This window comes from Mesorhizobium sp. M0816 (genome assembly GCF_040320005.1).
Lineage (GTDB): Bacteria > Pseudomonadota > Alphaproteobacteria > Rhizobiales > Rhizobiaceae > Mesorhizobium.
This window is the reverse complement of sequence record NZ_JAMYOT010000010.1, coordinates 57,356-112,964: the sequence shown is the minus strand read 5'-3', so window position 1 is coordinate 112,964 and position 55,609 is coordinate 57,356. Positions and strand designations below refer to the sequence as shown.

The following is a 55,609-nucleotide window of genomic DNA, read 5'->3' as shown; positions in this document are numbered from 1 at the left end:
CGACCCTAAGGCCTATCTGTTCGACGTGTCCGACCCGGACGGCATGCTGCAGCAGGTCGCCGAAAGCGCGATGCGCGAAGCGGTCGGCCGGCGCCCGGCGCAAGACATTTTCCGCGACGACCGGCAAGGCATCGCGGCGTCGGTGCGTGAGATCATCCAGACCACGCTGGACGGTTACAAGGCCGGCCTCAACGTCAACGCCATTTCGATCGAGGACGCCGCGCCACCGCGCGAGGTGGCAGACGCGTTCGACGAGGTGCAGCGCGCCGAGCAGGACGAGGACAAGTTCGTCGAGCAGGCCAATCAGTATTCCAATCAGAAACTCGGCCAGGCACGCGGTGCGGCCGCACAGATCCGCGAAGACGCGGCCGCCTACAAAAACCGGGTCGTGCAGGAGGCCGAAGGCGAGGCGCAGCGCTTCATCTCGGTTTATGACGAATATGCCAAGGCGCCGGAGGTGACGCGCAAGCGACTCTACCTGGAAACGATGGAGAGGGTGCTGAAGGATTCGAGCAAGGTCATCGTCGAGCAAGGCAACGGGCAAGGGGTCGTTCCCTACCTGCCGCTGCCGGCATTGCAGCAGAAGGCGCCGGCACCGGCCACCGGAGGAAACCAGTGATGGCCAACCGTCTTCCCGTCATTGCGGTCATCGCCGCGGTCATCCTGTTCCTGCTCTATTCGTCGGTCTTCGTCGTCAATGCGCGCCAGCAGGCGCTGGTGCTCAGGTTCGGCGAAATCGTCGACGTCAAGAACCAGCCGGGCATCTATTTCAAGGCGCCATTCTCCTTCTTCGATGCCGACACCGTCCAGCTGATCGAAAACAGGGTCCTGCGCTTCGACCTCGACAACATCCGCGTCCAGGTTTCGGGCGGCAAGTTCTATGAAGTCGATGCCTTTATCGCCTATCGTATCTCGGATCCGCGCGTGTTCCGCGCCGCGGTGTCCGGCCAGATCGAACTGGCCGAGGCCCGGCTTAGGACGCGTCTCGACGCCGCCTTGCGCCGCGTCTATGGCCTGCGAGACTTCGAGGCGGCGCTCTCGGAAGAGCGCGCGGTGATGATGCGCGAGGTGCGCGATCAGCTGAGGCCCGATGCCACCTCGCTTGGCCTGCAGATCGAGGATGTCCGCATCCGCCGCACCGATCTCACGGCCGAAGTCTCGCAGCAGACCTTCGACCGCATGAAGGCCGAACGTCTCGCCGAAGCCGAGCGGCTGAGAGCGCGCGGCAACGAGGCAGCGCAGCGGATCAGGGCTCGCGCCGACCGCGAAGTGGTCGAAATCGTCGCCGAAGCGCAAAAAGAGTCTGAAATCCTGCGGGGTGAAGGTGAAGCCCAGCGCAGTGCCACGTTTGCCGGGGCCTATCTGCGCGATCCGGCCTTCTTCGATTTCTATCGGTCGATGAATGCCTATGGCACGGCGCTGAACAGCGCCGGAACGACGATGGTGCTGTCGCCGAATTCCGAGTTCTTCCGCTTCTTCCGCGACCCGAACAGCAAGGAAACGCCTGTGGCACCGGCGGCACCAGCGCCAGCACCTGCCGCTCCCGCCGCACCGGCGGCACAGCCAGGCACCGGCCAGTAGGGCCGGTGCAGGGGCGCCGGCGTAACGGAGGATTTATCCTCTGGCGGTAGCCATAGCCGCAAACGTGCCTTATTTCTTGCCAACATGACGCGGACCGGCATTTTTGCCGAAGCGGTTTTTTTCAGAACACCCGGAGGCCTTTCGATGACATCCACCACCCTTCTGCGTGCAGCGAGGCGGACGTTCATCGCCGGGGCCGCTGCGCTTCTGGTCGGCGCCGTTGCCGTTCCGTCGTTCGTGGCGCCGACGATGGCAGCCGACGGGCCGCCCTCGGTTGCCGATCTCGCCGCCGGCCTGCTTGGCGCCGTGGTCAACATCTCGACGTCGCAGACTGTTAAAGGCACTGAGGGGCCGGGCGCAGTGCCGATGCCGCAGCTGCCGGAGGGCTCGCCCTTCCAGGACTTCTTCGACGATTTCTTCAAGAACCGTGGCGGCGACAAGGGCGGCGGCGGCCAAAAGGTGCAGTCGCTGGGCTCCGGCTTCGTGGTCGACGCCGAGCAGGGCATCGTGGTGACCAACAACCACGTCATTGCCGATGCCGACGACATCGAGGTGAATTTCTCCGATGGGGTGACGCTCAAGGCGACGCTGGTCGGCACCGACACCAAGACCGATGTCGCGGTGCTGAAGGTCGATCCGAAAGGGCACAAGCTGACGGCGGTGAAGTTCGGCGATTCCAACACGATGCGTGTCGGCGACTGGGTGATGGCGATCGGCAATCCGTTCGGTCTCGGCGGCACGGTGACGGTCGGCATCGTCTCGGCACGCAATCGCGACATCAATTCCGGCCCGTATGACGACTTCATCCAGACCGATGCCGCGATCAACCGCGGCAATTCCGGCGGACCGCTGTTCAACAGCAGCGGCGAGGTCATCGGCATCAACACGGCAATCATCTCGCCATCGGGCGGCTCGATCGGCATCGGCTTCTCGATCCCGTCGCAGCTTGCCTCGGGCGTCGTCGACCAGCTTCGCCAGTTCGGCGAGACGCGGCGCGGCTGGCTCGGCGTGCGCATCCAGCCGGTGACCGACGACATTGCCGAAAGCCTGGGCATGGCGACCGCCAAGGGCGCGCTGGTCGCCGGCGTCATCAAGGGCGGGCCGGTCGACAACGGCACAATCCAGGCCGGCGACGTCATCATCAAATTCGACGGCAAGGACATCCATGAAATGCGCGACCTGCCGCGCGTCGTGGCGGAGAGCCCGGTCGGCAAGGCGGTCGACGTGATCATCGTGCGCAAAGGGGTCGAGCAGACCGTCAAGGTGACGCTCGGCCGGCTTGAGGACGGCGAAAAGCTTGCCAGCGGCGGTGAAAACGGCAACACCGACCAGGACGATGCCGACAAGGCGCCTGCGGTTTCGACGGCTGCCGTGCTCGGCATGACGATCGGCGAGCTCAATGAGGAGACGCGCACGAAATTCGGCATCGCCACCGATGTCTCCGGCGTCGTCGTGACGGACGTCGCCAAGGATTCGGCGGCAGCCGAACGCGGCATCCAGCCGGGCGAGGTGATCACCGAGATCGCGCAGGAATCGGTCGCCACGCCCAAGGACGTCATGGACCGGATCGGCGCGCTGAAGGAGCAGGGGCGCAAGAACGCGCTTTTGATGCTGGCGTCGAAGACCGGCGAGCTGAGGTTTGTGACAATCCGGATGGATTGAGTCCGGAAGAGCCTGCAACACTCTGATCTTGAAACGAAAAAGGGCGGCTAGCGGGCCGCCCTTTTTCTTGCCTGCCAGTCTGTGCGTGGCAGCCTGTAGAAGACATGTCGCCTGAGTGCGGTGTGGCTGTCCGGAACACCGGGATGGTCGAAGTCGGAGGCCGGGTCGGCGATCATGCCCAGGCGCTCCATGACGGCAGTGGACCGGCTGTTATCCTTGACTGCGAAGGACACGATTTCGTCGAGGCCAAGTCTTTCAAAGCCATAGGTCAGCCAGGCTTCGGCTGCTTCGGTGACATAGCCGCGGCCCCAGAATTCGGGTGCCAGCCGCCAGCCGATCTCGATCGTGCCGGGCGGCAGGAATGGCAAATGATCGGTTCGGGTTATGCCGACGAAGCCGATGCATTCACCTGTGGCTGCGATCTCAGCGGCCGCGAAGCCGAAGCCGTCGCGATCGATAGCCGCGCGCAACTCCTCCATCTTGGCGTCCGACTGGGCACGGTCGCGCCGAAACGGAAAGAATTCCATGACGCGCTCGTCGGAATTGATGCGATGGAAGAGCTCGCGGTCACGATCTCCCCAGTTGCGCAGGATCAGGCGCTCGGTGCGGATCGGCGTCATTCGACAAATTCCTCCCGGCGATAACCCTGCAGATAAAGCAAGGCGGTGAGGTCGCCGTGGTCGATGCGGATCTTTGCCTCGGCTGCCACGGCCGGCTTGGCATGCAAGGCGACGCCGATGCCGGCAAGACGGATCATGTCGAGATCGTTGGCGCCGTCGCCGACGGCAATGGCATCGGCAGGCGTCAGGCCGAGGCGGGCGGAAATCTCGATAAGGGCTTCGGCCTTGGCGGCGCGGCCGAGGATCGGTTCGGCGACCAAGCCGGTGAAGCGGCGATCCTGCTCGATCAGGCGGTTGGCGCGATTTTCGTGAAAGCCGAGCAATGCTGCGATGCGGGTGGTGAAGATGTCGAAACCACCGGAGATCAGCGCCGTCCAGGCGCCATTGGCCGCCATTGTCTGGACGAGCGTGCGGCCGCCGGAGGCTAGCGTCAGGCGATTGTCGATGATGCGGTCGATGATTGCGGCATCGAGATCCTTGAGCAGCGCCACACGCTCGCGCAAGGCCGGCTCGAATGCGATCTCGCCGTTCATCGATCGCGCCGTGATGGCGGCGACGCGATCCTTGACGCCGATCTCGTCGGCAAGCTCGTCGATGCATTCCTGGTCGATCATTGTCGAATCCATGTCGGCGATCAGGATCTTCTTGCGCCTGTTCTCAGCCGGCTGGACGGCCACGTCGATCGGTTCGGAAGCAAGCGCGGCCTGCAGGCGCGCCGTTATTTCGGAAGCGTCGGCGGTCTCCGGCAAGTCGAGTTCGCAGGCGATGCCTTCGGCCAGCCAGCGAACAGCGCTTGCGCCGACCGACCGCGAGGCCATATTCGCTAGCGTCGGCGTCAATGCGCGGCCGGCGGGATGGGATAGAAGCGTGGCGATCAGCGGCATCGAAAATTCCAGCGGACAGGCGGGCGAAGGCCGCGTGAAGAACGCGATCCTGATAGCCGGGCCGACCGCCAGCGGCAAGTCGGCGCTCGCACTCGACCTCGCCGAGCGCAATGGCGGTGTCATCGTCAACACCGATTCTATGCAAGGCTATTCGGTGCTCGACGTGCTGACGGCGCGGCCTGGTCCTGCCGAACTCGCCCGCGTCCCCCACTTTCTTTATGGACACGTCGATCCGTCCACCGCCTATTCCACCGGCGCCTGGTTGCGTGATGTCACGAAGCTGATCGACGACGGCACGCTCTCGGAGCGGCCAGTGATTTTCGTCGGCGGTACCGGGCTTTATTTCCGGGCGCTCACGGAAGGTATCTCGGAGATGCCCGACATTCCGAAGTCGATCCGCGATCGCTGGCGCTACGAGCTCCAGGAACAGGGCGCAGTGAGATTGCACCGCATCCTGTTGCGCGAGGATTCTGCGGCCGGCATGATGCTTAAGCCGACGGATGGCCAGCGCATCGTGCGGGCGCTGGAGGTGCTCGACGCGTCGGGGCGTTCCATCCTGGACTGGCAGGCCGCGCGTGGCCGGCCGTTGATCGACAGGAGCAGCGCGCGCTTTTTCGTCATCGAGCCGGAGCGAGCGGCGCTGGTGGAGCGGATCGATGCTCGCTTCGACCGCATGCTGGACAAGGGGGCACTGGACGAGGTGAAACAGCTTTCAGCGCTCGGCCTCGATCCCGACCTGCCGGCGATGAAAGCAATCGGTGTTCGCGAGCTTCAGGCCGCGCTGGCCGGCGCCTTCAGTTTTCCCGAGGCCATCGAGCGCGCGAAAATCGCGACGCGGCAATATGCCAAACGGCAGGCGACCTGGTTCAGGCACCAATTGGGCCCGGAATGGCAGAGATTGCGTCCTGGTGAGGGGATCGACTCGATACTCTCACTCCCTCCTTCGAGCGCAACCTGAAAAGTCGACACCGAGGGGACATTTCGCGTTGAAGTTGTCCAGGTTAACTGTCCGTAAGTTCCCGCATGCCATAAGATCGTTACGAACTTTCCAACGGGGAGCAGATGCGTTTCCACAAGGCGGAATCAGCCTTTTTCGTCTTTATTTTTGTGATCCTGGCCGCCGGCCTGGTGACGCTTTACGCCTATGGGCTCCTGCAAACCCTGGCCGCCGACATTAGCAATACGCCTTCGGAACTCGATGAAATCGTCTATCTCAACAAGCTGCTGTTTGCGACGGGCGTGCTGCTGGCGACTGCGCTGTTCTTCGGCATTTTCTTCATCTACCCGCTGATCCGAAAGCAGGCGACGGAAGAAGGCAAGCTGCGCGCCATGACCGTTTCGCTCAGCGCGCGTTCGGAGACGCTAGAGCATGCGGCGCTCACCGACAGCCTCACCGGCATGCAGAACCGGCGTTATTTCGACGATGCGCTGAAGGAATATCTCGAAGAGTTCCGTCGCATCGAGAAACCAGTAGGGCTGATGATCCTCGACCTCGACCATTTCAAGCAGGTCAACGACAGCCACGGCCACGATGTCGGCGACGAGGTGTTGCGGGCGGTCGCCAACTGTCTCAAGGACATGACACGCTATCACGACGTGGTGGCGCGCCTGGGCGGCGAGGAGTTCGCGGTGGTCACGCCCAATATGGACGCCGAGCTGCTATCCAAATTCGCGGAGCGCATCCGCAAGGCGATCGCCAACATGTCGGTGCTGACGGGCAATGTCCGACTGAAAATCACCACCAGCGTCGGGCTTGCCGTCTGGGATCGCAAGGAAACCGCCGAGGAGTTCTATCGCCGCGCCGATCGCCAGCTCTATGAGGCGAAGAGGCAAGGGCGCAACCGCGTCTGTGCCTGAAATTCCGTCATTGAATTCGTGATGCCGGCCGTCTGGTATCGTTTTCTGTGTTTCCGGTGCACGCAGACCGACGTCACCCATTCAAGCTGAGATGCTGCCTTTGCGGGGCTTGGCGGAAATAGAGGTGTTGCCGTGACTAAATCCGATCTCTCCGGTCTTTACCGAGGCTATATTGCATGCCTGAACAAGCAGGATTGGCCAAATCTGGGGCGGTTTGTTCATGATGAAGTGACCCACAACGGTCGCAAGCTCGGATTGTCCGGCTATCTCGAAATGTTGGTGAGAGACTTCGACGAAATTCCGGACCTTTACTTCGACATTCAGCTATTGGTTGCCGATCCGCCTTATGTAGCGAGCCGGCTAAGCTTCGACTGCGCGCCAAGGGGAACGTTCCTTGGGCTCGATGTAAGCGGGAAGAGAATTTCGTTTGCCGAGAACGTATTTTATGAGTTTCAGAGAGGGAAAATTCGCCAGGTGTGGTCAGTTATAGACAAGACAGCCATCGAAACTCAGCTTTGATATCTGCGAGCGCTGCCTAAAAGTCGCTCGGCTCAATCATTCTGGGGGACGCAGGCCGAAGGTCGCCGGCTTGAGGCCGTAGCGCAAGTCGAAATCGTCGTTTCGCTGGGTGCGTGCGGCCGACGGCTTGCGATAGTCCGAATCGCCGGCCTGCCGGCCCGAATCGACGACTTCCGCGAAAGGCATTGCCTGTCGTGATTTCGGCACGTTGCGCAGCCGTTCGACGATCGCCACGAGGTCGACCTCGTCGCCGGTTTCGGACGGCAAGGCGTCCTCGCGCTTGGCCGTGCCTGGGATCAAATCCTCGGAGAGCTTTTCAAACTTCATCCGCATCGTCGTCGCCACGCCTTCCCCGAAGGCGATGGCCTCGCGCTGGCCCATGGAAGACAGGAACGCCAGCGTCGAAGCCGAGGAATCGGCAATCGCCGACCGGATGATCGCCTGGTCCTGATCGTTGGCGAGCCGCATGGCAAAGAACGTCGAGCACTGCGACAGGATGGTCGGGTCGAGCTCGCCCGGGCGCTGGGTGACGACGCCGAGATAGCAGCCATATTTGCGGCCTTCCTTGGCGATGCGCGACAGCGCGTGCCGCGTCGGCGCGAAACCGAGGCGCGGATCGGCCGGCATATAGCGATGCGCTTCCTCGCACAGGAAGAGCAGCCGCAGGCGGCCCTCGCTCCACAACGCCAGGTCGAAGGCCAGCCGCGCCAGCACCGAGCATACGGAATTGACCACCTCGGACGGCATGCCGGCCATTTCGAAGCAGGTCACAGGGCGGCCGTGATGCGGCACGCGGAAGATGTTGCCGATCGTCTCGTGGATGGTGTCCTCGATCAGGCGCGAGTTGAACATGAAACGGTAGCGCGGATCGGATGCCGCCGATTCGATACGTGTCTTCAATGACCTGAGGGTCGGGCGATCGTTCTTGCTTTCCAGCAATCCCATGCGTTCGTCGACCAGCTTGATGAGGTCGGCAATGCGATAGGGCACCGGCGCGTCGGCGGTCAGCGCATCGGTGCTGCGCCGTAGATAGTTGCCGGAGTTCGGATTGCGGTAGAGGTTCTTGGCCGCGGGAATGAGATCGCGCAAGGCGTCGACCTCTTCCGGAACCGTCTCGCGGCCGCGAAACAGCACCTCGGCAAATTCCTCGAGCTTGAACATCCAGAAGGGCAGGTCGAGCGTCGTCGAATCGACCCTGACGCAATATTCGGGCAACGACGCGGCGAACTCGTTGTGTGGATCGAGGATGAGCACGCGCAGGTCGGGCCGGGCGGCGATCGATTTGCGCAAGAGCAGCGACACGGCGGTCGATTTGCCAACCCCGGTGGTGCCGACAATGGCGAAATGGCGCGCCAGCGTATCGTCGATGGCGATATTGGCGTCGATGGCCTCGTCCTGCGACAGCGTGCCGATGGTGATCGAATGACGACCGGCGAGATCGTAGACGGCCTGCAGGTCGCGGCTGCGGATACGATGGGCAATGGCGCCGATATGCGGGTAGGTTGTGATGCCACGGTCGAAGATCGGCTTCGCGCCGGGTTCGGCACCGTCGCGCACCTCGCCGATCAATTCGATGCTGACCTCGATCGGATTCTGGCCCTCGCTGCTCCAGGCACGATCCGACTTGCCGATTTCATAGACCAGGCCGACGGTTCGTGATGTACCGAGATTGATCGAGATCATCTTGCCGACGCTCCACAGGCCGGTGACCGTGCCTTCGATATCGTCGGCATAGGCGCTGATGGTGGCGCGCGCGCCGTCGCATTGCACGACATTGCCCAGAATGCGCTTGTCGTTCTGCTCCGCCCTGCGGCGCTCCAGCAAAGTTGGTTCCCCAATGGAGGCTTCGCGTTCAACGAGCATGGACACGCCGATCCCTTTTTCCAAGCGATGAGCCTAGGCGAACGGGGTTAAGGTGGGATGAGGCCGGATGGTTTAGCGGACATTAAGGAGTTTGCGAAAAATGGATGAAACGGCCGTTGCTCCGTAGAAAAATTTCGATATATTGGATTAATGGATGATATAGCGAACGACATCTCCTCGACCATCGGCAGACGAATACATGCCGAAAGAGTGGCTCGAGGCTGGTCCCTGGCAGAGCTGGCGGAGCGGTCCGATGTTTCGAAAGCCATGCTGAGCACGGTAGAACGCGGTATGACCAGCCCGACGGCGGCGCTCCTTGTGCGCATTGCGGCTGCCTTCGGCATGACGCTGTCCACATTGATCGCAAGGGCGGAATTGCAGGGCGGTGGCCTGCTTCGCGAACGTGACCAGCCGCTCTGGCGCGATCCGGCTACGGGTTATGTGCGGCGGCATCTTTCGCCGGTCTCCGACATACCCCTCGAACTGATCCGGATACAGTTGCCGGCCGGCGCCAAGGTAAGTTTCCCGGCGGCGTCCTATGCCTTCATCAGGCAACAGATATGGCTGATCTCCGGGCGGCTGGAATTCACCGAGGGGGACATCGTTCACCGGCTCGAACCCGGCGACTGCCTGGCGCTCGGCGCGCCATCCGATTGCGTCTTTCACGCTCCGGGGCCGGACGCCGCCGACTATCTGGTTGCGTTGGCCAGGAGCTGAGGTGAAGGCGCGCCGTCCGAAACGCTCCGACAATGGCGGTCCGCCGCTTGACGACTATAACGGTCCGCCCTGGGGCAAGGGTGAGCCCTATGTGTTTCTTGCCTGGCGGACCGCCCATGCCCAGGCATGGAAAGTGCCGAGCCGCGAGATCATGCTGATGCGGCTGGACAAGGCCGAGCGGCTGGGCCTGACCTATGAGGAATACACGCTCGAACTGCTGGAACGCGGGCGACATCTGCAAGAGGAAGACGCCGATCGCATCGCGGAAATCCGGCGGGCCAGGAAGCGGAAGCGGATCAGTCATTTCGATTGACGGACGGCGCAGGGGAACCACATGAGTTCGATCGAAATCAGGCCACTCACCAGGACTGACGGAACGCAAAAAATGCTGGCGGATCTGCTGATCGGGACAGTCGCCGCCGGCGGCTCGGTCAGCTTCATGCATCCGCTGGCGCCGGAGATGGCCGCGGCCTTCTGGAACAGGTCGCTTCATGCGGCCGCCAGAGGCGAAAGGGCGGTGCTTGGGGCCTGGAACGGCGAGGCTCTGGTCGGCACCGTCACCTTGCTGCTCGACTGCCCTCCCAACCAGCCGCACCGGGCCGAGATCGCCAAGCTGATGACCCGCCTCGATTATCGCGGCAAGGGCATCGCAACCCGCCTGATGGAGGCGGCGGAAGCCGTTGCCGTGGAGAAAGGCCGCACGCTGTTGGTCCTCGACACGGCAAAAGAGGAGGGGGCTTCCGGCCTCTATGAAAAGCTCGGCTTCACGCTGGCCGGCGAAATACCGGATTATGCGCTGAAGCCGCATGGCGGGCTGACAGGCACCCTCATCTACTGGAAACGCGTCGGCCGGACACGCTGATGGCGACAACGATGCACCTTTGCAACACCAGTCAGACCATCGCGGGCATGGAAAGAATAGCTCTTGCGTCAAATTGGCGGCGACCTTAGAGAAGCCGCCCATTCTGATCCGTCGTCCTGAAAGGAGACCTGTCAATGACCCGGCGATCCAGATCGACACATTCCGTGCCGACGCTGGAATTGCGTGCGGCCGACAGGGTTCCAATCAGGAAGAACGGCCATGGCAAAGTCCATGATCCAGCGCAGGCAGGATGCCGAGCGCGAACGCATTGAAGCATATGCCGTAACGCTGCGGCGGGTTTTTCCCGTCCCGCGTCCCGCTCCGGATTTCGAGCGGGCGCTCGACGAGGCACGTCGGGGCTTTGCCGGCATGGCAATCCGCGACGGCGCGCTGTGGCGTCCAAAGCTGAAGACGCGCGACCCCGCGCGGCTGCGGCTGGCCGCGGCGCGTCATCTCTATGCGCGCTACCCGGTTACAGCCGCGCTCGAGGGGATCTGGCTGGACAGCTCGGCGTTGAATGCCGGCGAGATCGCGCTTCGCAAGGCTTGGTATATCGCAGTGGCGCGTGGTGACTCGCTTTACAAGGCGGGCGCCTGTGCGTGGCTGTCTCGCAAGGAGGTGCATTGCTTCTTGAACTTGCCCGGCGATTTCACGTTCGACGAGGCCTTTTGGGTGGCGATCGTCCGGTCCTACACGGATGATTCCGGGTTGGCGGCCCGACTTGCCAAGTCGAAAATCGCGCGCACGCCACGTAACGATCTGGCCTTCTGGCGCGAGGTGACACGGTTCTTCTGCGGGCAACCCGCGTCGAAGGAGGAGATCGACGATCTATGCGACTATATCGGCGCCGTGCACCAGCGCGATGCGGCGTACAGCCTGAAGGGTCGCACGCTCGCCTCGCTGCGTCGGCAGATGCTGGAATGGCATCGAGACATTGCCGCGATCGAACGCATCGAGGCAATGCGCCGCCGGGCTGCCGGGCGGGCCACGCATACTGCCGGGACGCAGTCGCAGGGTCGCGCCTGGGACGGCTCGCGCCTCGACGATTGGGACTGGCAGCCGTCGACCAAGGAGGCAAAGGCGCATGGCGAGCGTTTCTTCATCCGTCAGTTGAAGACAGCCGAGGATCTGGTCGCCGAGAGCCGGGCGATGCATCATTGCGTCTCGATATACGCGGCCAAATGCATCACCGGCAATGCCTCGATCTGGGTGCTGCGGCGCTCGGCGCTCGGCAAGATCGAGCGGTTGCTGACGATCGAACTCGACCCGCAAAACCGTGCGGTGCAGGTGCGCGGTTTCGGCAACCGTCTCGCCTCGCTCGAGGAGCGCAAGATCATCGAGCGCTGGGCCAAGGCGAGGGGTGTGGTGCTCTGCGCCTGAAACGGAAGACCCGCGCGGCGGAAAGGCGGCGCGGGTGCACAATGGGCGGATGTGCCGACGTCAGGCCAAGTGCACATTCGCCGTTGACAGCGGCGTCAAACCAATTCTATTGTCCGCCACCATGAAAAAGGCACTCATTCTCGTAGGAAAGCGCGTGGGCAAGGCGGTGTAACCGCCGGGCGGTGACCTCCCATGCGCAAGACACAGGCTCCCTCGGGGGCCTTTTTTATTGCCCGAAATACGACTAAACGACCAGCAATCGCCAGATGGCGAACAGTACGGGACCAGACCGATGAGCAGTGGACAGAATGAGCGGCGCGAGATGCCAAGAACTGAAATGCCAAGGGGCGAAATGACTGGCGCCGAAATGGTGGTGCAGGCGCTGAAGGACAACGGCGTCAAGCATGTTTTCGGCTATCCGGGCGGCGCGGTTCTGCCAATCTACGATGAAATCTTCCAGCAGGACGAGGTCGAGCACATCCTCGTCCGCCATGAGCAGGGCGCGGGCCATGCGGCGGAAGGCTATGCGCGCTCGACCGGCAAGGCCGGCGTCATGCTGGTGACCTCAGGGCCGGGCGCCACCAATGCGGTGACGCCATTGCAGGACGCGCTGATGGATTCGATCCCGCTGGTCTGCCTGACCGGCCAGGTGCCGACTTCGCTGATCGGCTCGGATGCGTTCCAGGAGTGCGACACGGTCGGCATCACGCGGCCCTGCACCAAGCACAACTGGCTGGTGAAGGACGTCAACGAGCTCGCGGCAACGATCCACGAGGCCTTCCATGTGGCAACCACAGGGCGCCCCGGTCCGGTCGTCGTCGACATTCCGAAGGACGTGCAGTTCGCCAAGGGTATCTATGTCCCGCCGCAGACGGCGCCGCGCACCAGCTACCAACCGAAGGTCCAGGGCGATCTGGAAAAGATCAAGGCGGCGGTCGAGCTGATGGCCGGCGCCAGGAAGCCGATCATCTATTCGGGCGGCGGCGTCATCAATTCCGGCCCGGAGGCGAGCCATCTGCTGCGCGAGCTGGTCGACCTCACCGGCTTTCCCATCACCTCGACGCTGATGGGCCTCGGCGCCTATCCGGCGTCGGGCAAGAACTGGATGGGCATGCTCGGTATGCACGGCACGTATGAAGCGAACATGGCGATGCACGATTGCGACGTCATGCTCTGCATCGGCGCGCGCTTCGACGACCGCATCACCGGGCGGCTCACCGCGTTCTCGCCGAATTCGAAGAAGATCCACATCGACATCGACCCGTCGTCGATCAACAAGAACGTCCACACCGACGTGCCGATCATCGGCGATGTCGGGCGTGTGCTGGAGGATCTGGTGCGGCTGTGGCGGGCAACCGCCAAGGCCGACAAGAAAGCGCTTCACCCGTGGTGGGAGCAGATTGCCAAATGGCGCGCGCGCGATTCGCTCGCCTACAAGATGAACCACGAGGTGATCATGCCGCAATATGCCGTCCAGCGGCTCTATGCGCTGACCAAGGACCTCGACACCTACATCACCACCGAGGTCGGCCAGCATCAGATGTGGGCGGCACAGCACTATCATTTCGAGAAGCCGAACCGCTGGATGACCTCCGGCGGACTGGGCACGATGGGCTACGGCCTGCCGGCCGCGCTCGGCGTGCAGATCGCGCACCCGGATGCGCTGGTCATCGATATCGCCGGCGACGCCTCGGTGCAGATGACGATGCAGGAAATGAGCGCGGCGGTGCAGCACGAGGCGCCGATCAAGATCTTCATCCTCAACAACCAATATATGGGCATGGTGCGGCAGTGGCAGCAGCTGCTGCACGGCAACCGGCTGTCGCACTCCTACACCGAGGCGATGCCGGATTTCGTCAAGCTCGCCGAAGCCTATGGCGGCCACGGCATTCGCTGCGACAAGCCGGACGAGCTCGATGACGCTATCAAGGAGATGATCGGGGTCAAGAAGCCCGTCCTGTTCGACTGCCGCGTGGCGACGCTCGCCAACTGCTTCCCGATGATTCCGTCGGGCAAGGCGCATAACGAGATGCTGTTGCCTGACGAGGCGACCGACGAAGCTGTAGCCAACGCGATCGACGCCAAGGGCAGGGAACTGGTGTAGCCTGGTTCGAGGAAGCTGTGCGGAAACAGCAGATTAGCGCAAAAGTTTGAAATCGAGATCCATGTCATGAACGCACAGTTGCAACCGACCGGCTCCGCCTATTTTATCGCCAAGGAGACGGAAAAACCAGAGAACCACACGCTTTCGGTCCTGGTCGACAACGAGCCGGGCGTGCTTGCGCGGGTCATCGGCCTGTTTTCCGGACGTGGCTACAACATCGAGAGCCTGACGGTCTCGGAAACCGAGCACGAAAAGCACCTGTCGCGCATCACCATCGTGACGCGCGGCACGCCGCACGTGCTGGAGCAGATCAAGCACCAGCTCGAGCGCATCGTGCCGGTGCACCGCCTCGTCGATCTCACCGTGCGGTCGCAGGAATTCGGACAGGAGCGGCCATTGGAGCGGGAACTCGCGCTGGTCAAGGTCGCCGGCACCGGCGAAGCCCGCGTCGAGGCGCTCCGGCTCGCCGATGCATTCCGCGCCAGCGTCATCGATGCCAACACCGAGCATTTCATCTTCGAGATCACCGGCAAGGGCTCCAAGCTCGATCAGTTCATCGCCATCATGAAACCGCTCGGGCTAGTTGAAATCTGCCGTACCGGAGTGGCGGCGATGAACCGCGGCCCGCAAGGGATGTGATCATAATGCTCGCGGCGGCAATTCTAGCAGGCGCCGGCGCAATCGTTCTTGCGGTCACGACGGCGGCGGCCAGCCAGGAGCCGGTATTCGACAAGTCAGTGCTGCCGAAATTGTTTGAAGAAATCGACCGCAGGGGCACACCGAGCTACTATTTCCAACAATGCCCGGCCGATATTTGGCGCAGGGCGTCGGGCGTCGATGACGCGCTCTTTTCCACGCCGGGAATAGATTACCAAGGTTGTGAGAAAGACGTCTTGGCCTGTGCCAAGCGGTGTTTCGACGGACGCAGGGGCGAAGCCTGTTTCGAGACGGCCAGGGTCATCCAGGAGCACTCGCCAGAAGACAAGCAATGGACCGAGGAGATGTTCGCCCAGGCCTGCGCTACTGGCAGTATCGGCGGCTGCACAAATCGCGGCGCGGGAATTCTCTTGGGTCGGCTTGGGCTAAACAAACTGCTTGCCGCCGGTAGTGCCAATGAATCTTGCCCTTATCGCACATTCAAGCTGAGCTGCAATGAGGGCGATGCCTGGGGTTGCACCATGTATGGCAGCGCCCTTCAGCATGGTGAAGGCGTCTCTGTGGACGAAGCCGAGGCGATGGCCGCCTACAAAAAGTCTTGCGAGATCGCTGTGGAATTTGACGCCTGACGATACGCCAAGGCGCTCATGAAAACGATGCAAAGCCGCTAGGGCTTTTCAGATTTGCGCAAGTGCGATCTTTGCGCTGCCTCGCCTCGACCAAGTTCTTTGCTTTCTCTCTTGATAGGGCGCGATACCGGGCAGACATCCTGAACAAATCCATTCAGCGTGTTCACAAGATTGTTCTGGACCAGAGAATAGTGGATGAACTGTCCGTGCCGCTCCTTGGCGATGAGCCCGGCCGTCTCCAGAATGCTCAAATGCTGCGAGATCGACGGCTTCGACATCTCGAAGCGCGCCGCGATCTCGCCCGCCGTTAGGGAAGAGTGCGCAAGATAGGCGAGGATCTTGCGCCGGGGCGCTGAAGATAGCGCTTCAAACACGCGCTGTATCGCGCCATTTGCGTGAGCAGCCGTTTCGGCATCCGCTGCGTGCTCTGCATCTTCGATCACTGTCTGCCACCTTGTGATGCCGAGGCGTTGGCTGCGCCTCGGTCCGCTTTTCTTATTTTCATTTAGACTATTGCCTAAATACCTAATTCGTAGTAGTAGACGATTAGCTTACTGCCTAAGTAACGGAAGACGCGCCAGAAGGCAAGGCTGTGGTCCGGAAATGTTCATGCAGGAGGAGGGGTACCGATGAAAACCATATCCACGGGCAGAATGATTTCCCAACAGGACAGTGACGCCGAAGACGGCAAAGTCGTGTGGGTGCCGGCAAAGTCGATCTGGGTCGGGGCGATGACGATCGCCGCCATTGTGTTGGGACCGATGACATTTAGCTGGAGTGCCTTCGCCTTATTCGTTGCGACAACGGCGGCGACAATCTGCGCCGGACACTCGGTGGGGATGCACCGTCTGCTCATCCACCGTTCGTTCAAGGTTCATATCTGGGTCGAGCATGCGCTGGTCTACCTTGGCGTGCTCGTCGGCATGGCCGGTCCTTTTGGGATGATCTATGCTCACGATATTCGTGACTGGGCTCAGCGCCAGACCGCATGTCACGATCTCCATGCCCATCGTCGGCCATTTTTCACCGATGCCTTCTGGCAGATGCATTGCGCGGTCGCTTTGCGCAATCCACCCACCTTCGTCATCGAACCCTCGATCAGGAATGACCTGTTCTACAAGTTCGTCGAACGCACCTGGATGCTGCAACAACTGCCCTGGGCGATCCTCTTTTTCGCGCTTGGCGGCTGGGATTGGGTGGTATGGGGAATCGCGGTGCGCGTTTCAGTGTCGCTTACCGGGCATTGGTTGGTTGGGCATTTTGCGCACCGAGATAGGGAGCAAGGATGGCGCGTCGACGACGTTGCCGTGCAAGGATACAATTTGCCGCGTTTCGGGCTGGTAACGTTCGGCGAGAGTTTCCACGGCAACCATCACGCGTTTCCCGAGTCTGCACGGCTTGGTCTGGAACACGGACAGATCGATCTCGGCTGGCTATTCATTCAGGTTCTGGCGATCCTGGGTCTGGCGCACAGCGTCAAGATTCCGGAGAATACGCCGAGACGCAAAGGGCTGCGACGCGTGCGCCGTCAGCGCGAAACTGCCCCGGATTCAGATCTATGGTCGGTGCAGCCTACCGCAGATAGATGTTCTCAGCGGATATTGGCCTAAGAAATGAAGGAACGCTTAGGGCGCGTGGACCAACGAATTGCATTTGCACTCAGCACTTCATCGATTTAAGTCAGTATTTCAGTATTATTGATCATTGCGATCCTCCATGACCTTCGATGCATTCCTTGCTCTGCTGGTTTATGCCTTCGTGACCTCGATCACGCCGGGTCCGAACAATTTCATGCTTTTGGCCTCGGGCGTGAATTTCGGCTTGGTCAAAACCGTGCCACACATGCTCGGCATCGGCTTCGGCTTCCTCGTGCTGTTGCTTGCCGTAGGCTTCGGGCTTGGCGCCGTGTTGACGGCCTTTCCGGTCCTGCATACCGGGTTGAAGATCGCCGGCGGCCTCTACTTGCTTTATCTCGCCTGGAAGATCGCCATGTCGCGCTCGCTCGGCGGCGAAGGCGAGGCGAAGGGCCAGCCGATGCGGTTCATCGAGGCTGCGGCTTTCCAGTGGGTCAATCCCAAAGCCTGGGTGATGGCGATTACAGCCATGGCCGTCTATACGAACCCGGAACGCCGGTTTGTGTCGGTGGTGCTGATCGCGGCCGCGTTCGCCGTCGTTATGCTGCCGAGCATTTCGACCTGGGCCGGTTTCGGCATGGCGCTGCGCGGTTTTCTGGCGGATGCGGTGCGGCTCAAATGGTTCAACATCGCCATGGGCGTGATGCTTGCGGCGACGCTGTGGCCGATGCTGCGTTAGCTGCCGTTCTATTGTGCACTGCACATTAAATCTTCGTAATGACGGGTTTTGGCCCTTTTTCGCCTTCGGCATCCTCTATTATCTGGCAAAATCGCGGCAAGAGGCTGCGAGTTGAGCTAGAGTGCGACCAGCGGAAATCGGCGTGTCGCGTTGAGAAGGCCTTTTGTCGATGCGCGGAAAGATCGTATTAGCGGTGATCGCTGCAGCCTGCGTTGCCGCGGCGTGGCTCTATCTTTCGCCCAGCGCAATGAGCGGTCTTCAGCAGATGCTGTCGGCGAATCAGACGGCGACGGCGGACAAGCCCGCTGCAGCAGCAAATGCCGCGCGTACGACTTCGGTGGTTGCCGCCACGGCTACGACGGCCGATTTCCCGGTCCGGCGCTATGCCATCGGCTTTGTGTCCTCTCCTGCCGTGGTCAGCATCAACGCGCGGATATCGAGTCAGATCGTCGCAATCGCGGTCAAGGACGGACAGATGGTGAAGGCCGGCGACCTTCTGTTCTCGCTGGACGATCGCTCGTTGAAGGCACAACTGGCACGCGATCAGGCGACGCTCGCGAAAGACCAGGCGCTGCTTGCCAGCGCCACGGCCGATCTTCAGCGCGCCAAAAATCTCGTCGCCAGGCAGGCCGGAACACAGCAGACCTACGATCAGGCCGTCGCGGCGCAGAAATCCGCCGCGGCCACCGTCGACGCCGACAAGGCAACGATCGATGCAGACCAAATCCAGCTTGGCTTCGCCACGATCAGGGCGCCGATCTCCGGCAGGCTTGGCGCAGTCAACGTCGCCGTCGGCGATCTCGTCACCACCAGCAACGGCAGCAGCACGTCGACTCCACTGGTGACGATCACGCAGGTCGACCCGCTGCAGGTGAACTTCAATCTCCCCGAAAGCGATCTTGCCTTGCTGCACAAGGCGCTGGCAGCGCCGCAGCAAGGTGCGGTGACGCTGACCAAGGACGGCGACCCGAAGCCGATCGGCAAGGGAACGCTGGATTTCGTCGATTCCAGCGTAGACACGGCGTCCGGCACGATCGCAACGCGGGCCAGTGTGCCCAACGCCGATCTTTCGCTATGGCCGGGCCAATACGTCAACGTCGTGCTCGATGCCGGCATCATGCCACAAATGACGTCCGTTCCGACGGTCGCCGTCCAGCCCAGCCAGAAGGGCCCGTTCGTCTATGTGATCAAGCCGGACAACACCGTTGAAATGCGGCCCGTGCAGGTCGCGCTGACAGAAGGCACCAACACCGCAATCAGCCAAGGATTGAAAAGCGGCGAGCGTGTCGTCGTCGAGGGTCAGACCAAACTGAAGAACGGCGCGGCGGTGCGCGAAGGCAAGGCTTCGACCGGCACCGGCGATCAGGCGGCTCCGAAGGTTGCCGAGGCTGACCGGACGGGCGGAACACAGCCATGATTTCCGAATTCTGCATCCGCAGGCCCGTCGCCACGTTGCTCATGTCGTTCGCCCTGGTTCTGGGCGGGCTATTTGCTTACAAATTCCTGCCGGTCGCGGCGCTGCCAAGCGCCGAATTTCCGGTTGTCAACGTCTCGGCCTCGCTGCCCGGGGCTTCGCCGGAAACCATGGCGACCTCGGTGGCAACGCCTCTGATCAAGCAGTTTGCCACTATCGCAGGCATCGATTCGATCTCGACGACCAACTCGCTCGGCTCGACCTCGATCGCCATTCAGTTCGTGCTCAACCGCGACATCGATGCAGCCGCCGCCGACGTGCAGGCAGCGATCGCACGCACGCAACGACAATTGCCGCCGGAGATGACCAGCCCGCCGAGCTACCGCAAGGTCAATCCAGCCGATGCGCCGATCCTGCTGATGTCGCTGGTCAGCGACACAATTCCGCTGACTGATCTCGACGCGTTTGCCGAGAATGTGATTTCGCCGTCGCTGTCGACGATCGACGGCGTTGCGCAGGTTTCGATCTATGGCCAGCAAAAATATGCCGTCCGCGTCCAGATCGATCCGACGGCGCTCGCCGCTCGCGGCATCTCGATCGACCAGCTGCAGACGGCCATTGCCTCGGCCAACAGCAACACGCCGCTCGGCGTGCTCAAGAACAACAAACAGCAGCTGACGATCACCGCGAACACGCAGCTGACCAATGCGGCAGGATTCTCCAACATCATCATCGCAACCAAGAACGGCCATCCGGTGCGGCTCGGCGAGGTGACCCGCGTCATCGATTCGGTCGAGACCACGACGACGGCAAGCTGGTATGACGGCACCCGCGCCATCATTATGGCGGTGCAGCGCCAGCCGGATGCCAATACCGTCGACGTCGTCGACCGCGTCAAGGCGATGCTACCTTCCTTCGACGATCAGATGCCGGCAGCGGCGAGCATCCAGTTGCTAAACGACCGCTCGACATCGGTCCGCGAGGCGGTCGATGACGTGCAGTTCACGCTCTTGCTCACCATCGCGCTGGTGGTGATGGTGATCTTCCTGTTCCTGCGCCGGGTAACGGCGACGGTCATCCCGGCCGTGGCGGTGCCGATTTCGCTCATCGCCACGCTGGGCGTGATGTACCTGTTCGGCTTTTCCATCGACAACGTCTCATTGATGGGGCTGACGCTGGCGGTCGGTCTTGTCGTCGACGATGCAATCGTCATGCTCGAAAACATTTTCCGCCATATGGAGGAGGACGGGCTCTCTGCCCTCGAGGCGTCGCTCAAGGGCGCGCGCGAGATCGGCTTCACCATCATCTCGATCTCGATCTCGCTGGTCGCCGTGTTCATTCCGGTGCTTTTGATGGGCGGCGTGATCGGGCGCATCTTCAACGAATTCGCGGTGGTGGTGACGGTCGCCATCCTGGCGTCGATGTTCGTCTCGCTGACGCTGACGCCGATGCTGTGCTCGCGGCTGTTGTCATTATCGAAAGCCGAGCAGAAAGCAGCGCACGGTGAAGGCCATAGACAAAACGTCTTCATGCAGGGCTATGACAGGCTGCTGACATTCTGCCTGCGCCACAATTTCCTTGTCTTCCTTGTCTTCCTGGTGACCGCCGGGCTGTCGGTGTGGCTGATCCAGATTTCGCCGAAGGGCTTCTTCCCGCAGGAGGATATCGGCCAGGTCTCGGTGACGACCATCGCGCGCCAGGACATTTCGTTTGACGCGATGGTGAAGCTGCAGGGGCAAGTGGCGGATGTCTTCACCCATTCGCCCTACGTCGCGCATGTCGGCTGGTCGGCGGGCAGTGGAAACAATGCGCTCAACCAGGGCCAGCTGTTTGTGCAGCTGAAAGACAAGGACCAGCGACCGAACATCGACAAGGTGCTTACGGACCTGCGGCGCCAGCTGGCCAATGTGCCCGGCATCGAAACCTACATGCAGCCGGTGCAGAACCTGCGGCTCGGCGCGCGTTCTTCGGCGAGTGCCTACCAGCTTGCCGTTCAGGGCCTCGATACCGGCCTGACGAACGTCTGGGCGCAGAGGCTGACGGACGCGATGGCTGCCGATCATGCCGCCTTCACCGACGTCACCAATGACCTGCAGAACAACGCGCTACAGGCGACGCTGGTGATCGACCGCGACAAGGCGGCGAACCTCGGCGTCGATACCGACACGCTGCGCTCCAGCCTCTATGGCGGTTTCGGCACCCAGCAGGTGTCGACCATCTTCGGTTCGGCCGACAGCTACGACGTGATCATGGAGCTCGATCCGAAGATCGAGTGGTCGCCCGAGCGGATGCTGGCCATCAAGGTGAGAACGGCGAGCGGCAGCCTGGTGCCGCTCGGTGCGTTCGCCCGCGTCGATCGGACCGCCGGTGCTTTGACCGTCAACCAGCTCGGCCAGCTTCCGGCAGTGACCATCTCCTACAATCTGCCGCAAGGCGTGGCCCTCGGCGACAGCGTGAGCCACATCAACGCGCTGAAGGACAAGATCGGCATGCCGCCGACGATCTCGACCGCCTTCTCGGGCACGGCCAAGACGTTCCAGGATTCGCTTTCCAACCAGGGGCTGCTGATCGGCGGCGCGATTCTGACCATCTATATCGTTCTCGGCATGCTCTATGAGAGCTTCATCCACCCGCTCACCATCCTGACCGGGCTTCCATCGGCGGTGCTCGGCGCGCTGGTGGCACTGCGGCTGGCGGGGATGGATCTTTCGGTGATCGCGGTGATCGGCATCCTGATGCTGATCGGCATCGTCAAGAAGAACGGCATCATGATGATCGACGTGGCGCTGGAACTCAGGCGCGAGGGGATGTCGCCTGTCGAATCCATCCACAAGGCCTGCCTGATGCGCTTCCGGCCGATCATGATGACCACGCTTGCCGCGCTGATGGGCACCATCCCGATCGCGCTCGGCACCGGCGCCAGCGCGGAATTGCGCCAGCCTCTCGGCGTGGCGGTGGTCGGCGGTCTTGTCGCCTCGCAGGCACTGACGCTGTTCGTCACGCCCGTCATTTACGTCTACATGGAGCATTTTTCCGGCTGGCTGGTCAGGCTGTGGGCACGGCGCCGGGGCGAGCCGAGCCCGGTCGAAGCGGTCGACCAGCCGTCACTGTTCGACGAGGAGGAAGAACCGGTGCCGCAGAAGGCGGCAGCCGAATAGCGCTGGCCCAAGCCGTGGTGCTTGCGGCCGGGGGTCCGCGATCGTAATTTGACGCCATGCCGCACAATCACGACCACGACAACGAGCTTGATCCTTTTGCGGCGCGGGTGCGCGCGCTGGAGACGATTCTCACCCGCAAAGGCCTGATCGATCCGGCGGCGATCGATGTTATCGTCGACACCTATGAGACCAAGATCGGGCCGCGCAACGGCGCAAAGGTGGTGGCGAAGGCCTGGGTTGATCCCGGGTTTGCCGCATGGCTGAAGCGTGATGCGACGGCGGCCATCGAATCGCTCGGCTACACCGGCCGGCAAGGCGAGCACATGCAGGCGGTGTTCAATACGGCCGACACGCACAACCTCGTCGTCTGCACGCTGTGCTCCTGCTATCCGTGGTCGGTTCTCGGCCTGCCGCCGGTCTGGTACAAGGCGCCGCCCTACCGTTCGCGCGCAGTGATCGATCCGCGCGGCGTGCTCGAGGAATTCGGTCTGACCTTGCCGGCGAGGACGACAATCCGGGTGTGGGATTCGACCGCCGAGCTGCGCTATCTGGTGGTGCCGATGCGTCCCCGGGGTACGGAGGGCTGGGATGAGGCACGGCTCGCCGATCTGGTGACGCGCGATGCCATGATCGGCACGGCGTTGGCGCGGGAGCCGGCATGAACGGGCCGCAGGATCTCGGCGGCCAGATGGGTTTCGGGCCGGTCGCGCCCGAACCGGACGAACCCTATTTCCATGCCGATTGGGAAAGGCGGGCGCTGGGCGTGACGCTGTGCGCCGGCGCCATGGGGGCCTGGACCATCGACGAGAGCCGGCACGCGCGGGAATCGCTGCATCCAGCGGATTATTATGCCTCCAGCTACTACCAGATATGGATCAAGGCGCTGGAGGTGCTGCTCAAACGCCATGGTTTCGTCAGCGACCGCGACCTGGCTACGGGCGACGCAGTCGACCCGGCAGCGACACCCAAACGGGTGCTGAAGGCTAAGGACGTTCCGGCGGTGCTGGCCAAGGGCGGGCCCTGCGACCGGCCTGTCGCCGCGCCTGCGCGGTTCAAGGCGGGCGACCCCGTGCGAACCAGGAACTTTCATCCGACCGGCCACACCAGACTGCCGCGCTATGCACGCGGCAAGCGAGGCGTCGTCGAGGCTGTGCGCGACGGCTTTGTCTTTCCCGACACCAATGCACACGGCCAGGGCGAAAACCCGCAATGGGTCTATACGGTGGCCTTCACCGGCGGCGAAATCTGGGGCGAGGGCGCCGATCCGACACTTGTCGTGTCGATCGATGCCTGGGAGAGCTACCTTGAGCCGGCGTGAGACGGGCTCAGTCGCCGCCATGCTGCCCGCCGGTGTCGAGGCGCCTGTGTTTGCCGAGCCGTGGCAAGCAGAGGCCTTTGCCATGACGGTAGCACTGCACGACAACGGGCTGTTTTCGTGGAGCGAATGGGCGGATGCTTTGTCGGCAGAGTTGAAGCGGCCGGGCGCCGCGCGCGACGGTCACGATTACTACGAGCACTGGCTGGCAGCGCTGGAAAAGCTGCTTTTGGCCAAGGGCGTTGCCGGAAAGCGCGACGTCGATGCGCTCGCCGCTGCCTGGGAACGCGCCGCGCACGCAACGCCGCATGGCAAGCCGATCCAGCTGGAGAACGATCCACAGCGGGCCGGGTAAGCTGCGGTCGCCTGGCCTTGTTCTCTTTACGTTCCTGTTCGTCACTGATAGCCTGACCCTGTCGCAGCGGCGTGATTGCCGGCGATGAAAATTGATGGTGACGGCAGTCACCTTGTCTTTCCCTCGCGAATCCGGTCTGTCGCGCTGATGGAATTCTCTCCTCAACAGGACGAGGCGCTGAAGGCGGTGGCCGGCTGGCTGAAAACCGGCAAGCCGCAGCTGTTCCGGCTGTTCGGCTATGCCGGCACCGGCAAGACGACGCTGGCGCGCTATTTCGCCGAGCATGTCGACGGCCAGGTGCAGTTCGCCGCCTTTACGGGTAAGGCGGCGCAGGTGCTGCGTTCCAAGGGCGCGGTCAATGCCCGCACCATCCATTCGCTGATTTACCGGCCGAAGGGCGAAGAATCGGTAGCGGACGAGGTGACCGGCAAGACATCGATGTCGCCGACATTTTCGCTCAACCGGCAGAGCCCGATCTCGCGCGCCAAGCTCGTCGTCATCGACGAATGCTCAATGGTCGACGAGCAACTCGGCCGTGACCTGATGAGCTTCGGCACGCCGATCCTGGTGCTCGGCGATCCCGGCCAGTTGCCGCCAATCTCCGGCGGCGGCTTCTTCACGGACCATGAGCCGGACATTCTGCTCACCGAAATCCATCGCCAGGCGCGAGACAACCCGATCATCCGGCTTGCGCTTGACGTGCGCGAGGGCCGCGAGTTCATGCGCGGCGACTATGGCGCGGCGCAAGTGATCGGCAAGGAAGACGTCACCCAGGAATTGGTGCTGAAGGCGGACCAGGTGCTGGTCGGCACCAACCGCACGCGCCGCCGTTACAACCAGCGGCTGCGCGAGCTGAAGGGGTTCAACGCCGATTATCCGCAAGCCGGCGACAAGCTGGTGTGCCTGCGCAACGATCCGGCCAAGGGACTGCTCAACGGGTCGCTGTGGAAGGTGATGACCTCGTCGCGCGAGACCGTCAAGCCTGGCATCAATCTGCTGGTTTCGCCGGAGGAAGACGACCCGGATCGCGGCGTCGCCAAGATCAAGCTGCTCAAGGCGGCATTCGAAGATCCGGACGCCGACATCCCCTGGCAGCAGAAGAAACGTTTCGACGATTTCGACTATGGCTATGCGCTGACAGTGCACAAGGCGCAGGGCTCGCAGTGGAACGAGATCGTGCTTTTCGACGAAAGCTGGGCGTTCAAGGAAACCCGGCAGCGTTGGCTCTACACCGCTATCACGCGCGCGGCCGAACGGCTGACGATCGTCCGATAGGGCGGTCGTATCAGCGCTGGGCGATCGGGTTGGCGCCAAGCCATTCCCAGGCGGCGGCCTCGTCCTCGGCCTCGAAATGCCGGAGTTCGATAGGCAAGGAGGCAGGCAAAAAGGCTCTTGCCTCCGGTATCCAGTTCGGCTCACCGATCGCCGCGCAGCGGCCGATATGCTCCACGGCATGAGCTATGCCCTGTTCGATCGTCTCGTCCGATACGTCGGCCCAGTCGACACCCTCATGGTCGATCAGGCGCACCAGCACGTCGATCTTCGGATGCAGCGCATAGGCCGCCTCCAGCAATCCGAACAGGTTTTCGGCGTCAGCCGCTGCGACATGGCCGACGACATCGATGGCGAAAAGATCTTCGCGATCGGTGTCGATGCGGCGAACCGCCGGCACGGCCTCGAGAAAATTCAACAGGGAACTCCTTGCGCTCGATTTTCTTCGCACACCTTGGAACACCTGAAACCCTCTGTCTGTTCCCGTTAAAGGCGGTATAGATGCGCGCCAAGATCAGCCTGGAGCCGTGCAAATGCCTGCAAAGCTTTCCGTCAACCTCAATGCCATCGCCATGCTGCGCAACCGACGCGACCTGCCGTGGCCAAGCGTGACCGGGCTTGGACGCATTGCGCTTGCCGCCGGCGCGCATGGGCTGACGGTGCACCCGCGACCCGACGAGCGGCACACCAGGCATTCCGATCTGCCGCAGATCAGGGCGCTGATCGACGACGAGTTCCCGAATGCGGAATTCAACATCGAGGGCTATCCGACCGAGGATTTCCTGGCGCTTGTGGAAAAGCACCAGCCGGAGCAGGTGACGTTGGTGCCCGACGACCCGGCGCAGGCGACTTCCGACCATGGCTGGAACTTCGCCGCCGAGGCTGCGTTCCTGACACCCGTTGTCAAGCGCCTGAAGAAGGGAGGCTTTCGCGTATCGCTGTTTTCCGATCCGGATCCCGCTGGCATGAAAGCCGCTCGCGACACCGGCGCCGATCGGATCGAACTCTATACGGGTCCATACGGCAGCTATCATTCCGATTCGGCAAAAGCGGCGAAGGAATTGGAGAAATTGGGAAAGACGGCGGATGCCGCATTGGCCGCAGGGCTCCAGGTCAATGCCGGGCACGACCTTGTGGTGAGCAATTTGCCGGCGCTGGCCAGGCGCATCCCGGCATTGGCCGAAGTGTCGATCGGACATGGGTTGACAGCCGATGCGTTGGAGTATGGCATGGCCGCAACGGTCAGGCGGTTTCTGAAGGCTTGTGGCTGGTAGAGAAAGGCGAGCCGATAGGCCGTGCGTTCCCGGCACGGCAGCGCGTCCTTTCCATCCCCGCAGCATAGAGCGCCGCACGTCTATGGGAGTGTCGTCCATGGCCCTTGCCAACGCTGGTAGCGAGGCGGAACCCATCGAACAATCCAGCCACTCCAAGGCCGAGCAGCACAGCACCAAGATCCTGATGCTCGGCGCGCTCGGCGTGGTCTATGGCGACATCGGCACCAGCCCGATCTATGCGTTCCGTGAGGCGTTGCATGCTTCGGCTGGCGGCAATGTCGCCAACCGCGGCGACATCCTCGGGGTGCTGTCGCTGATCATCTGGGCGCTGACCATCACTGTCACCGTCAAATACATCATGTTCGTGCTGCGCGCCGACAACCGGGGCGAGGGTGGCACGCTGTCGTTGATGGCATTGGCACGCGGCAGCTTCCCGAAGCGGTCGGCGGTGATCCTCGGCATAGGCATCGTCGGCTCGGCGCTTTTTTTCGGTGACGCAGTCATCACGCCGGCAATTTCGGTGCTATCGGCGGTCGAAGGCATGAACGTCGTCACGCCGGCGTTCCAGCCCTATGTGGTGCCGCTGACGCTGGTCATCCTGGCGATGCTGTTCGCGGTGCAACGGTTCGGCACGGGCGGCGTCGGACTGGTGTTCGGGCCCGTCACCGCGGTGTGGTTCCTGGCCATCGGACTGTCCGGCCTCAACCATATCATCGACGACCCGGAAATCCTGCTGGCAATCAGCCCACATTACATCGTTTCGTTCTTGGTCAACTCGCCTGACGTCGCCTTCGTCACGGTTGGCGCGGTCTTTCTCGCCGTTACCGGCGCCGAGGCGCTCTATGCCGATCTCGGCCATTTCGGGCGCAAGCCCATTGTACTCGCCTGGCTGGCGATCGTATTCCCTTGCTTGCTGCTCAACTATGTCGGGCAGGGGGCCTTCGTGCTGGCCAATGGCGGCGTTGTCGGTCATCCCTTTTTCGAGATGAACGAAGGCTGGACGCTCATTCCCATGGTCGTGCTGGCGACCGCTGCGACCGTGATCGCCAGCCAGGCGGTGATCTCCGGCGCTTTCTCGCTGACCAGGCAAGCGGTGCAGCTCAACATGCTGCCGCGTTTCGAGATCCAGCATACGTCGGAGAAACAGTCCGGCCAGATCTACCTGCCACGCGTCAACATGCTGCTGGCGCTGGTGGTGATGCTGCTGGTGGTCGGCTTCGGCGAATCCAGCAGGCTTGCCTCGGCCTACGGCATTTCAGTGACCGGCAACATGCTGGTGACCAACATACTGCTTTTTGTCGTCATGACCCGCATCTGGAAATGGCCGCTCGGCGTTGCAGTGGCCTTGACGGCGTTGTTCGCCTCCGTCGATACCGGCTTCTTTGCCGCCAACATTGTCAAGGTGTTCGAAGGCGGCTGGTCCTCGCTGGCGGTGGCCGCAGTGATTGTCATGACCATGTGGACCTGGATAAGAGGCACCAGATACCTGTTCGAAAAAACTCGAAGGAACGAGGTCCCGCTCGATTTCCTCGCCGGCAATCTGCTGAAGAAGAAGCCGCATCTGGTGTCGGGCACCGCGGTGTTCCTGACCAGCGACCCGCTGAGTGCGCCGACCGCGCTGATGCACAGCCTGAAGCATTACAAGGTGCTGCACGAGCAGAACGTCATCCTTTCGGTGGTGACGGCACCGCAGCCTGTCGTGCCCGACAGCGAGCGCGTCAAGATGGAGCAAATCAACGAGCTGTTCATGCGGGTGACGCTGACCTTCGGCTATATGGAGCAGCCCAACATTCCGCGCGCGCTGGCGATCTGCCGCAAGCAAGGCTGGAAGTTCGACATCATGACGACATCGTTCTTCCTGTCGCGGCGCTCTCTCAAGGCCTCGCCCAATTCCGGCATGCCGGTCTGGCAGGACAAGCTGTTCATCGGGCTGGCGCGCACGGCGGCCGATGCGACGGAGTATTTCCAGATCCCGACCGGACGGGTAGTCGAGATCGGGACGCAGGTGGCTATTTAAAAACGTGTCCGTTGCGACATTCCAGGTGGTCTGTCGATCGGACTGAGTCTGCCAAGTCGTGGAGGACTCGCAATATCGGGACGGAGCCATTACGTGACGGCACTTGATATTGCAGCGCAGCAAGCGTAGAGCACCGCCCGCTTACCGGAGTGTCGTCCATGGCCCTTACCAATGCTGGTAACGAGGCAGAACCTGTCGAACAATCCAGCCATTCTGAGGTTGAGCAGCACAGCACCAAGGTGCTGATGCTGGGCGCGCTCGGCGTGGTTTACGGCGATATCGGTACCAGCCCGATCTATGCATTTCGCGAGGCGTTGCATGCATCGGCCGGTGGCAACGTCGCCAACCGTGGCGACATCCTCGGCGTGTTGTCGCTGATCATCTGGTCGCTGACGATCACCGTCACCATCAAATACATCATGTTCGTGCTCCGCGCCGACAATCGAGGCGAGGGCGGGGTGCTGTCGCTGATGGCGCTGGCGCGCAACAGTTTCCCGACGCGCTCGGCGGTGATCCTCGGCATCGGCATCGTCGGCGCGGCGCTTTTTTTCGGCGACGCAGTCATTACGCCGGCGATCTCGGTGCTATCGGCGGTCGAAGGTATGAATGTCGTCACGCCGACATTCCAGCCCTATGTGGTGCCGCTGACACTGGCCATCCTGGCGATCCTGTTTGCGGTACAGCGATTCGGCACCGGCGGCGTAGGTTTGGTGTTCGGGCCAGTCACGGCTCTGTGGTTCCTGGCCATCGGCCTTTCCGGCATTAACCACATCATCGCCGATCCGGAAATCCTGCTGGCGATCAGCCCGCATTACATCGTGTCGTTCCTGGTCAACTCGCCCGATGTCGCCTTCGTCACGGTTGGTGCGGTCTTCCTCGCCGTCACCGGCGCCGAGGCGCTCTATGCCGACCTCGGCCATTTCGGCCGCAAGCCGATCGTACTCGCCTGGCTGGCAATCGTGTTCCCTTGTCTGTTGCTCAACTATGTCGGGCAAGGCGCCTTCGTGCTGGCAAATGGCGGCGTTGTCGGTCATCCATTCTTCGAGATGAACCAGGGCTGGACGCTTATTCCGATGGTCGTGCTGGCGACGGCGGCGACCGTCATCGCCAGCCAGGCGGTGATCTCCGGCGCTTTTTCGCTGACCAGACAGGCGGTGCAGCTCAATATGCTGCCGCGTTTCGTTATCCAGCATACGTCGGAAAAACAGTCGGGCCAGATCTATCTGCCGCGCATCAACCTGATGCTGGCGCTGGTGGTGATGTTGCTGGTGGTCGGCTTCGGCGAATCCAGCCGCCTGGCCTCGGCCTACGGTATTTCGGTGACCGGCAACATGCTAGTGACGAATGTGCTGCTTTTTGTTGTGATGACGCGCATCTGGAAATGGCCGCTCGGCGTCGCGATCGCCTTGATGGCCGTGTTCGCCTTCGTCGATACCGGCTTCTTTGCCGCCAACATAGTCAAGGTGTTTGAAGGTGGCTGGGCATCGCTTGCCATCGCCGCAGTTATCGTGATGACTATGTGGACCTGGATCCGCGGCAGCCGCTATTTGTTCGACAAGACGCGCCGGAACGAGATCCCGCTGGATTTCCTTGCCGGCAATCTGCTGAAGAAGAAACCGCATCTGGTGTCGGGCACCGCGGTGTTCCTGACCAGCGACCCGCTGAGCGCGCCGACGGCGCTGATGCACAGCCTGAAGCACTACAAGGTGCTGCACGAGCAGAACGTCATCCTTTCGGTGGTGACGGCACCGCAGCCGGTTGTGCCCGACAGCGAGCGCGTCAAGATGGAAATGGTCAACGAGCTGTTCATGCGGGTGACGCTGACCTTCGGCTACATGGAGCAGCCCAACATCCCGCGTGCGCTGGCGATCTGCCGCAAACAGGGCTGGAAGTTCGACATCATGACGACGTCCTTCTTCCTGTCGCGGCGCTCTCTCAAGGCCTCGCCCAATTCCGGCATGCCGGTCTGGCAGGACAAGCTGTTCATCGGGCTGGCGCGCACGGCGGCCGATGCGACGGAATATTTCCAGATCCCGACCGGACGGGTGGTCGAGATCGGGACGCAGGTGGCTATCTGAACAAATGGCCGTGCCCTTTGAGGGCACGGCCATTGTCAGGCTCAGCTCACCAGAGCCGCCTTGTTTGCTTCAAGAAATTGCTTCAGCGGCTGCGGCTTCCTGCCGGACAGCGTCTCGACCGCGTCGGTCACCATGCCGATCCGGCCGGAGCGGGTGTTGGTATCGAAGGAAACGATGACGGGCGCAAACGCTTCGGGAACGCCGGCTGCCTTCAATCCCTCGGTCAGCGCTTCATCCGAAAGCTGGATAACTTCGATCGGCTTGCCGGTGACCTCGGTGACGAGGGCTGCAATCTCGGCCATCGTGTGGGCCTTGGGGCCGGTCAGCGTGTATGTCGTGCTTTCGGTTGCGCTCGAAGCAAGGCCGGCGGCGATCGCGGCTGCCATATCGTCGCGCGCGCCATGGGCAATGTGGCCGTCTCCAGCGGATGTGTACCAGTGCCCCGAGGCGATGGCGTGCGGCAGCGCCATGAACAGGTTCTCCTGATACCAGCCGTTGCGGAAGATGGTGTAGGGGATACCGCTCGCCTTGATCGCCTGCTCGGTGCCGTGGTGATCGGGCGCAAACAGTACCGGCGATCCTGGCTCCGGATTGGGCATCGACGTGTAGAGCAGATGCGAAACGCCGGCGCTTTTTGCGGCGGCGACCGCGGCCTCATGTTGCTTCAGGCGCTTGCCCGGAACGGCGAGCTCGTTTGTCGAAATGATCAGAACCCTGTCGGCGCCGGTGAATGCACTGGCCAACGACGCGGTGTCGTCGAAGTCGACTGCCCGGATGGTGACGCCTCGGGCTGCCAGATCGGCCAGATTTTCCGGATTGCGGGTGGCGGCGATGATGCGCTGAGGGGAGACCTTGAGCGTGTCAAGCAGATGATTGATGACGCCGCGGCCAAGCTGGCCGGAGGCGCCGGTGACGAGAAGGGTGTCGGTCATGAGATGTCCTGACGTTGCGCCGGAGCGGCGGGTGCATATGTTAGTCTCAAAAAGAGACCAGCACTAAAATAGGAATTGACCCATCCTCGTAAAGAAGGCAGTTTTGCGGGAGGTAGGCACATCCAGGGAACCAGCCATGGACGGCAAGATCGTCAATCTGAGATCGAAGCTCGAGATATACAAAGCAGGCAGCGGTGGCGGAAACCTTGCGGATTGCCCGGTTCGCGACGTGATCCAGGGCATAAGCAATAAATGGAGTTCACTGCTGATGGAGGCCTTGGCCGAGAAGCCGTACCGCTTCGGCGAATTGCGGCGGCTGGTGCCCGATATTTCACAGCGCATGCTCACCCAGACGCTGCACGATCTGCAGCGCGACGGCTATGTGCATCGCCAGGTGTTTCCGACCAAACCGCCGAGCGTCGAATACAGCCTCACCGATCTCGGGCGCTCGATGTTTGGACCCTTGCATCAGCTGATCCAATGGGCCGAGCTCAATCACGGCGCTGTACGCGAGGCGCGGAAGATTTTCGATGCTGCCGAGGGCTGAGCCTCAAGGCCGAGACAGCGGCTTGATTTAGCGACAGCGCTGAAGGATTGTCCGGCCTGGGTTGGGTCGGGCAGATGGGCAATTCTCTGGACATCGCGATTGCCGGCGCCGGGCCGGCTGGACGTGCCGCCGCGCTCTATCTCACGCGCGCCGAACATAGGGTCACCATCTTCGAGCGCTTCGACCAGCCAAAGCCGGTCGGGTCCGGGCTGATCCTGCAGCCGACCGGGCTGACGGTGCTTGCCGATCTCGGCCTGCTCGACGACATTCTGGCGCTGGGCAGCCGCATAGACCGCCTGCATGGTGCAGACGCCAGAACTGGCCGCACCGTGCTGGATGTCCGTTATGATGCCCAGCGCGGCGGTCGCTTCGGGCTGGCGGTGCACCGCGCGGCTCTGTTCGGCGTGCTTTTCCGCGCCGCCCGGCGCCAGGCGATCACCATCGAGACAGGTATCGAGCTCAAGACGCTGGAAACCGGCGAACGGGCAACATTGATCTGCGGCAACGGACGACGGATAGGGTCGTTCGACCTGGTAGTGGATGCCAGCGGTTCGCGCTCCAAACTGCGGCGGTGCGTAACCAATCCGGGCGAACCGCGATCGCTCGCCTATGGCGCGTTCTGGGCATCGCTCGGCTGGCGCGGCGAGGGTTTCGACGAGCACGCCCTGCTGCAGCGCTACGACAAAGCGAGCGTGATGATCGGCGTGCTGCCGATCGGCCGGCCTGAGCCCGGTGCCGGGAAGATGGCGGCATTCTTCTGGAGCCTGAAGCCGGCGGATGCCGAGTGCGTATGGGCGGCAGGTCTCGATGCATGGAAGGCGAGATTGGCCGGGCTGTGGCCTGCATGCGCGGCATTCACCGACCAGATCGACAGTTTCGACCAGCTTTCGCTGGCGCGCTATGGCCATCACACGATGAAGACGCCAGCCGGACGGCGATTGGCCGTTATCGGCGACGCGGCCCATTCGACAAGCCCGCAACTCGGGCAGGGCGCGAACATGGCGCTGCTCGATGCAGCTGCGCTCAACTACGCGCTCATAGGAACGGACCGTATCGATACTGCGCTGGGGGCCTATGTCGGGGCGCGGCGATGGCATGTGCGGGTCTTCCAGGCGCTGTCGCTGGTGCTGACGCCGTTTTATCAATCGGATTCAATTGTGATGCCGTTCGTCCGCGACAGGCTGGTGGCGACGCTGGCAAAAGTCCCGCCGGCGCCGCAGTTTCTTGCTTCCATGGTTACAGGAACGGTGCTCAATCCATTCAAGCCGATCGGGCTTGCGGAAGCGCTGTGGCCGGATCGTTTTGGCGGATGATTTCCGAAAGGTGCGAACCCTTAGCCTGCAAGAATGCATGGAGGCGTTGCGCATGATCGGGAGCGACCGCGTCCTTTACGGATGGGCGTTCGTGCAATGCCTTGCGCCAGGCCTGGATATGCGGTTTTCCGTCCAGGATGCCGAAATCGCCGATCCGGTCAAAGACCTCGAAATAACGGAAAATCGGCCCGTAGACCGCGTCGACCAGTGAAAAACGCTCGCGGTCGAAGCATGGTCCAGCCGCGCCGTTCGCCAGTTCCACTTCCAGGCGATCGAACATTGCTGCCAGAGCCCCGCGTTCGGCGATGAAGGCGGCTTCGGTGAGTGCTGAATAGAAGCGGCCGATGGCATTGAGGATTGCTGAGCCGAACTCGATCCAGGCGCGATGCCGGGCACGGGCATAGGGGTCGGTGGGATGCAGCGGATTGGGCTGGGTTTCCTCGAGGAATTCGAGGATGACGAGCGATTCGAAGATCACCGTTTCCTGGCCGTCATGCTCAACGCGGAGCAGCGGCACCTTGCCGAGCGGTGATATCGCCTTGAACCAGGCAGGCTTGTTGGCGAGATCGACCGTGATGCGTTCGAACGGCACGCCCTTTTCGCGAAGTGAAATCGCCGCGCGCTGCACATAGGGGCAAAGATGATGGCTGACGAGAGTGAGCTTGTCGGTCATCTCACTCCCCCCAGACATAGTTCAAGGCACCGTCCTCGACGCGGGTGGAGAGAAACATCAGGCGGGAGCCCTTCCGCGCCGGGCCTTCGAGGCGATCACCGTTCGCCATGTCGAACGAGGCGCCGTGCCACTGGCAGACGAGCTTGCCGTCCTTGCAGTCGAGCGGGCCACCGAAATGCAGGCAGACGTTGGCGGCGGCGCGGATACGCTCGCCGCTGCGGTAGACATGGACCTCGCGGCCGAAGAACGGAGCGATCAGGCTGCCTGTTTCCGGAATGTCGGCGATCTTGCAGATTTCATGCTTCATCGGAATTGCCTCTCATGATTGATGCGATTGCATCTATATAGATGCATTTGCATCGATCGTCAAGCTTGATGCAATTGCATCTATCACCTACGATGCAATCATGACCGGGATTCCTTCACCTCCAGCCATCAAGGCCTGGGCCCGCCTGATGCGGGTTTCGCGCCAGTTGTTGGAACGAGCCGAGGACGCGCTGAAGGACAGTGGCCTGCCGCCGCTTGCCTGGTACGACGTCCTGCATGAGCTTGCCGAGGCGGGCGAGGGCGGATTGCGGCCGTTCCAACTCACCGAGCGCACCCTGTTTGCGCAGTACAACATCTCCCGGCTGCTGGCGCGGCTCGAAGCCGACGCGCAGGTCGAGAAGCTTCCAGTTGCCGATGACGGCCGCGGGCAAACAGTCCGCGTCACAGACAAGGGACGCGAGACGCGCCGCCGCATGTGGGCTGTCTACGGCCGGTCGATCGCGGAGTTGGTCGGCTCCCGGCTTTCCAATGATGAGCTCGACGCGCTGTCAGCTCTGCTTGGGCGCCTGCGAGATCCGCCCGCCCTGGAGTGACACGCCTTCATGACGAAGATGGCACCGATTGGCGAGGTCAGGCACTGCCCAAGAGGAATGCCAACGTCGCCAGAACGCCAAGCCCGACGCGGACCAGATGCAGATTGCCCCATTTGGCGATCAATGTCCGAGCTTCAGGATTGACGGAGTTCGCGTCCATCGCCTCCAGCAACCTACTTGCCGGCATCATCACCAGCAGCGTCCATGGCCAAGGCAGGATGATCAGCAAGGCACCGACCAGATAAGCGAGATTGCCGGTCAGCCACCAGGCGACGAGGCCCAGAATACAGGCGATGACGGCGATCGAGGCCTGCATGGCGGCGCCGCGCTTGTAGGAAGGCTGCCATTCCTGCAGCAATGCCTTGTCATCGAGGCGAAGCCGCGCCGGCTGCTCGGCGACGCTGACGTAGATAGCCGCGCCAGCGAACACTGCGGCAACGGTCAAGGCAAGCAATCCGGCGAGCATGATCCGTGTCTCCCGTGATGCCCCGCATGGAGCAAACAGAAATAAAGGCTTGCGTCGGGTCGGGCAATACGCCATAAATCCGAACCGTAACGTACGGTACGCCATCGAGCTCGTATCTGAACTGCGGGTGAGTTTGCCTCCTGAGGAAAAACTGTGTTGCACGCTGTGACCGACATCGACACCAGCGAGGCGCTGACGGAGCGGCAGAAGGACGTGCTCGACGCCGCCCTTCGCCTGCTGGTCGAAGAGGGCGATCAGTTGACCATGACCGCCGTGGCGCGGCGGGCGAGCTGCTCGAAGGAGACGCTCTACAAATGGTTCGGCGATCGCGACGGGCTGTTGACGGCAACGGTACAATGGCAGGCGTCCAAGGTGCGGATAGTGCCGGTCGACCGCAAGGGGCTCGACCTCCCTTCGCTGACGGCGAGCCTCGAACGCTTCGCTTCGGACTGGCTCAAGGTAATTTCGAGCGACACCTCGATCGCGCTGAACAGGGTGGCGGTCGGCCATGCTAGTTCGGGGAAGGACGATCTCGGCGCCATCGTGCTGGAGAACGGCCGCTTCGCACTGGCCAAGCGCCTCAAGCCGGTGCTGGAGGCCGGGAGACAGGCCGGGTTCCTTGAATTTTCGGACGCGGAGACGGCGTTCCGCACCTTTTTCGGGCTGGTCGCCCGTGACGTGCAGATCCGCTTGCTGCTTGGCGACCGGCTGGAATTGACTGATGTGGCGATCGGCGGCGATGCCGTCCGGGCGACGCAGCAGTTTCTCGCTCTTTTCGGGGCAAAAACCGGGCCGCAGGGCCCATAGAGCCGGATGATTTCAGGTCAAATCGACCTGAAATCTGAATCCGGCTCTACACTAAAAGATGGAGCATGATGTCGTCCGAAAACCGCTTCACACTTTTCGGCATCATGCTCTGGTTCAAAACGGGAAGGAAGAAAAATGCGTGTCTATTACGATCGCGACGCCGATCTCAACCTGATCAAGGGCAAGAAGGTCGCTATCATCGGCTATGGCAGCCAAGGCAGGGCGCATGCGCTCAACCTCAAGGATTCCGGCGTCAAGGACATCGCCATCGGCCTCAAGGCCGGCTCGGCGACCGCCAAGAAGGTCGAGGCCGACGGGCTCAAGGTGATGAGCGTAGCCGATGCCGCCAAATGGGCCGACCTGATGATGATGGCGACGCCGGATGAGCTGCAGGCCGACATCTACAAATCCGAGATCGCGCCAAACATCCGCGATGGCGCGGCAATCGCCTTCGCCCACGGCCTCAACGTGCATTTTGGCCTGATCGAGCCCAAAGCTTCGGTCGACGTCGTGATGATCGCGCCGAAGGGGCCTGGCCATACGGTGCGCGGCGAATACCAGAAGGGCGGTGGCGTGCCGTGCCTGGTCGCGGTCAACCAGGACGCTTCGGGCAATGCGCTCGACCTGGCGCTCTCCTACGCCTGCGGCGTTGGCGGCGGCCGCTCGGGCATTATCGAGACCAATTTCCGCGAGGAGTGCGAGACCGACCTGTTCGGCGAGCAGGTGGTGCTGTGCGGCGGCCTGGTCGAATTGATCCGCGCCGGCTTCGAGACACTGGTGGAAGCCGGCTACGCGCCGGAAATGGCCTATTTCGAGTGCCTGCACGAGGTCAAATTGATCGTCGACCTGATCTATGAAGGCGGCATCGCCAACATGAACTACTCGATCTCGAACACCGCCGAATGGGGCGAATATGTCTCGGGCCCGCGCATCATCACTGCCGAGACCAAGGCCGAGATGAAGCGCGTTCTGAAGGATATCCAGACCGGCAAGTTCACCTCGGAATGGATGCAGGAATACCGCGCCGGCATGTCGCGCTTCAAGGGCATCCGCCGCAACAACGACAGCCACCAGATCGAGGAAGTCGGCGCCAAGCTGCGCGCGATGATGCCGTGGATCTCGAAGAACAAGCTGGTTGATAAGGCCAAGAACTGAAGGAAATCCACGTTCGTTTCGTTACCCGTCCTCGGGCTTCGCCCTGCGGGCGCGTGGGAATTTCCATGAACAAGCTGGTCGACAAGGCCAAGAACTGATCGCAATTTCATTGCCGATCAAGAAAGGCCGGCGGAGCGATCCGCCGGCCTTTTCGCATCAAGATTGTGTGGTTTCTAGGCTTCTGCACAGGCGCACTATCCTCATCACCGTGATATGCCTGTGCGGGGCATGGCACAAAAGTGCCAAGGGGGTGAGCGTTGGAACTCAAATTTCTGTTGGTCGGGTTTGCCTGCGCGGTTGCCGGCATGCTCTCCCTCGTCACCTTGCTGAAATGGTGGGAGGTGAGGGCGGTCAGCCGCTGGTCTCCGACGCCGGGAAAGATCATCTCGTCGCGGGTCGAGGCTCGCGAGGTGACCAGTTCGGGATCCGGTTCGGACAGCAGAGGGTCGACCGAAATCCGCAACTTCCCGGCAATCACCTTCGAATACAAGGTGAACGGCAAGACATTTCGCAGTTCGCACTACAGCGTGCAGGAGAACCTTGGAAACTTTGCCGTGGCGGAAACCCTTGCGAAATTTCCAAACGGGGCCGGCGTAACCGTCTTCTACAATCCGGCCGATCCGGCCAAGGCCGTGATCGAACGCACCATGCCCGACGGCTCCTTCAAGTTCATGGTCCAGCTTTCGGCCGGGCTGGTGGTCGGCGCGCTTGTATTGGTCTTCTCCGTCGGCGGCGTCCTCGAAGCGATCCGGCCGTTTTTGCCCAGGCCGCAGAACCTCGGCGCCGCGGCCCTGCTGCTTTTCATGGGATTGTTTGTCCTGCGCATGGGCTTTGCCCAGAAGTCACTTGCGGAACAGGCGGCCAAATGGCCGATCACGGCAGGACGCATCGATGCTTCGGGCCTGCAGAAATTCGAGACCCGCGACAGGTCCGGAGGCGGCTATCGGCCCTGGCGAACAGTCTTCAAATCCCGCATCGTCTATAGCTATAGCGTCGCCGGCCAGCGCTACGCCGCCGATCGCATCGCTTTCGGCGCAAACGTGACGGCTTCGCTGCCGAGCCTCGTCAGCGGTCAATCACAGCGCTATCTTCAGGGCGACAGGGTTGAGGTCCACTACGATCCCGACAACCCAGTTGCAGCGGTTCTCGAATGCAGGGTGAGCGGGCTTTGGCTCCTGTGGGTCTGCGCCGTTGGCTTGATAGGTGGAGCCGCGCTGCTTGTCGGGGTGATCTAATGCTGAAGCTGCCGTCCTAGACGCTGTAGATCCAGAGGAAGAGGACACTTGTCGTCAGCACCTGACAAGAACTCCGCTGTCGAAGCCCGGCCATGTCAGTCTCAACGTCGCCCCGTCGACCACAATATGGATGACACGGGAGAACGGCTCTTCGGCCGACGGGTCGGATCCGTAGCATTGGCTGGCCCGCGCCACCCAGCCCGTGGGCGTCTTGAGGAACGTTGCGTATTCGCAGCCGAGAGCAGGGACCGACAGCGCGTCGCGGTATAATGTGTAGACAGTCTGGCGTTGAACATCCGCAACGGCGGTACAGTTCGATCTGTTCCCGGACCATATGCCCACATACTGTTCCGCGGCGAAGGCGTGGCCGCACGAAAATGCTAGGATCGAAATGAGCATCAAGAGATTTCGCATGATCGATTCTTCTTTTCGACGTGGCCTTGGGCCATGCTAAAGCATCGATGCTCAGACTTCACAATGATGCTGCTCCAAGGGACTTAAATGATCATCCACAAAGCAGCAGCTATTTTTCTGAGCATGCTGAGCCTGTTGCAAGCAGCGAACGCAACAGAATGTTCGCTCAGCCATGCGACCTATCGCGAGCCGCGTTCGGGAGCGACGATACAGTTCCGGCCAACCAACAATGAGCCGGCCGCGCTGACGACCGAGGTCTTTTCGTTGATCGTGCCCAACACCGACATTCGTCTGCCGTCGGACATTACCTGGACCAATGGCAAGTACTCGTTTCCTGTGGGCACGATCCGGCACACCTGCACCGACGACGATCGTGAGGCTGGTCTCGAGGACGGCACCGGGCTGTGCAGAGTGTGGGATGGGCAGGTCTATGCGTTCAATGCAGGCGGTGCCGAGCAGTTGAGTTCCCGCGAAGCCTCGCCGGCGCCGGCAGGGTTGCTGTTGCCTGACTTCGGCGCGATTTTTACCGAATGGCCCGATTTCGCCAAAGCCAATCCCGATGGTTCAGCCTGGGACGCCTTTAGCTTGACGGGTTGTAGCGATGAATAGCAAGAGACTGCCGGCCTGCATCTTCGCCCTGCCGGTCCTTATGGCCATGGCAACCGGCGCTCGTGCCGACCAAAGCAAACCGTCGCGTCCGCCTCTCGACAAATGCGCTTGGGAACGGCTGGCGGACAAGGATGTCGGGCTGGCTGCCTGGGTGCAGCGCTGCGATTTCGGTTTTCGCCGGATTCATTTCGAGCTTGGCGGCAATGCTCTTGCCATCAAATACAGCGACGGCGGGCCGGCCGATCCCGTCGTCGAAGTCTTCGATATGCTGCCTGGCGAGGCCGCCGATGCTGCATTACAGCGCATATACTCGCAGAAGACCGAGAAGGCTGTCAGCACACGTTGCGTGTTCATGCCTTACACCGAAGGGGTCACGCCCACGGGCACCCTGCGGTATGTCTTCAGTCCCGATGCCGTTTATCTCAGTGAATTGAAAGCCGTTGCCGACCCTGACGAGGTCGGCGAACCGCCGTGCGGCGAATGGGGCGAAGCCCCGGACGGCATTCAGTATTTCGAGGTGCAATCACCCGAACTGCGAAAGCTTCTATTCGTTCGCGTCGGCCAGGATGAGCCGCTGTTTGACGAGCAGACACTGCGAGTCCTGCCACCCGGATAGCGCCGGGATCTCAGCCGTAGTGCCAGCTGGGCTTTGGTTCGGTGCCGGTGAACATCACCCCAATTCGGTCCTCGCGGCGCCAGCGAACCACCGCCTTGTAGGCAATGCCGTCGGTCGGAACATAGAGCAGGAACTCATCGGGCACGCGCGCGTCGATCGAGACCTTTAATTCGGCACCGCCCGCATGCATGTTGCGCAGTGTGCATGTGACCTCGGAGTTGGTCATGCCGGTCAGGATCGCCGCGCCCTTCAAGACGCGCTGCCGGTGTTTGTCCCTCTGTTCGTCCTCGGCCATCGCACGCAATCCAGCCATCTTCGCGTCTCGGGCGTTCTGATCGGGAGGATTATTAGACCTGCCTGATAAAAATAACGTTATCACCAGTGGAGGCTGGCGATTTTTCGCGGTTGCTGGCCGTAAGAAAAAATCGGCGCCGCAACGCGCGGCGCCAGACGATATTATTACCGGCCTGCTCAGCTATAGGGCGAGTAGCATTGCTGGCGCGGCCCGTTATAGGGCTGGAACGTGTTGTCCCAGGCGCGGTACGACCGGTAGCGATTGTAGCACCATTGGACATGCGCGCTGGAAAGCCGCTGTGTCCGGTAGTAGCGCCGCGGTGCGGGCGCATCGTAGTAGTTGTAATTGTTGTATAGGCTGCCGAGGCCAAACCCCAGGCCCAGCCCAAGAATCGCGGCGCCGGCACCATCATCGTAATAACCGCCGCGGTAATGGCGGCGGTGATGGCGCCAACGCCAGTTGTCATTCCAGCCGCCATTGTCCCAGTGTCTCGAGAAATGACGGCCGCGGAAATTGTTGGACCGCCATCTCCAACCATCGTCGCCGCGCCATTGCCGAACGCCGTGATTGCGCCAACGCCAGATCTGCCTGTCATTGCCGCCTGCCCAATCTTCACGAATTTGCACGATGTCGGCGGCATTGCCCGCCACCGGCAGCAGAGGTTTGGGCATCGGCCCGGCAAGCGACGGGGCCGAGAGGCCGGCGATCAGACCGAGGGCCATCAGCCCGGATCTGGCGGAAGATAAAAAGAGCGGTTTCATCGCACTCTCCGAAGATTCAGGCCCCACGCCCAGAATACCCCGGGGAAGGGCCTATTGATGGAACTTTCCATCTGAACGGAAGATGAACAAAAAGGTTCCGTCAACCATAACGAGCGCGCGATCAATCAGAGCCGCCTGATTTCTGCGCCCTTGTTTTCGGGCGCGCTTGCGGGCAAAGGTCAAAGCCATGTCGCTGCGCCTTGCCACCTTCAACGTCGAAAACCTGATGAACAGGTTTGATTATTCCGGATACCGCAATCAGCTCAACGAAGATCGCACGCTGGCGCTTTTCGACATCCAGAGCGAGGCCGAATACAAGATGCTCGAGCAGGCGCGGGCCATCGCGCAGTCCGACGACACGCGGCAGTTGACGGCGCTGGCGATCGCGGCCACCCGCGCCGACATCATCTGCATGCAGGAGGTCGACAATATCGAGGCGCTGAGGGCCTTCGAATATGGCTATTTGTTCAAGATGGTGGGGCAAGGCTACCGGCAGAAATACACCACCGCCGGCAATGATTCGCGCGGCATCGACGTCGCCGTGATGATGCGCAACGAGACCGCGCAGGGCCAGCCGATCGAATTCGTGCGCATGACCAGCTACGCCTATGTCACGTTCGAGCAATTCGGCCTGCACACGCCGGAATTGGCAGCGCTTGGGTATCAGGCCAATGAGCGCATCTTCCGGCGCGACTGCCTGGAAATCGATCTGACGGTGGCTGGCGCGCCGTTGACGCTCTACCTCGTTCATTTCAAGTCGATGGGCTCGCCCCGCAACGGCCTCGACGGCCGTGAAGCGACAATGCCGCTGCGCATCGCCGAAGCTCAAGCAGTGCGCCGGATCATCGAGGAGCGCTTCGGCACGGACCATGCCGCCGACAAGCGCTGGGCAATCTGCGGCGATATGAACGACTACCGGCAGCGCGTGAAGATCACTGGCGATGTTTTCGACGGCTATCGCTTCGAGGTGATCGACGAGACCCGGTCCTGCATCGATGTGCTCACTGCCGGCGGTTTTTGCGAAAACGCGGTCGAGCGGCGGCCGGAAATGGACCGCTGGACTTTCTATCACACGCGCGGACCGGAAGAGCGGCATCTCTGCCAGCTCGACTACATCCTTTTGTCGAGCGCGCTGGCCAGGCAGAACGCCACCGCGGTTCCCGATATCATCCGCAACGGTCAGCCTTGGCGCACCATATTTCCAGCGGGCCAGGAGGTCGAGCGCTTCCCGCGTGCCGGGTGGGACCGGCCGAAGGCATCCGACCATTGCCCGGTAGCAATTGCCCTCGACATGGTGTGAGACAGGCGTGAGTTTCGATCTGCCGCGCAACGTCATCCTGCCGGTCGATGCCATCGACGTCAGGCTCGATTCCGGCCCGCATCCGTTCGAGCGCGATCATGCCGACGCGATCGCCGAGAACTGGCGGCGTGAGACCGCGGCCAAGCCGGCGCTTTTCGACGGCACCGTGGTGCTGCTTTCTGCTCTCAGCTATCGCGACAATCGCCTCGTTGGCCGCTGCCATGCGGTGCGATATTCGACCTTCATGCTTTGGCGCGGCAATCGACAGGTGGCCGGGGCCGAGCACGCCTATGCCCATGCCATGCTGGTCGCCGGCGACAATGCGCTTGTGGCGATCCGCATGGCGCCGCATACGGTCAATGCCGGCCGCATCTACTTCGCCGCCGGTTCGTTCGAGCCAACCGATTTCCGCGACGGCCTTGTCGACGTCGACTTCAACATGATCCGCGAGGTGCGCGAAGAGACCGGTCTCGACCTGTCAGGCGCGACACGCGGCAGGCGCCATTACGCCCTGTCGACGGCAAGCGGCACGGTGATCTTTCGCCGCTACCGCGAGACGGCCTCCGCCGACGACCTGGCACAGCGGATCAGCGCTTTCGTCGCGGCCGAGTCAGAGCCTGAAATCGAAGGCCCCGTAATCATCCGCAATGCAGCCGACCTGCCGGACGGGCTGATGCCGCATATGAGACCGCTGATCGAATGGCACTTTGCGAGCGAGCAAGGTTTCCAACTCTAACGTCGTAGCCTACCTTCAATAGCCTTGCGGTCGTTGCGGGCAGCGACAAAATACAACAGCACGCCGAGACCCAGGAGCGCGCCCATCGCCGTTCCCATCGTCTGCCCAATTACCTGCTGGAAGTCAGCGGTGACGCGATCGGGATTCTCCATCCCATAAAGGATCAAATTCCACCAAAGCCCTGCCAAGGCGGCTTCGACGATCACAATCGCCAAAGCCAGTCGCGCTTTCTTGCTCATCCATTGTTCCCCCCTTAATCCCCAACAGCATTGTTATCATTGCAGAATGTGCTGCGACAAGGGCAGGTTGCATAAAAAATTGGCAGCGTCTGGAGGCGACACTTGCTGCAATGCCTATTCATGCCTCAGCGCGTCGATCGGGTTAAGCCGCGCGCCGCGCAGCGCCGGGAAGAAGCCGAACACCATGCCGATCAGCGCGGAGAAGCCGACCGCAAGCAGGATGACCGCCGGGCTTGGCGCAAACGGGATCGTCAGCGTCACCGAGGCGAGGCCGGCCAGCGCCAGGCCGATCAGGATGCCGATGATGCCGCCAAGCAGCGACAGCACGGTTGCCTCGACCAGAAACTGGATGAGGATATGCTTTTCATGGGCGCCGATGGCGAGCCTGATGCCGATCTCGCGCGTGCGTTCGGTTACCGACACCAGCATGATGTTCATAATGCCGATGCCGCCGACGAGCAGGCTGACGCCGGCGACGGCGCCGAGCATGCCAGTCATGGTGGTGGTCGCGCTGGCCATGGCATCGGCGATTTGGGTCATGTCGCGGATCGAGAAATCATCGTCACGGTCGGGCGTGATGCGGCGTGTGTCGTGCAAGATGTCCTCGACGCGCTGCTGCAGCACCGTAGTCGGCGTACGGTCGTCGGCGGCGACATAGATCGAGTCGATGTCGCGATTACCGGCAATGCGACGCTGATAGGCGGCGAGCGGCATCAGCACGACATTGTCCTGGTCCTGGCCGAAACCGGTATAGCCCTTCGGTTCGAGCAAGCCGATGATCTTGCAGGAGGTGCGGTTGACGCGGATGATCTCGCCTTCGGGGTCGCCGGCACCGAAGAACTGCTGGCGCACCGTCTCGCCGATGAGGCAGACGTCGGTGCCCGAGCGGGTTTCCGAATCGCTGAACGGGCGGCCCGAAACCAGCTTCCAGTCGCGGGCATCGAGATAGGCGCTGTCGGTTCCGGTGACGCCCGAGGTCAGGCTTTCGGTGCCGAAAATGACGCGCACCTGCTTTTGCGACGCCGGCGAGATGGCGCGCGAGCCGTCCAGATGCGCGGCAAGCGCGGTGATATCCTTGTAGGCAAGAGGCCGGACCACCTGGTCGAGCCCTCCAGGTCCGCCAGGCCCGGCCGGACGGCCGGAACGGATGACGAGCAGATTGCTGCCGAGCTTGGAAATATCGGACTTGACCTTTTCGGTGGTACCCGAGCCGATGGTCAGCATGGCGATGACGGCGGCAACGCCGATGACGATGCCGAGCAGCGTCAGGAACGAGCGCAGCACGTTGCGGCGGATGGAGCGAAGCGAGAGGCGGACGGTTTCCCAGATCATGATTTAGGCCATCTCGAGATTGGCTGTGTCGGAGGCGACATGGCCATCGAGGAAACGGATCGTGCGCTGGGCATAGCCGGCAACATCGGCTTCGTGCGTGACCATGGCGATGGTCAGGCCGAGCTCGCTGTTCAACTGCGTCAGGAGCTCCATGATCTCGTGCGTGCGGGCGGTGTCGAGATTGCCGGTCGGCTCGTCGGCGACGAGCAGCGTCGGCCTGGTGACGATGGCGCGGGCGATGGCCACGCGCTGCTGCTGGCCGCCGGAGAGCTCGGCCGGCGTATGATGCTCGCGGCCGACAAGGCCGACCTCGGCAAGCGCCTGCATGGCAAGATCGCGGCGCTCGCGGGCACCAACGCCGCGATAGATCAGCGGCAGTTCGACATTCTCGGCGGCCGTGGTGCGCGGCAAGAGGTTGTAGCCTTGGAAGACGAAGCCGACATAGAGGTTGCGCAGCACGGCGCGGCGGTTGCGATCGAGACGGCCGGCGTCGATGCCTTCGAAGCTGTAGGTCCCAGCGGTCGGCGTGTCGAGGCAGCCAATGATGTTCATGGCCGTCGATTTGCCCGAACCGGACGGGCCCATGATGGCGACGAATTCGCCGCGCCTGATGGCGAGGTCGACGCCGGCCAGCGCATGCACCCGGGCCTCGCCCTGGCCATAGCTTTTCCAGACCTTGTCGAAGCCGATGAGGGTCGCGCCCGATGCCACGATCAGCTCCGCTGCTGCGAGGCGGTAATGACTTGCGCGCCTTCCTCCAGGCCGGAAACGATCTCGGTCAGTTCGCCATCTGTCGAGCCGACCCTGACGTTGACCGGATGCGGCCGGCCATTCTCCAGCACGTAAAGCGTGCGCGAGCCGTCGCTGGGCTTCGTCGCCGCCTGGCGCTGGCGGTTGCCGCCCGGGCGCCCCATGCGGCCGGTGAACAGGTCGGTGAGGCTCCAGCCGCGCTCTGCCGTTTGCGCCGGCCGGTAGCGGAAGGCGATCGATGGCACGGTGAGCACGTTCTTGGCCTGCTTGGTGACGACCGAGACGGTGGCTGTCATGCCGGGCCGCAACAGAAGCTCGCTATTGTCGACGTCGAGCCTTGCATCATAGGTAACGACACCGTCGGTGGTGACCGAGGCATAGGAAATGTCGCGGATTTCGGCGTCGAATGGCCGTTCGGGGAACGCGTCGACGGTGAAGCGCGCATGCTGGCCGGGTTTGACGGCGCCGATATCGGCCTCGTCGACCGCAGCCTTCAATTCCATGTTCTTCAAATCCGCAGCGATGACGAACAGCACCGGCGCCTGCAGCGAGGAGGCGACCGTCTGGCCGGGATCGACCGAGCGCGTCAGTATGATGCCATCGATCGGAGCGTAGATTGTGCTCTTGGCAAGATCCGTCTGCTGCGCCTTGAGATCGGCATTGGCCATGGCGAGGTTGGCTTTGGCGATATCGAGCGCTGCCTTCGAGCGGTCGCGCGTGGCGGTTGCCGCTTCAAGCGACTGGTCCGTCGCCATGCCGCGCTTGGTCAGTTGCGCCGCGCGCACCAGCGCCTTTTCGTTTTCGGCCAGGGTCACGGTGGCGTCCTCGACGCTCGCCGCCGCTGCCTTGGCGGAGGCCTGGGCGCGCTCGATCTGCACCTCCAGCTTTGCGGTGTCGAGCGCGGCCAGCACATCGCCCTTCTTCACCAGCTGGTTCTCGTTGACCGAAACCGAGCGGACGACGCCGGAGAGTTCGCTGGAAATATCGACCTGGGTGAGAGGCTGCAGCGTGCCGGTAGCCGAAACCGCGACGGTAAGGTCGGCCATGGCGGCCAGTGTCGTGGTATACTCGATCTTGGCGGGCGAGCCCGCATACCACTGGTAGCCGACGACACTCGCGGCGACGGCAAGCAGTGCGAACACTGCGTAAAGCCAACCGCGACGTTTTGTCTTCAGGCCCTGGTGGTCGAGCCCGAGCGCCGTCTCGATGGCGGAGGCGGATTCCGTCTTTGGCAGATTGACAATCTGGTCCACGCCGGACCCCTATGTTCAGTGATATCCCATCAGTGCACAAATCAGGCCTTATGGTTCAAAATTCAAATTAAATTTCGCTCATGTTTGGAATGAGGCAGAGGACTTACTGAGATGCAGCCGCGGAATTACTTGCTTTACGACGTATTCACCACCAACCGGCTGGCCGGCAATCCGCTGGCCGTCGTGCTCGACTGTGACGGGCTCAACGTTGCGGCGATGCAGGCGGTGGCGCGCGAGTTCAACCTGTCCGAAACCGTCTTCGTGCTGCCGCCGGACAACCCGAAGCACCGGGCCCGCATCCGTATCTTCACGCCCGACTATGAAATGCCGTTCGCCGGCCACCCAACCGTCGGCTCGGCGATAGCGCTCGCCGAAATGGCGGGAGAGGCCGCCGGCATCTTCGTGCTCGAGGAGAATATTGGCCCGGTGCGCTGCGCTGTCAGCAAGCACGACGGTTCGACCTTTGCCGAGTTCGACCTGGCGAAACTGCCGGCGCAGCTGGCATTGTCGGCCGATCCCGAGGCGATCGGCGCGGCCCTTGGCCTTGGGCCGCACGAGATCGGCTTCGAGAACCACCGCGTTTCGTTCTGGTCGGCGGGCGTGCCCTACGTGACCATCCCCGTCGCCAATCTGGAGGCGGCCGCCCGGATCAGGCTGGACAACCAGGCCTGGTCGGAGCTCGCACCACGCAAGAGCGAATGGGCCTTCGCCAGCCCCTATGTCTATTGCCGCGAGACGGTGCACCATGACAGTGCCTTCCATGTCCGCATGATGGTGCCCGGCAATCCGTCCTACGAAGACCCGGCGACCGGCTCAGCGGCGGCCGCGTTCGCTGGCGCGATCATGCATTTCGACGGCCCGACCGACGGCGTTTCACAACTGTGGATCGAGCAGGGGCTGGAGATGGGCCGGCCTTCGCGCATTCGCCTCGAACTGAATGTCGAAGGCGGCAAACTGGCGGCCGCCCGCATCGGCGGCCATGCGGTGAAGGTGGCTGAAGGCAGGCTTTTTGTTTGACGACCTCGGCACTTCGGCGATTTGTCGGGAAATGAATCCCACGGGGCTGGACATGGCGGATGTCGGCGGCTATATGCCCGCCAACGCCGGTTTTGCCGGCCGAGTGGGTGCGTAGCTCAGTTGGTAGAGCAGCTGACTCTTAATCAGCGGGTCCACAGTTCAATCCTGTGCGCACCCACCAAAGATTTCAAAAATTTGGTGGAAAAGACCCTGGAATGCGAGACGCGTTGACCCGTCTCGGGCCTGTGGCGATAAGGCGCGGGTTTGATGCTCGGCTGCGAAGCAGCAGTAAATTTTTTCTCTTGGCTAGACGTACGGAAAGACGGATGGCAATTTCCGAGCTTGCTGTCTTCTAGTCATTGAAAAGAGAACGCTTGGTACCCGATCACTATGCCATCGTTTATACGGAAGAGACGCGAAGAATCTTCGTGATAATTTCTGAGATTTTCGGTGATTTTGTCCTTACCAAGAGCTGTTCCGGCTCGAATTGCGGCTGCATCGGCTGCATGATGTTCTCGTCAAAAGTGCTGATTGGCGAAGCCGAATTCTCGGTCCTTGACCTTGATGGATCGAAGGCTCTGGATGAAAATCTGATGGCTTATTCATTCACAGAGGAAGGAGAAACCTTTCTTTTCGGCCTTAAGCACAAGTACAAGGCTTACAAGAGTACGATTAACAAAGAGAAGCTTGACAAGATTTTCAGATTTCCAGATGCCGTTGTCATCATCAAACGTGAGGAGGACGGCACTTTTACCCATTCTTATGTTTCGCCGACCGTGGATGGGCGTGTCATATCACGGGGTTGCCGGGCAACACCGCACTGCCCATGCGTCGGATGCCGGATCGTAGATATGTGGTACACCAAGGCGCCCGGCCATATCACACCTGCGGTGGATATCTCAGAGGGGAGGGCTTCTGCAGAAGGAGAATTGATTCTTCCGATCTTTGAGGTCTTTGAGGGCGAAGAAATTATTTCGAAGATGCTGACGCGCGACCCGTCCGTTCGCCATGCCTTTTCTCCGAATATCTTCGATTCTCCCCTTGAGCAGATGTTCTACGAGCTCGCCTTTCTAGACCTGCATATATATCCACAGCATCCTGTCGGGAAATATCGCTTGGACTTTGCGATCCCCGACAAGCGCATAGCCATCGAACTCGATGGACATGAATATCATAAGACCAAGTACCAGCGTACCCACGATGCAAAACGAGACCGCTGGTTGTATGGCCAAGGATGGACCGTCTTACGATTTACAGGGACGGAAATTCATCAGAACTTGGACCACTGCCTTGACGAAATATGCACGTTGGTTGGCATCGAGCGTGTAAGTAAGTCCCAATAGAGCGCGGTAGAATGTGCAGGCCCGGCCGGCCACAGCTGTGTTATGTGCGGGCTTGCCAAGGCCGGGCTTGAACTTGACCTTCATGGCAATCTAGCGGGTCACTGTGATCTGCGAACCAGGATCCATGCTGCGGTCCCAGAATGCCAGCCGCGACCTCTTGCGGATCAAGCTCATAGGCCGATGTTGAACTGGATTACTTCTCAGACACCCCAGCCTCGCCAAAGCTTGCCATGCGGGCGTGGCATTCGAGTGCCGAGCGGACGATGTTGATGGCGAGGCAGGCGCCGGAGCCTTCGCCGAGCCGCATGCCGAGGTCGAGCAAGGGCGGCAGGCCCAGCGCCTCGAGCAGGCGGCGGTGGCCGGATTCGGCCGAGACATGGGCTGCCAGAGTGTGGGCGAGGCCAGCAGGGTGCAGCGCTGCCAAGGGTGCCGCGGCGGCGGTGCAGACGAAGCCGTCGAGCAGCACCGGGACGCCTAGGTGGCGCGCAGCCAGCGTCGCACCAAGGATCGCCGCGAGCTCGCGGCCGCCGAGGGCTGCCGCTATCTTCAGGGGGTCGGCTAGCGCCGGGGCGTGGCGCTTCAGGCCGGCCTCGATGGCGACGATCTTGCGCACGAGGCCGGCGTCGTCGACGCCGGTGCCACGCCCTGTCCATCGCTCCGCGCCGCCGCCGAACAGCGCGGTCGAGATGGCCGCCGCCGGCGTGGTGTTGCCGATGCCCATTTCGCCGAAACATACAAGGTCGAGATCCCTGCTGATCGCGTCGTAGCCTGCCGAGACGGCGGCGAGGAAGGCTTCGTCGTCCATCGCCGGCTCTTGCGTGAAGTCGCCGGTCGGACGGTCGAGGTCGAGCGGGATGACGTCCAGCTCCGCGCCGGCGATGCGGGCAAGCTGGTTGATGGCGGCGCCGCCGCCGGCGAAATTCGCCACCATCTGCGCGGTGACCTCCGACGGGAAGGCCGACACGCCTTGCGCGGTGACGCCGTGGTTGCCGGCAAAGACGAAAACCTTGACGCGGTCGAGCTTTGGTATGTCGCGGCCCTGCCAGCGCGCCAGCCAGGCGGCTACTGTCTCCAGCCGGCCGAGGCTGCCTTGCGGCTTGGTCAGCGTGTCCTGGCGGTGGGCGACGGCGTTGGCCGCGGCGTCGCTGCCATTGGGCAGGTCGAGGCAGGCGGTGCGCAGTTTATCGAGCGATTTGAAAGGCATGGGGGCAAAATCTCCGAAACAGAGTCAAGACAGGGAAACGGAAGCGACGAGCAGGATTGCGATCTCGCCGAGCTGCTGAAGGGCGCCTACGGTGTCGCCGGTCTGGCCGCCGATCTGGTTGAGGCAAAGCGCGCGGAAGGCGGCGAATAACAGACCGAGCAGGATGATCGCGAAAACGGCAGCGCCGAACCCAAGCGCCAGCAGCGCGACCGCACCGAGTACGGCACCGATGCCAGCTGTTTTAGCCGAGACGGTGCCTGCTTCGGCCGAAAGGCCGTCGCTGCGGGCCGGCGGCAGCAGGTGCATGAAGGCGCCGAGCAGGCCGCGCGAAGCGGCATGCGCGGCAATGAGAGCCCAGAAGACATGAGCCGGGCCGGCGAATCCAGAGAGTACGCTCCAGCGGATCAGCAGCGAGACAGCAAGTGCACAAGCGCCGTAGGCACCGATGCGGCTGTCGCGCATGATCTCCAGCTTTCTGTCGCGTGTCTTGCCGCCGCCAAAACCGTCGGCGACATCCGAAAGCCCGTCCTCATGCAGGCAGCCGGTAGCGAGCAAGATCGCGGCAAGGGCCAACGCGGCAACAGGACCTGCGGCTAGGCCGAGCCTTGTGCCGATGGCGTAAACCAGCGCACCGACCAGAGCGACGGCGAGACCGGCAACGGGTGCAGCCCAGATCGCAGCGGCAAGGCTGCGGCCACGGAAGTCGGCTCTCGGCAGCGGCAGCCGGGTAAAGAAGACGAGGCAAAGCGCGATATCATCGAGAATTTGCTGTTGCGAGGGGATCTGGAGGTTGAGCATGATCTATTCCGAAAACCGGCTACCACTTTTCGGGATCATGCTCTCGCCCCTCGCAATGGCGTGGAAGAACGTGCCGCTGACATTGCCGCGCCGGTAGCCGGAGGCGCCGAGCGGGTTGCCTTGTCCGTCGGCGAGGTCGGCCAGCGGCTCGTCAGTGCCGGTCGCAATCATCTGCGCGTAGTGGAATTCATGGCCGCGGACCAGCGTGCCTCGGCCGCCGAGCGGACAGCCGGACCGCAGCCGCGCCTCGCGGTAGCCGAGATTCATCTTGCGCTTGGCGAAGCTGGTCGAATGGCCGAGGAGGCCAAGCATCCGATGCGTCTCGCCCGACGCGTCCTCGAGCGCTTCGCCCAACACCATGAAGCCGCCGCACTCGCCATGCACCGGCCGCGTGGCGGCGAACCTCGCCATGCCCGCCCTGAAATTCGCGGCGGCGGCGAGGCGGCCGGCGTGAAGCTCGGGATAGCCGCCGGGCAGCCAGCAGACATCGCAATCGTCGCCAGGCGCCACATCAGCGAGCGGCGAGAACGGCACGATTTCGGCGCCGGCCTTGCGCCAATGCATGGCGACATGCGGATAGAGGAAGGTGAAGGCGGCGTCCTCGGCGAGCGCAATGCGCTGGCCGGGGGGAGGCAGCGCATCGCCGAAATTGCCCGGCGCGGGCGTGAATGGCGCCGCCAGCGCCATGATGGCCTCGAGGTCGAGCGAGCGCTCGACCATGTCGGCCAGCCGGTCGAGGTGCGCCATCAGATTCTCATATTCGCCGGCCTGGACGAGACCGAGATGGCGCTCGGGCAGGTTGAGCGAAGGATCGCGCAGGATAGCGCCGACGACAGGCAGGCCGAGTGCTTCGATGGCATCACCGCAAAGCCGGCGGTGGCGTTCGCTGCCCAGCCGGTTGAGCACGACCCCGGCCATGCGTACATCCGGATCGTAGGTGGCAAATCCCTTGGCGACCGCCGCTGCCGTGGTCGACTGGCCGGAGACGTCGAGCACCAGCAGCACCGGCAGGCCGTAGAGCCGGGCAAGGTCGGCGGCCGAACCAGTGCGCCCTTGAGCAGCAGGAATCCCGTCGAACAGGCCCATGGCGCTTTCGAGGAAGATAAAATCGGCATCTTCGGTCGCTTCGCCGGCCAGTGCGTTGAGCAGGGCGGGCGGCATTGCCCAGCTGTCGAGATTGATGCCGGACAAGCCTGTGGCGGCGGTGTGGAAGCCAGGATCGATATAGTCCGGGCCGGATTTGGCGCCGCGCACTTTCAGGCCGCGCCGGGCAAGTGCGCGCAAAATGCCGATGGTGACGCTGGTCTTGCCCGAGCCCGAGCGCGGCGCGCCGATGATGATGGCGCGGGTCATGGCTCACCAGCCAGTGCCGCGCGCATCCCGACGATGCCGCCGACGACGATCAGCGCCGGCGAGGTCAGACCGGCGGCCGCTGCCTCTTCCGCAATCGTGGCGAGCGTGGCGACGACGATACGCTCCTGCGGCGTCGTCGCGGCAACGATGACCGCGGCGGGCGTCGAAGACGGCAGGCCGCCCTCGAGCAGCGAGGCGGCGATCAGCGGCAGATTGGCCATGCCCATATAGATGACCACCGGCTGGCCGGTGCGGGCGATTGCCGCCCAGTCGAGATCATCATCGGTGCCGGCGGCATGGCCGGTCGCCAGGATCAGCGCCTTGTTGATGCCGCGCATGGTGCCGGGAATGCCGGTCGCGGCCAGCGCGCTGAGGCCGGACGTCAGGCCAGGCAGGATGCGGAACGGGATAGTTTCCCCGGCCAGCGCCAGCGCCTCTTCGCCGCCACGCCCGAAAATATAGGGGTCGCCGCCCTTGAGCCTGACGACGCGCCGGCCCGCGCGCGCCAGCCGGACCAGCAGAGCGGTTATGTCGTCCTGCTTCATCGACGGCTTGCCGCCGCGTTTGCCGGCATAGAACAGTTCCGCGCCCTCGGCGACGGCGACGACCGCGGGCGAGACCAGCGCGTCATAAACCAGCGCGTCGCACTGTCCGAGGGCGGCCAGCACTTCCAGCGTCAGGCAGCCGGGATCGCCAGGGCCGGCACCGGCCAGCCAGACATGACCGGGCTCCAGCTGGCGCGGCTTGAAGTTCAGCCGGGTGAGCGCCTGCTCGACCGTAGTGTTTCTGTTGCTGCCGCTCACAATCCGTCCCGTCCGCGAAAGCGTCGCTGGTAGTGCGCGTCGTACAGTGAACTTTCGCCAAAGCCCTCCGCCTCCAGCGAGCGGCCGACGAAGATGATTGCCGTGCGTTCCATCGGATCGGCGGCCAGTTGTGCCTCGATGGTGGCCAGCGTGCCGGTCAGCACGCGCTCGTCCGGCCAGGAAGCACGGAAGACGACCGCCACCGGGCAATCGGCGCCATAGAACGGCGTCAGTTCGGCGACGATCCGGTCGATAGCGTGGATGGCAAGGTGGATGGCCAGCGTGGCGCCGGTGCGGCCGAAGCCGGCCAGCGTTTCGCCGGGAGGCATTTTCGAGGCGCGGCCGGAGATGCGGGTCAGCACCAGGCTTTGCGCGACTTCTGGAATGGTCAGCTCGCGGCGCAGCGCTGCCGCCGCAGCGGCGAAGGACGGCACGCCCGGCGTCAGCGTGTAAGGAATGCCGTGCTTTTCCAGCCGGCGGATCTGTTCGGCAACGGCGCTCCACACCGAAAGATCGCCGGAATGCAGGCGGGCGACATCATTGCCGGCCGCGTGGGCTGCCAGATATTCGGCCTCGATCTCGTCGAGCGACATCGGCGCGGTGTCGATCAACCTCGTTCCGGGCGCGCAGTGCTGCAACAGCTCCGGCGCGACGATCGATCCGGCATAGAGGCAGACGGGACAACTGCCGAGCAGGCGGCTGCCGCGCAAGGTGATGAGGTCGGCAGCACCCGGGCCGGCACCGATGAAGTGAACGGTCATGCCGCATCTCCGCTGATGGCGATGGCGCAAGTGACAGCACCGAGCACGGTGCGCGGCCCGAGCAGTTTTGCGCCTTGGCCGGCGGCGGCAAGCGCCGAGGCTTCGGAAACCGACGGCGTGCCGGCATGCTCCTGCGATAGGTCGGAACGGCTGGTCGTAGATGCGGCTTTGAGTTCATCCTGCTCGACGACGATCACCGGAAGGCGGAGTTCGCGTCCGGCGGCGAAGATTGCCGCTTCATCCTGCTTGAGAGACGCGGTCGCGAGGGCTGAAAGCGCGGGCAGGGCAAGCCCGTGCGCCTCCAGCGCGGTTTCTACCGCAGCAAGCACGTCGCGTGCGCTGACGCCTTTGCGGCTGCCGATGCCCGCGACCATCATGGCTTGACCCATCTCCATTGGGTGACCGGCATAGCCGGCCGCCAGGCCTGCATCGAACCAACCGGCGAAGCACGGGATACAGCGATGCGGGTGAGGTCGCCTCCGTGCGCGGCGTGCCGGGAAAGCAACACGGCCTCCATCTCCAGCGTCACGGAGTTGACGACAAGTCGGCCGGCATCCGGCAAGGCATCGATTGCTGCGTCCAGCACGCCGGCATCGCTGCCGCCGCCGCCGATGAAGATCGCCGCCGGCGTTTCCAGTCCGGCAAGAGCTTGCGGTGCCGAACCTTCAACGACGGCGAGACCGGGAACGCCGCAAGCCGCGGCGTTGCGTCGGATGCGCGCGGCGCGCGCCGGATCGGCCTCAACGGCGATCGCACGCATGGAAGGATGGGCCAGCATCCATTCGATGCCGATGGAGCCCGCTCCGGCGCCGATGTCCCACAGCAGTTCGCCGCGTCTTGGCGCGAGAGCGGACAGGGTGACGGCGCGCACTTCGCGCTTGGTGATCTGGCCGTCATGCTCGAACAAATAATCGGCAAGTCCCGCTGTCAGCGGCAGGATGCGTGCTTGCGAAGTCGATTCAACTTCGATCGCGAGCACGTTGAGCGGGTTGATCTTTTCGAGATCGAAAGTGCCGGCACTCGCCGAGCGCAGCCTTTCGTTCGGCCCACCCAGCGCCTCCAGCACCGTCAACCGCGAAGCGCCGAAGCCAAGTTCGGTCATGAGAGGGGCAATCACTCCCGGTGCATCGCTGTCCGAGGTCAGCGCGAGAATGCGGGTGCAAGGATGCAGCAACGGCCGGATCAGGTCGAGCGAGCGGCCATGCAGCGAAATGGTCTCGACGTCCTGCAGCGCCCAGCCCAGGCGTGAGGCGGCCAGCGAAAAGGCCGAGGGCGCGGCGATCACCCGCATACCCTCCGCCGCGACCTTGCGGGCGAGGGTGACGCCGACACCGTGGTAGAAGGGATCGCCGGAGGCCAGCACGCAGACGCGTCTGCCGGAGAGCGCCAGCACGTCGCGCAGCTCGGCATCGAAAGGTGTCGGCCAGGCGCGCGCTTCACCTTTGGCGAGCGACGCGACGAGGGCAAGGTGGCGCTTGCCGCCGAAGACGAATTCGGCCTCCGCGA

Annotated in this window: 59 protein-coding genes and 1 tRNA gene (2 of these 60 cut by a window edge); 37 read left to right on the top strand and 23 right to left on the bottom strand. The window is 62.5% G+C overall.

The window, feature by feature from the left end; translation table 11 throughout:
• The 3 genes from hflK to NKI17_RS17720 all read left to right on the top strand — a co-directional run.
• Positions 1–619: the 3' portion of an FtsH protease activity modulator HflK gene (gene hflK / locus NKI17_RS17730; RefSeq protein ID WP_023676693.1), read on the top strand. Its footprint begins 476 nt before the window's first position; 619 of the gene's 1,095 nt are visible here — the last part of the coding sequence; its start codon lies off the left edge, out of view; it ends in the stop codon at positions 617–619.
• Positions 619–1,581 carry a protease modulator HflC gene (gene hflC / locus NKI17_RS17725; protein ID WP_352644869.1) on the top strand — a complete coding sequence of 321 codons (963 nt, stop codon included), beginning with the start codon at positions 619–621 and terminating at the stop codon, positions 1,579–1,581. Before hflK ends, hflC begins: the two co-directional genes overlap by 1 nt.
• A 144-nt stretch (positions 1,582–1,725) precedes the next feature.
• Positions 1,726–3,243: a DegQ family serine endoprotease gene (locus NKI17_RS17720; protein ID WP_023676691.1), complete on the top strand. Its 1,518-nt coding sequence runs from the start codon at positions 1,726–1,728 to the stop codon at positions 3,241–3,243.
• 47 nt (positions 3,244–3,290) lie between these two features.
• Here NKI17_RS17720 and NKI17_RS17715 read toward each other — a convergent pair whose 3' ends face one another.
• Together NKI17_RS17715 and serB are read right to left on the bottom strand one after the other, a co-directional pair.
• Positions 3,291–3,863 carry a GNAT family N-acetyltransferase gene (locus tag NKI17_RS17715; RefSeq protein WP_023676690.1) on the bottom strand — a complete coding sequence of 191 codons (573 nt, stop codon included), beginning with the start codon at positions 3,861–3,863 and terminating at the stop codon, positions 3,291–3,293.
• Positions 3,860–4,747 carry a phosphoserine phosphatase SerB gene (serB, locus tag NKI17_RS17710; RefSeq protein WP_023676799.1) on the bottom strand — a complete coding sequence of 296 codons (888 nt, stop codon included), beginning with the start codon at positions 4,745–4,747 and terminating at the stop codon, positions 3,860–3,862. The genes NKI17_RS17715 and serB overlap by 4 nt, the downstream gene beginning before the upstream one ends.
• Between serB and miaA the strand changes: the two genes are divergently transcribed.
• From miaA to NKI17_RS17695, 3 genes are all read left to right on the top strand, one after another.
• Positions 4,737–5,705: a tRNA (adenosine(37)-N6)-dimethylallyltransferase MiaA gene (gene miaA / locus NKI17_RS17705; protein WP_352636690.1), complete on the top strand. Its 969-nt coding sequence runs from the start codon at positions 4,737–4,739 to the stop codon at positions 5,703–5,705. The genes serB and miaA overlap by 11 nt on opposite strands.
• A gap of 104 nt (positions 5,706–5,809) precedes the next feature.
• Positions 5,810–6,604 carry a GGDEF domain-containing protein gene (locus NKI17_RS17700; protein WP_023676688.1) on the top strand — a complete coding sequence of 265 codons (795 nt, stop codon included), beginning with the start codon at positions 5,810–5,812 and terminating at the stop codon, positions 6,602–6,604.
• A 132-nt stretch (positions 6,605–6,736) separates the two neighbouring features.
• Positions 6,737–7,123 carry an ester cyclase gene (locus tag NKI17_RS17695; RefSeq protein ID WP_023676687.1) on the top strand — a complete coding sequence of 129 codons (387 nt, stop codon included), beginning with the start codon at positions 6,737–6,739 and terminating at the stop codon, positions 7,121–7,123.
• Between the two features lie 36 nt (positions 7,124–7,159).
• Here the strand turns inward: NKI17_RS17695 and NKI17_RS17690 are convergent, their stop codons facing one another.
• Complete coding sequence (locus NKI17_RS17690) at positions 7,160–8,986, bottom strand: ATP-binding protein (RefSeq protein WP_352786721.1); 1,827 nt, start codon at positions 8,984–8,986, stop codon at positions 7,160–7,162.
• A 150-nt stretch (positions 8,987–9,136) separates the two neighbouring features.
• Between NKI17_RS17690 and NKI17_RS17685 the strand changes: the two genes are divergently transcribed.
• From NKI17_RS17685 to NKI17_RS17655, 7 genes are all read left to right on the top strand, one after another.
• On the top strand, positions 9,137–9,703 hold the full coding sequence (locus NKI17_RS17685; RefSeq protein ID WP_352644866.1) for a helix-turn-helix domain-containing protein: 567 nt from the start codon (positions 9,137–9,139) through the stop codon (positions 9,701–9,703).
• Between the two features lies 1 nt (position 9,704).
• A complete protein-coding gene (locus NKI17_RS17680) occupies positions 9,705–10,016 on the top strand; it encodes a hypothetical protein (protein WP_352575156.1) in 312 nt (103 codons plus the stop codon).
• Positions 10,017–10,037: 21 nt separating this feature from the next.
• Positions 10,038–10,565, top strand: a complete 528-nt coding sequence (locus tag NKI17_RS17675) for a GNAT family N-acetyltransferase (protein WP_352644864.1) — start codon at positions 10,038–10,040, stop codon at positions 10,563–10,565.
• Between the two features lie 219 nt (positions 10,566–10,784).
• Complete coding sequence (locus NKI17_RS17670) at positions 10,785–11,945, top strand: PcfJ domain-containing protein (RefSeq protein WP_352691995.1); 1,161 nt, start codon at positions 10,785–10,787, stop codon at positions 11,943–11,945.
• A 352-nt stretch (positions 11,946–12,297) separates the two neighbouring features.
• The gene (locus NKI17_RS17665) at positions 12,298–14,049 is read left to right on the top strand and encodes an acetolactate synthase 3 large subunit (RefSeq protein ID WP_352570430.1); all 1,752 of its coding nucleotides are present in this window, start codon (positions 12,298–12,300) and stop codon (positions 14,047–14,049) included.
• A gap of 66 nt (positions 14,050–14,115) precedes the next feature.
• Positions 14,116–14,688 (top strand): acetolactate synthase small subunit, encoded by a 573-nt coding sequence (ilvN, locus tag NKI17_RS17660; RefSeq protein ID WP_352906425.1) that lies wholly within the window; start codon positions 14,116–14,118, stop codon positions 14,686–14,688.
• A 5-nt stretch (positions 14,689–14,693) separates the two neighbouring features.
• Positions 14,694–15,335: an SEL1-like repeat protein gene (locus tag NKI17_RS17655; RefSeq protein WP_352570429.1), complete on the top strand. Its 642-nt coding sequence runs from the start codon at positions 14,694–14,696 to the stop codon at positions 15,333–15,335.
• Positions 15,336–15,373: 38 nt separating this feature from the next.
• Here the strand turns inward: NKI17_RS17655 and NKI17_RS17650 are convergent, their stop codons facing one another.
• The gene (locus NKI17_RS17650) at positions 15,374–15,778 is read right to left on the bottom strand and encodes a metalloregulator ArsR/SmtB family transcription factor (protein ID WP_352570428.1); all 405 of its coding nucleotides are present in this window, start codon (positions 15,776–15,778) and stop codon (positions 15,374–15,376) included.
• A 186-nt stretch (positions 15,779–15,964) separates the two neighbouring features.
• Between NKI17_RS17650 and NKI17_RS17645 the strand changes: the two genes are divergently transcribed.
• From NKI17_RS17645 to NKI17_RS17610, 8 genes are all read left to right on the top strand, one after another.
• Positions 15,965–16,945, top strand: coding sequence for an acyl-CoA desaturase (locus tag NKI17_RS17645; RefSeq protein ID WP_352570427.1), 981 nt, complete (start codon positions 15,965–15,967; stop codon positions 16,943–16,945).
• A 106-nt stretch (positions 16,946–17,051) separates the two neighbouring features.
• Entirely contained in the window at positions 17,052–17,648 is a 597-nt protein-coding gene (locus NKI17_RS17640; protein ID WP_352570425.1) for a LysE family translocator, read from the top strand.
• 169 nt (positions 17,649–17,817) lie between these two features.
• Positions 17,818–19,065 (top strand): efflux RND transporter periplasmic adaptor subunit, encoded by a 1,248-nt coding sequence (locus NKI17_RS17635; RefSeq protein WP_352570424.1) that lies wholly within the window; start codon positions 17,818–17,820, stop codon positions 19,063–19,065.
• Positions 19,062–22,220, top strand: a complete 3,159-nt coding sequence (locus NKI17_RS17630) for an efflux RND transporter permease subunit (protein WP_352570422.1) — start codon at positions 19,062–19,064, stop codon at positions 22,218–22,220. The genes NKI17_RS17635 and NKI17_RS17630 overlap by 4 nt, the downstream gene beginning before the upstream one ends.
• Positions 22,221–22,276: 56 nt before the next feature.
• Entirely contained in the window at positions 22,277–22,882 is a 606-nt protein-coding gene (gene nthA, locus NKI17_RS17625; RefSeq protein WP_352570421.1) for a nitrile hydratase subunit alpha, read from the top strand.
• The gene (gene nthB, locus NKI17_RS17620) at positions 22,879–23,538 is read left to right on the top strand and encodes a nitrile hydratase subunit beta (RefSeq protein WP_352456502.1); all 660 of its coding nucleotides are present in this window, start codon (positions 22,879–22,881) and stop codon (positions 23,536–23,538) included. The genes nthA and nthB overlap by 4 nt, the downstream gene beginning before the upstream one ends.
• Positions 23,539–23,557: 19 nt before the next feature.
• On the top strand, positions 23,558–23,890 hold the full coding sequence (locus NKI17_RS17615) for a nitrile hydratase accessory protein (protein WP_352456560.1): 333 nt from the start codon (positions 23,558–23,560) through the stop codon (positions 23,888–23,890).
• A 147-nt stretch (positions 23,891–24,037) separates the two neighbouring features.
• A complete protein-coding gene (locus NKI17_RS17610; protein ID WP_352456559.1) occupies positions 24,038–25,165 on the top strand; it encodes an ATP-dependent DNA helicase in 1,128 nt (375 codons plus the stop codon).
• Between the two features lie 10 nt (positions 25,166–25,175).
• Here the strand turns inward: NKI17_RS17610 and NKI17_RS17605 are convergent, their stop codons facing one another.
• Positions 25,176–25,580 (bottom strand): SpoIIAA family protein, encoded by a 405-nt coding sequence (locus tag NKI17_RS17605; protein WP_352456501.1) that lies wholly within the window; start codon positions 25,578–25,580, stop codon positions 25,176–25,178.
• Between the two features lie 115 nt (positions 25,581–25,695).
• Between NKI17_RS17605 and NKI17_RS17600 the strand changes: the two genes are divergently transcribed.
• From NKI17_RS17600 to NKI17_RS17590, 3 genes are all read left to right on the top strand, one after another.
• The gene (locus NKI17_RS17600; RefSeq protein WP_352570420.1) at positions 25,696–26,436 is read left to right on the top strand and encodes a pyridoxine 5'-phosphate synthase; all 741 of its coding nucleotides are present in this window, start codon (positions 25,696–25,698) and stop codon (positions 26,434–26,436) included.
• A 97-nt stretch (positions 26,437–26,533) separates the two neighbouring features.
• A complete protein-coding gene (locus tag NKI17_RS17595) occupies positions 26,534–28,453 on the top strand; it encodes a potassium transporter Kup (RefSeq protein WP_352456499.1) in 1,920 nt (639 codons plus the stop codon).
• Positions 28,454–28,611: 158 nt separating this feature from the next.
• Positions 28,612–30,531, top strand: a complete 1,920-nt coding sequence (locus NKI17_RS17590) for a potassium transporter Kup (RefSeq protein WP_352450049.1) — start codon at positions 28,612–28,614, stop codon at positions 30,529–30,531.
• 41 nt (positions 30,532–30,572) lie between these two features.
• Here the strand turns inward: NKI17_RS17590 and NKI17_RS17585 are convergent, their stop codons facing one another.
• The gene (locus NKI17_RS17585) at positions 30,573–31,463 is read right to left on the bottom strand and encodes an SDR family oxidoreductase (protein ID WP_084641112.1); all 891 of its coding nucleotides are present in this window, start codon (positions 31,461–31,463) and stop codon (positions 30,573–30,575) included.
• A 136-nt stretch (positions 31,464–31,599) separates the two neighbouring features.
• Between NKI17_RS17585 and NKI17_RS17580 the strand changes: the two genes are divergently transcribed.
• Positions 31,600–32,010 (top strand): winged helix-turn-helix transcriptional regulator, encoded by a 411-nt coding sequence (locus NKI17_RS17580; protein WP_352450047.1) that lies wholly within the window; start codon positions 31,600–31,602, stop codon positions 32,008–32,010.
• Positions 32,011–32,084: 74 nt separating this feature from the next.
• Positions 32,085–33,323: an FAD-dependent oxidoreductase gene (locus tag NKI17_RS17575; RefSeq protein ID WP_352906423.1), complete on the top strand. Its 1,239-nt coding sequence runs from the start codon at positions 32,085–32,087 to the stop codon at positions 33,321–33,323.
• On the opposite strand, the gene NKI17_RS17570 is transcribed toward NKI17_RS17575, so the two are convergent.
• Positions 33,271–33,996, bottom strand: a complete 726-nt coding sequence (locus NKI17_RS17570; RefSeq protein WP_352570418.1) for a glutathione S-transferase family protein — start codon at positions 33,994–33,996, stop codon at positions 33,271–33,273. The genes NKI17_RS17575 and NKI17_RS17570 overlap by 53 nt on opposite strands.
• A gap of 1 nt (position 33,997) precedes the next feature.
• Positions 33,998–34,303: a Rieske (2Fe-2S) protein gene (locus NKI17_RS17565; protein WP_352570416.1), complete on the bottom strand. Its 306-nt coding sequence runs from the start codon at positions 34,301–34,303 to the stop codon at positions 33,998–34,000.
• 100 nt (positions 34,304–34,403) lie between these two features.
• Here NKI17_RS17565 and NKI17_RS17560 point away from each other — a divergent pair, with 100 nt between their 5' ends.
• Positions 34,404–34,856 carry a MarR family winged helix-turn-helix transcriptional regulator gene (locus tag NKI17_RS17560; RefSeq protein ID WP_352906421.1) on the top strand — a complete coding sequence of 151 codons (453 nt, stop codon included), beginning with the start codon at positions 34,404–34,406 and terminating at the stop codon, positions 34,854–34,856.
• Positions 34,857–34,893: 37 nt separating this feature from the next.
• On the opposite strand, the gene NKI17_RS17555 is transcribed toward NKI17_RS17560, so the two are convergent.
• The gene (locus tag NKI17_RS17555) at positions 34,894–35,322 is read right to left on the bottom strand and encodes an anthrone oxygenase family protein (protein ID WP_352755802.1); all 429 of its coding nucleotides are present in this window, start codon (positions 35,320–35,322) and stop codon (positions 34,894–34,896) included.
• A 153-nt stretch (positions 35,323–35,475) separates the two neighbouring features.
• Between NKI17_RS17555 and NKI17_RS17550 the strand changes: the two genes are divergently transcribed.
• The 5 genes from NKI17_RS17550 to NKI17_RS17530 all read left to right on the top strand — a co-directional run bounded on the left by NKI17_RS17550 (position 35,476) and on the right by NKI17_RS17530 (position 40,158).
• The gene (locus NKI17_RS17550) at positions 35,476–36,129 is read left to right on the top strand and encodes a TetR/AcrR family transcriptional regulator (RefSeq protein ID WP_352570415.1); all 654 of its coding nucleotides are present in this window, start codon (positions 35,476–35,478) and stop codon (positions 36,127–36,129) included.
• 135 nt (positions 36,130–36,264) lie between these two features.
• Positions 36,265–37,284: a ketol-acid reductoisomerase gene (gene ilvC, locus NKI17_RS17545; RefSeq protein ID WP_023676662.1), complete on the top strand. Its 1,020-nt coding sequence runs from the start codon at positions 36,265–36,267 to the stop codon at positions 37,282–37,284.
• Between the two features lie 257 nt (positions 37,285–37,541).
• Positions 37,542–38,519: a DUF3592 domain-containing protein gene (locus NKI17_RS17540; RefSeq protein ID WP_352755804.1), complete on the top strand. Its 978-nt coding sequence runs from the start codon at positions 37,542–37,544 to the stop codon at positions 38,517–38,519.
• A gap of 501 nt (positions 38,520–39,020) precedes the next feature.
• Positions 39,021–39,542, top strand: coding sequence for a hypothetical protein (locus NKI17_RS17535; RefSeq protein WP_023676659.1), 522 nt, complete (start codon positions 39,021–39,023; stop codon positions 39,540–39,542).
• A complete protein-coding gene (locus tag NKI17_RS17530; protein WP_352906419.1) occupies positions 39,535–40,158 on the top strand; it encodes a hypothetical protein in 624 nt (207 codons plus the stop codon). Before NKI17_RS17535 ends, NKI17_RS17530 begins: the two co-directional genes overlap by 8 nt.
• Before the next feature lie 10 nt (positions 40,159–40,168).
• Here the strand turns inward: NKI17_RS17530 and NKI17_RS17525 are convergent, their stop codons facing one another.
• The 3 genes from NKI17_RS17525 to NKI17_RS17515 form a co-directional block, all read right to left on the bottom strand.
• The gene (locus NKI17_RS17525) at positions 40,169–40,453 is read right to left on the bottom strand and encodes a PilZ domain-containing protein (protein ID WP_352570507.1); all 285 of its coding nucleotides are present in this window, start codon (positions 40,451–40,453) and stop codon (positions 40,169–40,171) included.
• Between the two features lie 176 nt (positions 40,454–40,629).
• Positions 40,630–41,214, bottom strand: a complete 585-nt coding sequence (locus NKI17_RS17520) for a BA14K family protein (RefSeq protein WP_352570412.1) — start codon at positions 41,212–41,214, stop codon at positions 40,630–40,632.
• 51 nt (positions 41,215–41,265) lie between these two features.
• The gene (locus NKI17_RS17515; protein WP_352570411.1) at positions 41,266–41,403 is read right to left on the bottom strand and encodes a hypothetical protein; all 138 of its coding nucleotides are present in this window, start codon (positions 41,401–41,403) and stop codon (positions 41,266–41,268) included.
• On the opposite strand from NKI17_RS17515, the gene NKI17_RS17510 reads away from it, so the two are divergent.
• Positions 41,402–42,514, top strand: a complete 1,113-nt coding sequence (locus NKI17_RS17510; protein ID WP_352570410.1) for an endonuclease/exonuclease/phosphatase family protein — start codon at positions 41,402–41,404, stop codon at positions 42,512–42,514. The two genes, NKI17_RS17515 and NKI17_RS17510, sit on opposite strands and share 2 nt — an antisense overlap.
• Before the next feature lie 7 nt (positions 42,515–42,521).
• Positions 42,522–43,250 carry a hypothetical protein gene (locus NKI17_RS17505; protein ID WP_352570409.1) on the top strand — a complete coding sequence of 243 codons (729 nt, stop codon included), beginning with the start codon at positions 42,522–42,524 and terminating at the stop codon, positions 43,248–43,250.
• Here the strand turns inward: NKI17_RS17505 and NKI17_RS17500 are convergent.
• The 4 genes from NKI17_RS17500 to NKI17_RS17485 all read right to left on the bottom strand — a co-directional run bounded on the left by NKI17_RS17500 (position 43,247) and on the right by NKI17_RS17485 (position 46,824).
• Complete coding sequence (locus tag NKI17_RS17500; protein WP_023720771.1) at positions 43,247–43,489, bottom strand: hypothetical protein; 243 nt, start codon at positions 43,487–43,489, stop codon at positions 43,247–43,249. The two genes, NKI17_RS17505 and NKI17_RS17500, sit on opposite strands and share 4 nt — an antisense overlap.
• A gap of 114 nt (positions 43,490–43,603) precedes the next feature.
• Complete coding sequence (locus tag NKI17_RS17495; RefSeq protein ID WP_352570408.1) at positions 43,604–44,821, bottom strand: ABC transporter permease; 1,218 nt, start codon at positions 44,819–44,821, stop codon at positions 43,604–43,606.
• A 3-nt stretch (positions 44,822–44,824) separates the two neighbouring features.
• Positions 44,825–45,532 carry an ABC transporter ATP-binding protein gene (locus tag NKI17_RS17490; protein WP_352570407.1) on the bottom strand — a complete coding sequence of 236 codons (708 nt, stop codon included), beginning with the start codon at positions 45,530–45,532 and terminating at the stop codon, positions 44,825–44,827.
• A gap of 2 nt (positions 45,533–45,534) precedes the next feature.
• On the bottom strand, positions 45,535–46,824 hold the full coding sequence (locus NKI17_RS17485; RefSeq protein WP_352854841.1) for an efflux RND transporter periplasmic adaptor subunit: 1,290 nt from the start codon (positions 46,822–46,824) through the stop codon (positions 45,535–45,537).
• Between the two features lie 111 nt (positions 46,825–46,935).
• Between NKI17_RS17485 and NKI17_RS17480 the strand changes: the two genes are divergently transcribed.
• The 3 genes from NKI17_RS17480 to NKI17_RS17470 all read left to right on the top strand — a co-directional run bounded on the left by NKI17_RS17480 (position 46,936) and on the right by NKI17_RS17470 (position 49,184).
• A complete protein-coding gene (locus NKI17_RS17480; protein WP_352854840.1) occupies positions 46,936–47,841 on the top strand; it encodes a PhzF family phenazine biosynthesis protein in 906 nt (301 codons plus the stop codon).
• A gap of 105 nt (positions 47,842–47,946) precedes the next feature.
• Positions 47,947–48,022: transfer RNA gene (locus NKI17_RS17475), tRNA-Lys, on the top strand.
• Between the two features lie 193 nt (positions 48,023–48,215).
• A complete protein-coding gene (locus NKI17_RS17470; RefSeq protein WP_352906418.1) occupies positions 48,216–49,184 on the top strand; it encodes an endonuclease domain-containing protein in 969 nt (322 codons plus the stop codon).
• 193 nt (positions 49,185–49,377) lie between these two features.
• Here NKI17_RS17470 and cobT read toward each other — a convergent pair whose 3' ends face one another.
• The 7 genes in view from cobT to cbiE are tightly spaced (at most 24 nt apart) and all read right to left on the bottom strand, a layout consistent with a single transcriptional unit that may run on beyond the window.
• On the bottom strand, positions 49,378–50,388 hold the full coding sequence (gene cobT / locus NKI17_RS17465; RefSeq protein WP_352906416.1) for a nicotinate-nucleotide--dimethylbenzimidazole phosphoribosyltransferase: 1,011 nt from the start codon (positions 50,386–50,388) through the stop codon (positions 49,378–49,380).
• 24 nt (positions 50,389–50,412) lie between these two features.
• Positions 50,413–51,186, bottom strand: a complete 774-nt coding sequence (gene cobS / locus NKI17_RS17460) for an adenosylcobinamide-GDP ribazoletransferase (protein ID WP_352570400.1) — start codon at positions 51,184–51,186, stop codon at positions 50,413–50,415.
• 3 nt (positions 51,187–51,189) lie between these two features.
• Positions 51,190–52,539, bottom strand: coding sequence for a cobyrinic acid a,c-diamide synthase CobB (locus tag NKI17_RS17455; protein WP_352570399.1), 1,350 nt, complete (start codon positions 52,537–52,539; stop codon positions 51,190–51,192).
• On the bottom strand, positions 52,536–53,342 hold the full coding sequence (gene cobA, locus NKI17_RS17450) for a uroporphyrinogen-III C-methyltransferase (RefSeq protein WP_352570398.1): 807 nt from the start codon (positions 53,340–53,342) through the stop codon (positions 52,536–52,538). Before cobA ends, NKI17_RS17455 begins: the two co-directional genes overlap by 4 nt.
• Positions 53,339–54,103 (bottom strand): precorrin-4 C(11)-methyltransferase, encoded by a 765-nt coding sequence (cobM, locus tag NKI17_RS17445; RefSeq protein ID WP_352570397.1) that lies wholly within the window; start codon positions 54,101–54,103, stop codon positions 53,339–53,341. The genes cobA and cobM overlap by 4 nt, the downstream gene beginning before the upstream one ends.
• A complete protein-coding gene (locus NKI17_RS17440; RefSeq protein ID WP_352570396.1) occupies positions 54,100–54,480 on the bottom strand; it encodes a cobalamin biosynthesis protein in 381 nt (126 codons plus the stop codon). The genes cobM and NKI17_RS17440 overlap by 4 nt, the downstream gene beginning before the upstream one ends.
• Positions 54,477–55,609, bottom strand: partial view of a precorrin-6y C5,15-methyltransferase (decarboxylating) subunit CbiE gene (cbiE, locus tag NKI17_RS17435; protein ID WP_352906415.1) — the 3' portion only. 109 nt of this gene lie beyond the right edge of the window; the window shows 1,133 of its 1,242 coding nt (coding positions 110–1,242); its start codon lies beyond the right edge, outside the window; the stop codon is at positions 54,477–54,479. The genes NKI17_RS17440 and cbiE overlap by 4 nt, the downstream gene beginning before the upstream one ends.

Bases quoted from the DNA above. Each gene is read 5' to 3' on its own strand.
- NKI17_RS17510 (WP_352570410.1), top strand. From the start codon at position 41,402: ATGTCGCTGCGCCTTGCCACCTTCAACGTCGAAAACCTGATGAACAGG.
- NKI17_RS17675 (WP_352644864.1), top strand. From the start codon at position 10,038: ATGAGTTCGATCGAAATCAGGCCACTCACCAGGACTGACGGAACGCAA.
- NKI17_RS17715 (WP_023676690.1), bottom strand. From the start codon at position 3,863: ATGACGCCGATCCGCACCGAGCGCCTGATCCTGCGCAACTGGGGAGAT.
- NKI17_RS17595 (WP_352456499.1), top strand. From the start codon at position 26,534: ATGGCCCTTGCCAACGCTGGTAGCGAGGCGGAACCCATCGAACAATCC.
- NKI17_RS17615 (WP_352456560.1), top strand. From the start codon at position 23,558: ATGCTGCCCGCCGGTGTCGAGGCGCCTGTGTTTGCCGAGCCGTGGCAA.
- NKI17_RS17535 (WP_023676659.1), top strand. From the start codon at position 39,021: ATGATCATCCACAAAGCAGCAGCTATTTTTCTGAGCATGCTGAGCCTG.
- NKI17_RS17700 (WP_023676688.1), top strand. From the start codon at position 5,810: ATGCGTTTCCACAAGGCGGAATCAGCCTTTTTCGTCTTTATTTTTGTG.
- nthB (WP_352456502.1), top strand. From the start codon at position 22,879: ATGAACGGGCCGCAGGATCTCGGCGGCCAGATGGGTTTCGGGCCGGTC.
- NKI17_RS17515 (WP_352570411.1), bottom strand. From the start codon at position 41,403: ATGGCTTTGACCTTTGCCCGCAAGCGCGCCCGAAAACAAGGGCGCAGA.
- NKI17_RS17580 (WP_352450047.1), top strand. From the start codon at position 31,600: ATGGACGGCAAGATCGTCAATCTGAGATCGAAGCTCGAGATATACAAA.
- cobM (WP_352570397.1), bottom strand. From the start codon at position 54,103: ATGACCGTTCACTTCATCGGTGCCGGCCCGGGTGCTGCCGACCTCATC.
- NKI17_RS17555 (WP_352755802.1), bottom strand. From the start codon at position 35,322: ATGCTCGCCGGATTGCTTGCCTTGACCGTTGCCGCAGTGTTCGCTGGC.
- NKI17_RS17655 (WP_352570429.1), top strand. From the start codon at position 14,694: ATGCTCGCGGCGGCAATTCTAGCAGGCGCCGGCGCAATCGTTCTTGCG.
- NKI17_RS17670 (WP_352691995.1), top strand. From the start codon at position 10,785: ATGGCAAAGTCCATGATCCAGCGCAGGCAGGATGCCGAGCGCGAACGC.
- nthA (WP_352570421.1), top strand. From the start codon at position 22,277: ATGCCGCACAATCACGACCACGACAACGAGCTTGATCCTTTTGCGGCG.
- NKI17_RS17685 (WP_352644866.1), top strand. From the start codon at position 9,137: ATGGATGATATAGCGAACGACATCTCCTCGACCATCGGCAGACGAATA.
- NKI17_RS17495 (WP_352570408.1), bottom strand. From the start codon at position 44,821: ATGATCTGGGAAACCGTCCGCCTCTCGCTTCGCTCCATCCGCCGCAAC.
- NKI17_RS17575 (WP_352906423.1), top strand. From the start codon at position 32,085: ATGGGCAATTCTCTGGACATCGCGATTGCCGGCGCCGGGCCGGCTGGA.
- NKI17_RS17590 (WP_352450049.1), top strand. From the start codon at position 28,612: ATGGCCCTTACCAATGCTGGTAACGAGGCAGAACCTGTCGAACAATCC.
- NKI17_RS17635 (WP_352570424.1), top strand. From the start codon at position 17,818: ATGCGCGGAAAGATCGTATTAGCGGTGATCGCTGCAGCCTGCGTTGCC.
- NKI17_RS17530 (WP_352906419.1), top strand. From the start codon at position 39,535: ATGAATAGCAAGAGACTGCCGGCCTGCATCTTCGCCCTGCCGGTCCTT.
- NKI17_RS17690 (WP_352786721.1), bottom strand. From the start codon at position 8,986: ATGCTCGTTGAACGCGAAGCCTCCATTGGGGAACCAACTTTGCTGGAG.
- NKI17_RS17630 (WP_352570422.1), top strand. From the start codon at position 19,062: ATGATTTCCGAATTCTGCATCCGCAGGCCCGTCGCCACGTTGCTCATG.
- NKI17_RS17720 (WP_023676691.1), top strand. From the start codon at position 1,726: ATGACATCCACCACCCTTCTGCGTGCAGCGAGGCGGACGTTCATCGCC.
- ilvC (WP_023676662.1), top strand. From the start codon at position 36,265: ATGCGTGTCTATTACGATCGCGACGCCGATCTCAACCTGATCAAGGGC.
- NKI17_RS17565 (WP_352570416.1), bottom strand. From the start codon at position 34,303: ATGAAGCATGAAATCTGCAAGATCGCCGACATTCCGGAAACAGGCAGC.
- NKI17_RS17455 (WP_352570399.1), bottom strand. From the start codon at position 52,539: ATGACCCGCGCCATCATCATCGGCGCGCCGCGCTCGGGCTCGGGCAAG.
- NKI17_RS17560 (WP_352906421.1), top strand. From the start codon at position 34,404: ATGACCGGGATTCCTTCACCTCCAGCCATCAAGGCCTGGGCCCGCCTG.
- NKI17_RS17645 (WP_352570427.1), top strand. From the start codon at position 15,965: ATGAAAACCATATCCACGGGCAGAATGATTTCCCAACAGGACAGTGAC.
- NKI17_RS17585 (WP_084641112.1), bottom strand. From the start codon at position 31,463: ATGACCGACACCCTTCTCGTCACCGGCGCCTCCGGCCAGCTTGGCCGC.
- cobT (WP_352906416.1), bottom strand. From the start codon at position 50,388: ATGCCTTTCAAATCGCTCGATAAACTGCGCACCGCCTGCCTCGACCTG.
- NKI17_RS17440 (WP_352570396.1), bottom strand. From the start codon at position 54,480: ATGATGGTCGCGGGCATCGGCAGCCGCAAAGGCGTCAGCGCACGCGAC.
- NKI17_RS17520 (WP_352570412.1), bottom strand. From the start codon at position 41,214: ATGAAACCGCTCTTTTTATCTTCCGCCAGATCCGGGCTGATGGCCCTC.
- cobS (WP_352570400.1), bottom strand. From the start codon at position 51,186: ATGCTCAACCTCCAGATCCCCTCGCAACAGCAAATTCTCGATGATATC.
- ilvN (WP_352906425.1), top strand. From the start codon at position 14,116: ATGAACGCACAGTTGCAACCGACCGGCTCCGCCTATTTTATCGCCAAG.
- NKI17_RS17665 (WP_352570430.1), top strand. From the start codon at position 12,298: ATGACTGGCGCCGAAATGGTGGTGCAGGCGCTGAAGGACAACGGCGTC.
- hflC (WP_352644869.1), top strand. From the start codon at position 619: ATGGCCAACCGTCTTCCCGTCATTGCGGTCATCGCCGCGGTCATCCTG.
- serB (WP_023676799.1), bottom strand. From the start codon at position 4,747: ATGCCGCTGATCGCCACGCTTCTATCCCATCCCGCCGGCCGCGCATTG.
- NKI17_RS17525 (WP_352570507.1), bottom strand. From the start codon at position 40,453: ATGGCCGAGGACGAACAGAGGGACAAACACCGGCAGCGCGTCTTGAAG.
- NKI17_RS17610 (WP_352456559.1), top strand. From the start codon at position 24,038: ATGGAATTCTCTCCTCAACAGGACGAGGCGCTGAAGGCGGTGGCCGGC.
- NKI17_RS17480 (WP_352854840.1), top strand. From the start codon at position 46,936: ATGCAGCCGCGGAATTACTTGCTTTACGACGTATTCACCACCAACCGG.
- NKI17_RS17600 (WP_352570420.1), top strand. From the start codon at position 25,696: ATGCCTGCAAAGCTTTCCGTCAACCTCAATGCCATCGCCATGCTGCGC.
- NKI17_RS17500 (WP_023720771.1), bottom strand. From the start codon at position 43,489: ATGAGCAAGAAAGCGCGACTGGCTTTGGCGATTGTGATCGTCGAAGCC.
- NKI17_RS17640 (WP_352570425.1), top strand. From the start codon at position 17,052: ATGACCTTCGATGCATTCCTTGCTCTGCTGGTTTATGCCTTCGTGACC.
- NKI17_RS17570 (WP_352570418.1), bottom strand. From the start codon at position 33,996: ATGACCGACAAGCTCACTCTCGTCAGCCATCATCTTTGCCCCTATGTG.